Below are 50,684 nucleotides of genomic sequence, written 5' to 3' on the forward strand. Positions count from 1 at the left end.
CGTCAATCGCTTTCATCTGCACCAGGAATGGCTCCAGCTTATCCAGCGGCAACGCGGATGGGCCATCACACAGGGCATGTTCCGGATCCGGATGCGCTTCGATAAACAGACCGGCAATGCCGACCGCCATGCCGGCACGCGCCAGCTCAGCCACCTGAGCACGACGACCGCCTGATGCTGCACCGAACGGATCGCGCGTCTGCAGCGCATGGGTCACATCGAAAATCACCGGGCTGTTTTTGGTGACTTTCTTCATCACGTTAAAGCCGAGCATATCGACAACCAGATTGTCATAGCCAAAGTTGCTGCCGCGATCGCACAGGATAACCTGCTCGTTGCCACCTTCAGCGAACTTATCAACGATGTTGCCCATCTGACCCGGGCTGACAAACTGCGGCTTCTTAACGTTGATAACTGCGCCGGTTTTTGCCATCGCTTCTACCAGATCAGTCTGACGCGCCAGGAAAGCTGGCAACTGAATCACATCCACCACTTCAGACACTGGCTGCGCCTGTGACGCTTCATGAACATCGGTGATGATCTTCACGCCAAAAGTCTGCTTCAGCTCCTGGAAAATCTTCATCCCTTCTTCCAGGCCCGGGCCACGATAAGAGTGAATTGAGGAGCGGTTCGCTTTATCAAACGACGCCTTAAAGACGTAAGGGATACCGAGTTTCGTGGTCACGTTGACGTAGTGTTCGCAGATGCGCATCGCCAGGTCGCGTGACTCCAGCACGTTCATCCCGCCAAACAGTACAAATGGCAGATCGTTTGCGACGTTGATATCGCCAATACTCACGACTTTCTGTGTCATGCCCTTTCCTTTTCAGTGGGTCCGCTTAGTGCAGCGTGACCTGTTTTTGTTCGATTGCGTGAATCTGAACTTTGATCATTTCGCTGACCGGGTCTTCAGGACACTGCTCAACGAAGTAAGTTAAATCATTCAGCGCGATATGTTCGCACTCCAGCTGCGCGTAGATCAAACCGCGGTCGCGAATTTCATAGGGATCATCCGGATCAATACGCAACAGCACCTGACTGACGTTCAGTGCCAGTTCCATCTTCTGCTCTTCCATCAATGCCGCTTTAAGCGTGTCGAGCATTTTGCGCATCACGGTGACGGTCTTCGCTTCGTCGAGGTCATCATCATACAGACGCGCGGTCGGGCTGATGTTGCCTTTGAGCCACACTTCCAGCGTGTGCCGGTCAAGGGTTTCTCCATTGAACGGATTGATCATCCACTTGTCGCCATCAATCCAGTCCGCACGCAGAATCAACTGCGTCGGGAAAATCACCGGCATCAGCGGCAGTTCCAGCTCGGCGGCAATATGTAGCAGGATAACGCCCAGTGACACTGCCGTGCCCTGACGCGTCTTCAGCACATTGTCGATCCAGAGCGCATCAGAAAGCTTGTAGACACCGCTGGCGCCGCGAAATCCCCACTGGCGATAAAACAGCTCAAGCAGCTTTTCCAGCTGCATATCCGCATCTTCAGCGTGGCTGACATAGTCACGCGCTTCGGCGACTAACGCCGCAAGCTGCGCTTCCACCGACAACGCCGGAAAATCGGCGCGGATGGCAAGCGTAGCGCCAATCACCGCTTCACACAGCGGTGTCTGGCTGAAATCTAATTGTTCGGTCGAGGTCATACTATCCCCATAACGGCATTTTAGTCAGCGCCAGCGTAATGATGGTCACCAGGGCGAGTAACGCCACCAGAAAAGCGATCCAGCGGGTGCGATCAGTGCGTGGACGGCGACTCAATGCCACAAATCCTAAGGCGATGTAGATGATAACCGCTAAAAGCTTCTCCGTCAGCCAGCTTCCTTGCGGCGTGAAGGGATAGAAGTGAGTAATCATCACCAGCGAGACGCCGGTCACCAGTAACAGCGTGTCATTAATGTGCGGCAGAATGCGGACCCAGCGTTTCGTCATCATTGCCGAACCACAGCGCAGCCAGTAAAACCGCAGCAGGAACAGCGTCACGGTCAGCACGACGGTTAAGATGTGCAGATTTTTAATCAGAGGATAAAAGGCGACCATTATAAATCCTTTTTAAAGCGCTTTTATTAGGGGAACTGACCTAAGGTGACTCGTGGATTGCCACCGTAATCGTTGACGGTTTCAACGGCGTGATAGCCATTCTGCCGCATCAGCGTAGCCACCGCTTCGCCCTGCTGCCAGCCATGCTCCAGCAGCAGCCAGCCGCCGGGTAGCAGCCACGCAGGTGCCTGCTCGATCAGCGTGCGCAGATCCGCCAGTCCCGCCTCATCGGCCACCAGCGCGCTGCGCGGTTCGAAACGCACGTCACCCTGCTCCAGATGACTATCGCTGGCATCAATATAGGGCGGATTGCTGACGATGAGACTAAAGCGCTGCGGCGTGAGAGCCTGGAACCAGTGACTGAGCAGAAAGCGAGTGTTGCTGAGGCTGAGCTGCTGCGCATTACTGCCTGCCAGCTCAACGGCGGCCTGAATGCGATCCACGCCGGTCACCTGACAGTCGGGGCGCTCGCTGGCCAGTGCCAGCGCAATCGCTCCGGTGCCGGTGCCCATATCCAGAATGGTCGAAGGTGTCGCAGGCAGATGCGCCAGCGCCTGTTCAACCAGCAGTTCGGTATCCGGACGCGGAATCAGCGTGGCATCAGTGACGCGTAAGGGCAGCGACCAGAACTCGCGCTCGCCCACCAGATGCGCTACCGGTTCGCCCCGGGCACGACGCGCCAGCAGGCTATTCAGCTGCGCCAGCTGTTCATCGCTGAGCACCGTTTCATCAAAGGCAATTAACCAGCTGCGTGACTTGCCGGTCACGTAACCCAACAGGATCTCTGCGTCACGCTTCGGGCTGTCACCACCATACAGCGTGGCAACCGCCTGTTTCAGCCAGTGACGAAAATCCATTAATCCTGACCAGCCAGCGCCGCCAGCTGATCCGCCTGGTATTCCTGCACAATCGGCTCGATCAGGCTGTCAAGTTTGCCTTCCATCACTTCATCCAGACGGTAGATCGTCAGGTTGATACGGTGATCGGTCACGCGGCCCTGCGGGAAGTTATAGGTACGGTTGCGGTCAGAGCGGTCGCCGCTGCCCAGCAGGTTGCGGCGGGTACTGGCTTCGGCAGCGTGACGGCGGGCCATCTCTGCCGCGTGAATACGCGAACCCAGCACCGCCAGCGCTTTGGCTTTGTTTTTATGCTGTGAACGTTCATCCTGACACTCCACCACGATGCCGGTGGGCAGGTGGGTAATACGAATCGCGGAGTCGGTGGTGTTAACGTGCTGACCGCCTGCACCAGAAGAACGGAAAGTATCGATTTTCAGGTCACCGGCATTGATCTCCGGCAGTTCTGCTTCCGGAATTTCCGGCATCACGGCAACGGTACAGGCTGAGGTATGAATACGGCCCTGAGATTCGGTCTCCGGTACACGCTGCACACGGTGGCCGCCTGACTCAAACTTCAGGCGCCCATAGGCACCGTCGCCGGTCACGCGAGCAATGACTTCTTTGTAACCGCCATGCTCGCCTTCGTTGGCGCTGATGATCTCCACGCGCCAGCGACGCGCTTCGGCATAGCGGCTGTACATACGGAACAGATCGCCGGCGAAGATCGCGGCTTCGTCGCCGCCGGTGCCGGCGCGCACTTCAATAAAGCAGGCGCGCTCATCATCGGGATCTTTCGGCAGTAACAGAACCTGCAACTGCTGCTCCAGCACGTCGTTTTTCTCACGCGCTTCCTGCAACTCTTCCTGCGCCATATCACGCATTTCAGGGTCGTCGAGCATCTGCTGCGCCGTTTCGATATCTTCCTGTACCTGCTGCCAGTCGCGGAAGCAACGGGTCACATCGGTCAGTTGGGCATATTCGCGTGACAGCGCACGGAAACGCTCCTGATCGGCGATCACGCCAGCATCGCCCAGCATCGCTTCCACTTCTTCGTGGCGCTCCTGCAGGGCTTCCAGTTTGGCAACTATAGAGGTCTTCATTTAAATGTGGGATTCCCGTAACAGGTGGCGACAGCGGTGTACCTAATCGAGACCCAGGCTGTCGCGTAAAATCTGCAGGCGTTCATTATCGCCATCGCGGGCGGCCTGCTGAAGTGATTTGGTTGGAGCATGTATTAAACGGTTGGTCAGCTTGTGCGCCAGTTCCTGCATGACTTTCTGCGGATCGGCACCCTGCTGCAGCGCCTGCAGCGCACGGCCTTCCAGCTCAGCGCGGATTTCATCCGCCTGAGAACGATATTCACGGATCGTATTCACCGCGCCCTGTGAGCGCAGCCACGCCATGAATTCGCTGCTTTCCTGAACCACGATGCTTTCGGCCTGAACCGCGGCCGCTTTGCGCTGCGCCAGGTTCTGTTCGATGATCGCCTGCAGGTCATCCACGCTGTAGAGATAAGCGTTAGGCAGATCGCCCACCTCCGGCTCTACGTCGCGCGGCACCGCAATATCGACCAGCAGCATCGGTTTGTTGCGGCGCGCTTTCAGGGCGCGCTCCATCATTCCCTTGCCGATAATCGGTAACGGACTGGAGGTTGACGAAATAATGATGTCGGCTTCAGCCAGACGGGCATCGATCTCCGCCAGCGTGATCACTTCCGCACCCACTTCCGCCGCCAGCGTTTCAGCGCGCTCGCGGGTACGGTTGGCGATGATGAGATTTTTGACCTGATGCTCACGCAGATGACGCGCCACCAGCTCAATGGTTTCGCCTGCGCCGACCAGCAGTACATTGACGGAAGAGAGAGATTCGAAGATCTGGCGGGCCAGCGTACAGGCGGCAAACGCCACCGAGACCGCGTTAGCACCGATATCGGTTTCTGTGCGCACGCGTTTGGCCACAGAGAAGGTTTTCTGGAACATGCGCTCCAGTTCACTGCTCAGTGCCTGACCGCGCGAGGAGTCAGCAAACGCTTTTTTTACCTGACCGAGGATCTGGGGTTCACCGAGTACCAGGGAGTCGAGTCCGCTGGCGACGCGCATCAGATGGCTGACCGCCTCGTTATCCTGATGCCAGTAGAGGCTGTTGCGTACATCCTCTTCATCCAGCTGATGATAATTACATAACCAGCTCACCAGACGCGCCTGTAAGTCGGCCTGTTGCTCTACACTCAGGTAAAGTTCAGTCCGGTTACAGGTGGACAACACCACGCCGCTCTGCACCATGGGCTGTGATAACAGGCTGTTTAACGCCTGCTCAAGCGTCTCCGGCCCGAACGAGACGCGTTCGCGCAGAGCAATGGGGGCTGTCTTGTGATTGATTCCGAGAGCGAGCAGCGTCATGGCGGTTTTAGTTGGGATGTCCCAATAATGTCAGGGTTTTGTGATGCGCATTCTACAAGATGCGGCAGATCAAGAAAAGCCATACAAAGGCTATGACTGTAATAAGATTAACCCGATCGTGCGCAATTTGCTGCATAACAGCATTGACGGTTAAAACCGGGACGGTTAGCGTTATCCGTTACGAAAAATACATGTGTCCGAGGAGATGACCACTTGATGCTTAATACACCACGCAATCTGTTGCGCCTTTTGCCCCTTGCCAGCGTCCTGCTGGCGGCCTGTAGCGTCAACAAACCGCAAGGCCCGGGCCCCAGCGTTACCGCGCCACAGTGGCAACAGCATCAGCAGGCGGTCTCAAAGGTTACGCACTATCAGACCCGCGGTGCCTTTGCCTACCTCTCTGACAAGCAGAAAGTCTATGCCCGCTTCAACTGGCAACAGACCGCGCCTGATCGCTATCGCCTGCTGCTGACCAATCCACTGGGCAGTACCGAACTGCAGCTTGATGCACAGGGCTCGGTGGTGCAGATCGTCGATAACAAAGGCAAGCGTTACGTCAGCAATGATGCACAGAAGATGATTTCGCAACTTACTGGCATGAACATTCCGCTGGCAAACCTGCGCCAGTGGATGATGGGTCTGCCTGGCGATGCCACCGATTATCAGCTTAACGAGAACTATCAGCTAAGCAGCCTGAACTACAGCCGCGACGGCCAGAACTGGCAGGTGTCTATTGCGGGTTACGATAGCAAAGTTACCCCACCGCTGCCGTCCAGCCTGGAGCTGAAAGAGGGTGATCAGCGAATTAAACTGCGTATGGACGGCTGGACCGTTCAATGATCACCCACTGGCCTGCCCCGGCAAAACTGAATCTTTTTCTCTACATCACTGGCCGTCGTCCCGACGGCTATCACAACCTGCAGACGCTGTTTCAGTTTCTGGATTACGGTGACCAGTTGCAGATTACCGTTGATGACAGCGATTCCATTAAGCTGTTAACGCCGGTGGCAGGCGTCGCGGATGCAGATAACCTGATTGTGCGCGCCGCAAATAGGCTGAAACAGGCAGCCCTGAATAAGCATTGCCTGCCTGCTCGTGCTGGCGCACAGATCGCCATTGAGAAGCATCTGCCCATGGGGGGCGGCCTCGGTGGAGGTTCATCGGATGCTGCTACCGTACTGGTGGCGCTGAATCATCTGTGGCAAACCGGCTTCACACCGGATGAGCTGGCAGCAATTGGCGTGAAACTGGGCGCGGATGTGCCGGTGTTTGTGCACGGCTTCGCGGCTTTTGCGCAGGGAGTGGGTGAACAACTTCAGCCCGCAGAGCCGGAAGAAAAGTGGTATCTTGTCGCTCATCCCGGCGTGAACATCAGCACACCAGTGGTATTCAACGACCCCGAACTGACGCGTGATACCCCATCGCGCAGTTTATCGACGCTTTTAGCTGCACCCTTCACCAATGATTGTGAAGCAGTGGTAAGAAAACGTTTTCGTAAGGTTGATGAGCTTGTTTCCTGGCTGCTAGAATACGCGCCGTCACGCCTGACTGGCACGGGCGCTTGTGTGTTTGCTGAATTCGACACTGAGTCTGCTGCCCGTCAGGTGCTGGAGCTTGCCCCGAATGGGGTGCGCGGATTTGTAGCCCGGGGCGTAAATGTTTCGCCGCTACAGCGTACCCTGCGAGGCGATTAGCGATTGCGTGACAGTGTCACCACGTTCCAGACACTGCACGTTTCGCATCAACACACCCGTGTGAACGCACATGACTGTACGCGCCGGTTACTGTCATGCCGTTCATTCTCTGGACGCAAAGCCTGAGGTTCTTCTCGTGCCTGATATGAAGCTATTTGCTGGTAACGCCACCCCGGAACTAGCACAACGTATTGCCAACCGCCTTTACACCAGCCTGGGAGACGCCGCTGTAGGACGTTTCAGTGATGGTGAAGTGAGCGTACAGATTAACGAAAATGTACGCGGTGGTGATATTTTCATCATCCAGTCCACCTGTGCCCCCACCAACGATAATCTGATGGAACTGGTTGTGATGGTCGACGCGCTGCGTCGTGCTTCTGCTGGTCGTATTACCGCAGTCATTCCCTACTTTGGTTATGCCCGTCAGGATCGCCGCGTGCGTTCCGCGCGTGTGCCAATCACCGCAAAAGTAGTGGCAGACTTCCTTTCCAGCGTCGGTGTTGACCGTGTTCTGACGGTTGACCTGCACGCCGAGCAGATCCAGGGCTTCTTCGACGTCCCGGTTGATAACGTATTTGGCAGTCCGATCCTGCTGGAAGATATGATGCAGATCGGTCTGGAAAACCCGATTGTTGTTTCTCCCGATATTGGTGGCGTAGTACGTGCCCGTGCTATCGCTAAACTGCTGAACGACACCGATATGGCTATCATTGATAAACGCCGCCCTCGCGCGAACGTTTCTCAGGTGATGCACATTATTGGTGACGTTGCTGGCCGCGACTGTGTGCTGGTCGACGACATGATCGACACCGGCGGCACGCTGTGCAAAGCGGCTGAAGCGCTGAAAGAGCGTGGTGCTAAACGCGTGTTTGCTTACGCGACGCACCCGATCTTCTCCGGCAATGCGGTTGAAAACCTGCGTAAATCCGTTCTGGACCAGGTGATCGTCTGCGATACCATCCCACTGTCTGACGAGATTAAGTCACTGCCGAATGTGCGCACGCTGACTTTATCTGGCATGCTGGCCGAAGCGATTCGCCGCATCAGTAACGAAGAATCGATCTCGGCGATGTTCGAGCATTAATTCTTCGCGGAACCGGGCCCTGTGCCCGGTTTTTTTAAGCCAGCCAGTCGCCCGACTAACGCACTTCTTTTTCTGATTTTTCCGCGATAAATTTCCCCACTATCCCCTATTTTCAACGCCACTCACTCTTTTAGTAAAACGCTGCGTTCCCCGCTTCTGCCCGATGCCGTTAAGTGGTAATTTGCAACGCAATTTTAATAAGAACCCGGCCCTCATGAACCTCGATATCTATACCTTATTTATTTGCGAGCTTTATGTACTGGGGTTTCTGAGCATCATCATGGTCTTTGCCTGGATTGGATCGCAGTATGACCGCGTTCTGGGCTTCACCTGCCTGTCGCTGATATTTACCCTGATTTCCGTGTTCTTAAGTAGCCTGCGCAGCAGTGGTCTGCATTTTCTGCCGATTGCGGTGGGCAATGTTTTAGTGATGCTGGCTTATGGCGGATTGTTAAATGCGTTGCGGCGCTTGAGTGGCAAACCCATCGGTACCCACTGGCTGCTGGGCGCGCTGCTCTGGGCACTCCTCTGCTGCTTTCCGGCCTTCTATTACAGCTTGCCCAGGCGAGTATTTGTGCTGTGTATCGCCTGTATGGCCTATACCGCAGCATTTATTCAACTGGTCTGGCTGGCTCGTGACTCGCTAAAATCGACTTTCTGGCCTGCACAGTTGCTGCTGTGGATTCACCTGCTGTTTCATCTGGCGCGCATTTTTCTGGATAGCGCCATTGCCAGTACCAGGCATGGTGCCATTGGCGGATCGGACTTCTCGGTTTACGTGATTCTGGAGTCCATTCTGTTTGTCATTGGCCTGACATTTACCATTCTGGCCATGGTGAATGAGCGGATGCAGAGCGTGTTGAAACACACTTCCCTGCACGATCCGCTGACCAGCGCCTGGAATCGCCGTGCTTTATTTAACGAAGCAGAAAAAATTGTGGCGCATTGCCGCCGTCAGAACCGGCCTTATAGTGCAATCCTGTTCGATCTTGATCACTTCAAGAGCATTAATGATCGGTATGGGCATCAGCAGGGTGACCAGATTTTGATCCACTTTTGCGGCATTGTCAGAGAGCTGATGCCTGCTGACGGGCGCTTTGCAAGGCTGGGTGGAGAGGAGTTTGCGGCGATAATCCCGGCCGGAGCAAAGGAGACGGAAGCCTGGTGTGAAGCGACACGACTGGCGGTTTGTAAGTCACAGCCCAATGAGATTACCTATTCAGTCAGCATTGGATTCGCAACGCTGACCCAACCGCATCAGGGCTTTGAGGATTTACTGGCACTGGCAGATGCGGCGCTTTATCACGCGAAAGCCAGTGGCCGGAACTGCACTGCGCAGCATCCGGTCCCGGCTGCACTCACTTAATGATGTGAGTTGTGCGATCTGCGGCAGCGTTTGTCATAGTGACGCAGCCAGTAATAACGATCTTCTACCTTTTCACGACCACTCAGACCGGCGCCCACCAGCCATAGCAGCGCACCAATAAAGATGCCTAAAATCGCCCCCTGAGCCAGAAGTTGTGGCAGATCAAGTGAGGGGAGCTGATTAATAATTGAGAAGCCGACGCCCAGCACCATTGTCACTAATCCCAGTACCATCAAGCTGTTACCTGCTACACGGCAGTGTTGGTATTTCATGCTGCACCCCCATCCTTATGAGAAAATGACCGCACACAATGTTAAGTGCCATAAGTTTAGGCAATGGGTAAAGATTACGTTGCGGACTGGATCACACATCAGTCATAAAGCATTCCCTGGCCCTGAGTCCAGCCTGTTGATTTAGATAGAAAATGATTAATCACTTCACTGAACCATTTCGGCGCTTGTGCTTTGTCATCCTGGCTGTGGCGAAGTAAACTAACGCCCTTTCGCAATAACAGCAGGATAATCATTGTGAGCAGCATTAAACTGATTGTGGGCCTTGCCAATCCGGGCGCTGAATATGCCGCCACGCGCCACAATGCGGGTGCCTGGTATCTTGATTTACTGGCTGAGCGCCACAATCAGTCATTGAAAGAGGAAGGCAAATTCTACGGCTACACCGCCCGCCTGATGATCGCCGGAGAGGATGTGCGCCTGCTGGTGCCGACCACCTTTATGAACCTGAGCGGTAAAGCGGTTGCTGCGATGGCGACCTTTTATCGCATCGCGCCGGAAGAGATTCTGGTGGCACACGATGAACTTGATCTGCCACCCGGCGTGGCGAAATTCAAGCAGGGCGGCGGCCATGGCGGTCACAACGGTCTGAAAGACATCATCAGCAAACTGGGCAACAACAACAATTTTCATCGGCTCCGCATCGGCATCGGGCATCCCGGCGATCGCAATAAGGTAACCGGATTTGTACTGGGCAAGCCGCCTGCCAGTGAGCAGAAGCTGATTGATGATGCCATTGATGAAGCGGTGCGCTGCACCGAACTGTGGCTGAAAGAGGATCGCATCAAGGCGATGAACCGGCTGCACGCCTTCAAGCCTGCTTAAACGCCCGAATCGTCGTGATTCCGTGTATAATGCGCGAAATTTTTCTATTCGTCTCCGACAGTCCGTCGCCTGACGTGCTGTCCATCCAGTTATAAAGGGTATCAAACCATGGGATTCAAATGCGGTATCGTGGGCCTGCCGAACGTCGGTAAATCCACTCTGTTCAACGCGCTGACTAAAGCGGGCATCGAAGCGGCTAACTTCCCTTTCTGCACCATTGAGCCAAACACCGGTGTGGTGCCAATGCCTGACCTGCGTCTCGACCAGCTTTCTGAGATTGTTAAGCCACAGCGCGTGGTGCCGACTACCATGGAATTCGTCGATATCGCGGGCCTGGTGAAAGGCGCGTCAAAAGGTGAAGGCCTGGGCAACCAGTTCCTGACCAACATCCGCGAAACCGAAGCGATCGGCCACGTGGTGCGCTGCTTTGAAAACGACAACATCATCCACGTGGCGGGTAAAGTGAACCCGGCTGAAGATATTGATGTGATCAACACCGAACTGGCCCTGTCCGATCTTGAGACCTGTGAACGTGCGATTCAGCGTGTGCAGAAGAAAGCCAAAGGCGGCGACAAAGATGCCAAAGCCGAGCTGGCTGCACTGGAAAAATGCCTGCCGCATCTTTCTGAAGCAGGCATGCTGCGTTCACTGGATCTGGATGCAGACGACAAAGCGGCCATCCGCTATCTGAGCTTCCTGACCCTGAAACCCACCATGTACATTGCTAACGTCAATGAAGATGGTTTCGAGAACAACCCGTACCTGGATCAGGTGCGCGCTATCGCCGAAGCAGAAGGTTCTGTGGTGGTGCCTGTGTGTGCCGCTGTTGAGTCTGACATTGCTGAGCTGGAAGATGAAGACCGTGACGAGTTCATGGCTGAACTGGGACTGGAAGAGCCGGGCCTGAACCGCGTGATCCGCGCAGGTTACTCGCTGCTGAACCTGCAGACCTATTTCACCGCTGGCGTGAAAGAAGTGCGTGCATGGACCATCCCGGTTGGCGCAACAGCCCCACAGGCAGCCGGTAAAATCCATACCGACTTTGAGAAAGGTTTTATCCGCGCCCAGACCATCGCGTTTGAAGACTTTATCGCCTATAAAGGCGAGCAAGGTGCGAAAGAAGCCGGCAAGATGCGTTCAGAAGGTAAAGAGTACATCGTGAAAGATGGCGATGTGATGAACTTCCTGTTTAACGTCTGATTTTTTCATGCGGTTTTAGCAACCCCATAAAACCTGACAGACTCGCTAAAACCTACGCAATAGCGTGGGTTTTTCTTTTTAACGCTCTCACAGTAGTGTCTGTCAGCAGATTCCCGCAACGCTGGAATCATGACCTAAAAGTTTACTGCTTTAGCTCCTCTCCTTCTTCTGCAAAACCCGCCAAAAGAATCTAAAGCTACCTGAGCGCACTCTCTTCCCCTTCTCTTCACCTGAAACGGCACCTGTTCAGCCACGGATAAACTGCGCCTCACACTGCCGGGCGATCTCCCACAGCCTGTTACGGATGACCTGCTTAAGTTGCAGAGTGGACTGCGACTGCGGCTGGTCACGGCGGCTGATCAGCATCACTTCAAACGGCAGAGGTTGTGCTATGGGCAGCAGCTTTAACTGTTCGGCATAGCGGCAGGCGGTGAAGAGATCCACGACGCCCGTGCCGCCGCCTGCCAGCACCATATCTGCAATGACCGAATAGGTTTTAATCGACAATGACACGGCGGGGTTCAGTTTCTTATCGCGCAGCGCACGGTGAAGTACGCGTCCAAGCGGATCCTGCGCCTGCATCATCAGTAAATTATTGTTGCACAACCACTCCAGCGTAACGGGTTCATGCCAGTGATGAGTGAGCGGTAGCAGCGCCACCATGGAGGACTGAAACAGAGGCTCGGCCAGAAGAACCGCATCGACCTGCTGACCAAAGACCAGCGCGAAATCGAGCTGATTATCCAGAATCATCTGGCATAAGGTACTGAAGTGCTCGGTGACCAGTTCCACACTGACCGAGGCCATCTGTTGCCGCCAGGTGACCAGCGCTGGAGCCATCACCATCTGACCAAACGCGTGAGCGGCGCCAACGCGAACGAGTTGCCCTTCGCCACGCCTTAGCTGTTCGGTGAGCTGGGTAATGGATTGCAGGCGCTGGCAGAGATCCTCTATTTCAGGCAGCAGACGTCGCCCTTCTGCCGTCACACTCATTCCCTGTAGCCGTCGCTCAAACAGCGCAAATCCCAGCTGCTGTTCAGCGTGATTCAGCACACGGCTGATATTCGGCTGCGACACATTCAGCAGGCGCGCCGCTGCGCTGATGCTGCCGGTCTGTACGATGGCCTGAAAGACTTCTATATGGCGGAGCCGCATGATGATTTACCCTGGATGGAATACCGGACACGGAGGCCTCTTCAACCAGCTGTACCGGCGGAGAGTGAGAGCAATCATTATCCTGCTGCAAAAACTGTACCGCAAAACCAGTGCAGCCCCGGCATAAAGTTGCTACGACTGCGTACTCGCCAGATAGGAGAATGCACTGAGTAAGCTGATCAACGTTTCCATTTTCTCCGCCTGATACGCCACGGTAACGGCATCAAGGCGCGTGACGCCGGGGATAAGACTGAACAGATCGGCCAGTACAGGTTTAGTGGCCTGAAGCCGCATCGTGTAAGGTGCCGTCAGGCGGGTTGTGCTCACCTGATGGAGATGTTGCAGTGCGGCACTTGCTGCGGCAGCGATCGCATGCTGTGCCGCCTGCGGACTGACCGATTCCGCGCAGGTATGCGAAATAGCGCGCTTTACACAGACGTAATCGACCGCTGGGTAATATTCCGCTATCCAGCTCTGTAACTGATCGTCACCCGTGACCAGCAGCAATGGCGTGCCCTGTTCAGCAGCGGCAGCCGCATAAATATCGGTTTCGCCCATCACCAGATCATTAATATGGATACGCCAGAATGCCCGACCGTTAATGGTATGCGCCAGTACGCCAGATTCACCTGCTGCGCTGTGAAATCCCACCAGAAACAGCCCGTCGAACGTCTGCTGTTCTATCCCCTCCACCATCGACAGGCAGCGGGGTTTGCCCTGCACCAGTCGGGCGCGGGGATCGATATTTTCCGCACGCAAATTGGTCATCTGAGCATGGCTGTCTGCAACCACCACTTCGGTTGCCCCACCCGCAAACGCACCCGCAATCGCGGCATTCACTTCCTGCTCCATCAGACCACGGGCGATCTGATGCTCCGGGTGGCCGGGTGAACATTGCTCCGGGCGCATGACCCCCGCGATACCTTCAATGTCGGCCGAGATAAAAATTTTCATGAGGTTAATTTATCCAGAATCTGCGTCAGTGAGGGACGATGATGACCGCGAAAGCCAGTAACAGCCTCTGCGCTCAACAAGGCATCGAGTACAGCCTGTTCCGTTGCATCCGCTGCGGCAGCAAACAGCGGCTCCAGCGTGTCGTCCTGTGGCGGCAGTGGCAGCGGTTGCGTGGAAAACGCCACGGCAATATCGCCCGAGCCGTGTCCCCAGTAACTGCCCAGCCTTCCAAGACCGGCACCGGCTCGCTTCGCGATGCGCTTTAGCTGCCGTGTGTCCAGCGGGGCATCTGTTGCCATGATGATGATGACAGAGCCGGCATCACGCTGCGGCGCATCTCCTGCGAGCAGCGGCGCAATCATCTCGCCCGCCCGGAAGCCATCCAGTGTGAGTGCCTCCAGCGCGCCGAAATTGGCCAATACCAGCACGCCAAGCGTGGCGTTGAGTGAAGGAATTACCCGTGAGGCGGTTCCGATGCCCCCTTTCAGACCGAAACAGCTCATCCCGCGTCCCGCGCCGACGCTGCCACGCGCGAAGTCTGCGGAGGCCGTCTGCAGCGCCGCCTTAGCCATATCCTCACTGATTGCCAGCGCCTGGATATCATTCAGCCAGCCATCGTTGCACTCCAGCACCAGTGGGTTCACCGTGGGCAACGTCCGGCCCAGTTCCGGATTATGACAGATGGCATCGCGCACCAGCGCCGTAAACAGCGTGCCAACCGCCAGCGTGTTACTGAGCAGAATCGGCGTCTGAAGCACGCCAAGTTCCTCTATCTGAACCAGTCCGACGGGTTTCGCAAAGCCGTTCAGCACCTCAGCCCCACACGGCAGCGGCGTGAGAAACAGATTATCGCCCGGCGGCAGGATAGCGGTGACGCCAGTCTGCTTTTCGCCTTCATTCAGCGTGTAATGTCCGACACGCACGCCCGCAACATCGCTGATGCGATTAGTGGGTCCGCAGGCGCTTCGTGGCTGCCCAAGCTGACGCAGGTTACGCCAACGATCAAGCAGCAGATCGCGCTGTAGTTGTTGGTAATCCATCGTCAGCCCTTGAGTTTGGGATCGAGTGTATCGCGCAACGCGTCGCCAAGCAGATTGAATGCCAGCACGGTGATAAAAATCGCCAGCCCTGGAAATACGCTCATGTGCCAGGATCCGGCCATCATCATGCTGCGGCTCATCGCCAGAATATTGCCCCATTCCGGCACGTCTGGCTCCGGACCCAGTCCGATAAAACTCAGGCCCGCCGCAGTCAGAATACTGGTACCAATGCGCATGGTAAAATAGACAATTACGCTGGAGAGCGTGCCGGGCAGAATATGCCGCAGAATAATCACGCGGTCTGGCGCACCGGCACAGCGTACGGCTTCAACATAGGCAGCCTGCTTCAGAGAGAGCGTCGATGCCCGCACGATGCGGGCAAATACCGGCACGCTGAATACCGCGACCGCGATAATGACATTGTTCAGGCCCGTCCCCAGCAGCGCCACCACCGCAATGGCCAGCAACATGCCGGGAAACGCGAATAAGACGTCGGCACCGCGCATGATCAACATATCAACCCAACCGCCGTAATAGCCCGCCAGTAACCCGAACATGACCCCGACCAGCATGCCGATCGTCACCGACAGCACGCCGATATAGAGCGAGATACGCGCGCCATAGATAATGCGACTGAGCAGGTCGCGTCCCAGTTCATCGGTCCCCATCCAGTGTGCCGCCGTTGGCGGTGACGACAGCGCCATCCAGTCCGGGGCCATAGGATCCCAGGGCGCCAGCCAGGGCGCAAAGATCGCCACCACAATCAACAGCAGCACAAAGCCGCCTGAGACCAGTGCCAGAGGGTTACGCACGAAGGCATGCAGGAAATCACGCCACGGCGAACGAATGATCTGAGGCGGGTTGTCAGTCAGCAATTGACTACTCATTTCGGCTCCTGTCGCAGGCGAATGGCTGGGTTAACTACCGCGTAAAGCAGATCGACCAGCAGATTAATCACAATAAATTCAAACACGAACAGCATCACGAGTGCCTGAATCACCGGCTGATCCTGCGCTTTGATCGACTCAATCAATAACCAGCCTAACCCTGGCCAGTTGAAAACACTCTCGACGACGATGGAGCCACCCAGCAGAAAACCGAACTGCAGACCCAGCATGGTAATCACCGGAATGAGCGCATTGCGCATCACATGCTTCCACGTTACCAGCCGGTTACGCAGTCCTTTGGCTTTGGCGGTGCGCACGTAATCTTCCTGCGCCACCTCAAGAAAGGCCGAACGGGTAAAGCGCGCCATGACCGCCGCAACCGACGAACCCAGCGTAATGGCGGGCAGGACAATATCGCTGGCCTGGTTGAAACCGCTGACCGAAAACAGCCCAAAAGGCATCGCGACGAACTGAATAAGCAACAGCCCCAGCCAGAAGGCGGGCATCGAAATACCGCCTACCGCCACGCTCATCAGCGTCCAGTCCTGCCATCTTCCCCGTTTCAGGGCCGCCATCACGCCGAATAGCAACCCGAGAATAACGGACCAGGTGAAACCTGCTAAGGCCAGCCACAGCGTCGGCATAAAGCCCTGTCGGATCACCTCCCGCACCGGTTGCTGAGTGCGATAGGTGGTGCCCAGATCGCCCTGCAACAGGCTGCCGATCCAGTGGAGATACTGTTGCGGCAGCGGATCGTTAAGCCCGAGATGCTGACGCGCCGCCTCGATGGCCTCGATGGGCGCATCCGGTCCGGCATAAGCGCGCGCCGGGTCGCCCGGCATGAGCTTGATAAAACCGAATACCAGCAACGAGACCACCAGCAAAACCGGGATCATCTCCAGTAATCGGCGAATGATGTATGCAAACATGCCATTCCCTGAAATGAGGTGTGACTGGCCTCCTCACGTCTCCCCTCCTTTCGGGAGTGGTGACGAGAGAAGAACCGTCTTATTTAAAGGACGCCTGAGTGAACAGGAAATTGCCATCAGGCAGCATTGAAACGCCGCTCAGGGTGCTACGCTTGCCCACCAGGTTGTCTGGCGTACCAAGGAACGCCACCGGCGCTTCTTTCCACAAGACCTTTTGCGCCTGTGCATAGGCAATGCCGCGCTTTGCCGGATCGGCCGTCGCCAGCCCGGCTGCAATCGCTTTGTCTGCGTCAGGATTACTGAAGTAGGAGACGTTATAGGAGGTTGGCACCCAGGATTCGGTGGCAAACAGCGGACGCAGCGCCCAGTCGGCATCGCCTGTTGAGGTCGACCAGCCACCATAATAGAGGTCAAACTCGGCCTTTTTCGGGTCCTGTACACCCCACAACTTAGCGTTGCGCGTGCCGGAATCCATCGGCGTCACCGTGGCCCGAATGCCTGCCGTGGCCAGTTGCGCTTTCAGCACCTGAGCGGCACGCACGCTGGCCGTGGCATTGGTCACCCAGAGCTTAAGATCAAGACCATTCGGATATCCTGCCGCTTTCAGCAAAGCTTTGGCCTTGTCCGGCGCATAACTGTACTCAGGATCGGTTTGTTTCTGGTAGAACTGTACGCCTTCCGGTATAGCGGATGTGGCAGGTTTACCCAGACCGGCAAAGGCCACTTTCAGCCACAGATTACGGTCAATCGCATAGTTGATGGCCTGACGCACCCGAACATCCGCCAGCGGCTTGTGCTGCGTGTTGATCGCCATGTAATAGAGATAAATGCTCGGATCGCGCTGAATGGAGAGATGGCTGTCCTGTTTCACGGCGGCGATCAGGTCTGAAGGCAGTGGCCAGATGGCATCCACCTGCCCCGATTTTAATGCGGCGACGCGTGTCGCATCTTCCGGACTCGGCGAGAAGATGACATGGTCAACTTTAGGCCATCCCTTCTGCCAGTAACCGTCATACTTCGCCAGCGTGACCGCTTTGCCCGGTGTCCAGTTAACAAATTTAAACGGACCGGTGCCGACCGGATGCAGTCGCAACTGCGCTTCGTCCGGGTATTGCTTAAGAATGGATGGACTCCACATCACCGCCGAAGGATGCGCCAGCGTGTTGATAAAGGCCCCGAACGACTGATTCAGATCGATTTTTACCTGGTCGGGTGCCATTACCGTGACCTTATCGATCATTTTGTAGAGGCTATTACGCTTCAGCCCTTTTTTCTGATCTGCCAGACGATCAAGGTTTGCTTTGACCGCATCGGCATCAAACGGGGTACCGTCCTGGAAAGTGACACCTTTGCGCAGCGTCAGCGTAAATTCGGTGGCACTGTCATTAGAGGTATAACCGGTCGCCAGCCAGGGCTGCAGCTTCATCGCGGGATCAAACTGGAACAACCGCTCAAAGATGCCGCTCTGCACCGAGTAGCTGACATTATCCGAGGTGTCATGTGGATCCAGCCCCGTGATATCGGCATACATTGAAATGCGCAGATCCTGTGCCTGCGCAGTCATGACCAGCGTCGTCGTCAATGCGAGGGTTAGCGAAGTACGGCGAAACAGCGTTTTCATAGATTCTCCTGGTCGTTGAGGATAATTACAATGCAATGCCGTCAGCGACCCAATGCTGGGGCGCAACCTGGCGATAACGGGGTTTAGTGACCGTTTCACCCACCTTACGCAGCGGCGAGGGAATTTCGCTGTCATCGAAAAGACGGGGCTGACGGTTCTCTGGATCGGCGACCGGAACGGAAGCCAGCAGACGTTGGGTATAGGGATGTTGCGGCTGATTAAAGACCGACTGACGTGGTCCAAGCTCCACAATCTGGCCGAGGTACATCACCGCGACGCGATTCGCAATACGCTCCACGACCGCCATATCGTGAGAGATGAAAATCCATGCCACGCCCGTTTGCTGCTGCAGGTCCATCATCAGATTGACCACCTGCGCCTGAATTGAGACATCAAGGGCCGATACCGCCTCATCCGCAATAATCACTTTCGGTTTCAGCGCCATAGCGCGGGCAATGGCAATACGCTGACGCTGACCACCCGAAAATTCGTGCGGATAACGACGCGCATGCTCTGGCAGGAGACCGACGCTCTTCAGCAGCGCATCAATCTGTGGGGAAGCCTGTTCAAGTGAAGAGACCATGCCATGTAATAGCAATGGCTCGGCAATGGTAAAACCCACTGTCAGGCGGGGATTCAGTGAGGCATAAGGATCCTGAAACACCATCTGGATTTCACGGCGCAGCGGCTGGAACGCGGCCTCTTTCAGGTCAGAGATTTCCTTTCCTTCAAAATGAATACTTTCAGCGTCACTGTTGATGAGGCGCATCAGCGCCCGTCCGGTGGTCGATTTGCCGCAGCCGCTTTCACCCACGATGGCCAGGGTTTCACCGGGCCACAGACTGAAATCAATCTGTTCCACTGCATGCACATGATGCGTAAGGCTTGAAAAGATGCCGCTGCGGATCGGGTAATAGACTTTCAGGCCGCGCACATCCAGCAGCGGCGCGACATCATAGCGAGCGGTTTGCTGTTCGCTTTGCACAGCCTCGCCCGCACCCGGCAGAGGAAAGCGTTGTGGCCACGTGTGTTCCCGCATATCGCCGAGTTTTGGCACTGCCGCCAGTAACGCCTGGGTATAAGCGTGCTTCGGGGCGGCAAAAATCTCAGATACGGTTCCCTGCTCGACCACTTCGCCTCGCAGCATGACCACCACGCGATCGGCGATTTCCGCTACCACGCCCATATCATGGGTGATAAACAGCACCGCCATCTGTTTCTCGCGTTGCAGGTCACGCAGAATATGGAGAATGCGCGCCTGAACGGTGACATCCAGCGCAGTGGTCGGCTCATCAGCAATCAGGAGTTGCGGGTCACAGGCAAGGGCCTGCGCAATCATCACACGCTGCCGCATGCCGCCTGACAGCGAGTGCGGATAGCTTTTCATAACGCGATCCACATCGGCGATTCGCACCTGTCGCAGCAGTTCACGCACGCGTGCATAGGCCTGCTTTTTGTCACACAGATGGTGATCGCGTAATGCCTCTGTAAGCTGATCATCAACGCGCAGCACCGGATTCAGCGACGTCATGGGCTCCTGAAAGATCATCGCCATTTCACGGCCACGCAGTGTGCGGCGCTGAGCGTCATCCAGCGTTTCTAACGCATGCACGTTTCCGCCCCGGTCGCAAAACTGCATACTGCCGCGATCGACACGGCCGTTATTTGCCAGCAGGCCCATCACCGCCAGCGACGTGACCGATTTACCGGAGCCGCTTTCGCCCACTACAGCGACAATTTCACCCGGATGAATGGCAAAACTGATGCCTTTGAGTGCCTGATTTTCACCGCTGCGCCCATGGAATGAGACGCTGAGATCCTGAATCGCCAGCACGGGGGATGGCGAGGCAGCGCGGGTTGCAGGGGAAGTACGTTGTGTATCCGTCATCGTCGCCTCGCAGAGTTATAGCCAGATGCGGCCTTCGGAGTAGCTCAAAAAAGGAGAACTGTCGGCGGCAAGCCAGATGGGGCCATCCAGGTCGACGAACTCTGCGTTAACCGCGACGGGCAAAGCCGCTTCCATGGCCAGTGACGAGCCCAGCATGCAACCGACCATGATGCGCATATTCAGCGTCCGGGCTTCACCCACCATCGCCAGCGCTTCAGTCAGGCCGCCGCATTTATCCAGTTTGATGTTGATCATTTCGTAACGATCGCGTAATCCGGCAATATCCGCCCGCGTATGACAACTCTCATCGGCACAGACCGGTATGGGATGCTTAAAGCGTTGCAGGTCATGATCCTGTCCAGCGGGAAGCGGTTGCTCGACCATCGCAATATTGAAGGCCTTCAGTGCCACCAGCAGGCTTTCCATTTCCAGCCCCGACCAGGCTTCATTGGCGTCGATAATGAGCGTGGCATGCGGTGCCGCTGCACGAATCGCCGCCACCTTCTCCAGAATCTCACTGCGGTCGAGCTTAATTTTGAGCAGGATGGCGCCTCGTGACACGGCATCCGCCGCTGCGAGAGCCATATTTTCCTGCGTATCCAGGCTAAGGGTTTCTGCAGTAATGACTGACTCATGCTGAGAGCACGCACTCATTTGCCACAGCGTCTGATTCGCCCGGGCGGCATCAAGTCGCCACAGCGCACAGTCCAGCACGTTGCGCGCAGAACCGGCGGGTAAACGGTGTTGCAGATCATGACGGCTCAGGCCCGACTCTACCTCAGTACGAACGGCTTCGAGCATAGTCTGAACGCTCTCCGGCGACTCATCGTAACGCGCCGTCGGGGTACATTCGCCCTGCCCGATGAAACCCTCCTGCTCCAGTGTGACCCGGATGACCGTCACGGCGGTTCGGGTACCGCGTGCGATAGCAAAGGGTCGCGCCAGCGGCAGCTCCACCACCTCAATCTGCAACTGTCGCATTTCAGCCACGCTCCTGAAGCAGTGCGGCGATCTCATCAATACCAAAGCGCACCGGATCCGTGGCCGGTAAGCCGAACTCAGCGCTGATTTCGGCGCAATAAGCGAGCGCCTCTTCTTCACTGTAACTGGAGGTGTTGATTGCAAAGCCAGCGAGCTGAACCGACTCACTGGTCACCTGCGCGGCACGCAGATTGGCTTCCACGCACGCCTGCAGGCTGACCATGGGCTGGTGTGGCAAATGACGCATATGGGGACGTCCCATTTCATGACACATCACCAGCCAGTGTGGTTGCGCACCGTGCATCAGCCCCATACTCACGCCCGCATAGGAGGGATGGAACAATGATCCCTGCCCTTCAACGATATCCCAGTGGTCCTCGTCATTCGCCGGTGACAGCGCTTCTGCGGCACCGGCAATAAAGTCAGCGATGACCGCATCCACAGCAATACCCTCCCCTGCGACCAGAATACCGGTCTGTCCCGTGGCACGAAAATCAGCTTTCATGCCGCGCGCACGCATCGCCGCTTCCAGCGCCAGAGAGGTGTACATTTTGCCCACTGAGCAGTCCGTACCCACCGTAAGTATCCGCTTACCTGAACGCTTCTTACCGCTGCCCACACTGAGCGCTGGACGCATATGACGCAGGTCAAACAGCTCAACGCCAGCAACCTGCGCAAGCGCGACCAGTTCAGGTTCGTCCACCAGCCGATGGTGCAGACCACTGGCCACATTCATACCTGCCTGAATGGCACTTTTAATCGTTTCCAGCCAGTGCGCTGGCAGATAGCCGCCTGCATTGGCCGTGCCTAGTACCAGCGTTTTTGCGCCGCGCGCTTTAGCGCCGGGAATATCCAGTTCATCCAGACCCAGACTGACCGAGCAGCCCGGCAGTTTAATTTCGCCAACGCACTGCTCCGGCCGCCATATATGAATACCGCGCGCCGTTTTTGCTGCGAGGGGATCGGTAACATCGCCAAGAAAGAGTAAATAGGGTTGTGGGATTAGCATGTTGTCTCTCGTTTCAGCCAAAAGATCAGGTTCTGAAACCACTATTTCATGCGTTCTGAAAGGTGACGAATGCTTGTTCAGCAGGAGGGTATAACAGCAGGTTATAGCCAGAGGGAATAGTGATGATGGGTGAGTTTTTCAGGGGGTTTGGGACAGGGAATGGAGTAAAGAAAGGGGTGGGTCATAGGAAAAAGATTGTGTTCGGGCTGGCGGGATGGATATGGGCAAGAGGAGGAAATGGCTTACGGGGTATCTAACGCCGGGCCGCTGGTGAGAGCATTCATAACGAATGCCAGCGACCATTCCGGGTTATATCAGCGCAACAAAAGAATCCCCTACCTGAAATTAATCCGTTTCTTCCGGTGCGAGGTGAAACAACTCTTCTGCCATCGAAAGGATTCTGTCTTTATCGACTATTTTATCAACCCATTCTGCAGGGATGCCTGACAGTCCATACAAAGCGCCTGCTAACTGGCCTGCGGTGGCTGCCACGCTATCAGCGTCATCAGCAAGATTTGCCGCCAGCAAAATGGCATCTCTGAAATTGTCTGTATGCCAGACGGCCCATAAGGCGGCTTCCAGGGTGTCGATGACATAACCAGACGAGCGAATTTGGTCACGATGCTTTTCTTTATATTCACCGGCATTGATGATCAGAGGTCTTACCATTAAAGACATTTTATGAGGCGCGAAGGCTTCATTTTTATCTAAACCATTTAAAAGGTAATGTAAAATGGAGTTTAAGTACTGACAGCTATTTATTGACTCTGGTGCTCGATGTGTTGCTGTACTTTGTCTTTTGGCATCACGCCAGCCATCAATGAATGATTTTCGCCTAAAAATTGCTACGGGTGCATGACGAATCAACGAGGCGTTCCCTGCTGTATCAGGGGCGGTGTTACCAATCCAATCAGTACCATGTTTAATTACTTGTTCGAGAGCATAGCGGGTCGCATTACCGATATCGAAACAAACTCCATTCGCGCTATTATGCCCCGTTTTGTACCACTGAATTAACTTTTTCCTGAATAAATCAGTGTCACAGCTTTCCTTTTCAATATACGTTTCTGCCAGACACAGTGCCATTGAGGTGTCATCGGTCCACTCTCCGGCCTTGAGATTGAAAGGACCACCGCCCACCATATCGTAAATGTGAGAACTGTCGCGAGTCTGGAATTCCAGAGTGGTCCCCACTGCATCACCAACAGCCAGTCCAATGAGTAAACCTTTGGCTTTATCTAAGGCTTCAACGTCAGAAATACGTTTTTTCAGCGTATGCATCCACTCAGGTTTCACTGGCTTTTCATCAGGCATTGGCTGATGTTCGTAAGCCATCCGGTTGATGAGTTGAGGAGATAACTCAGGCAGCAAATTCGCATATTTCCTGGCGTATGTTCTGAGTTCAGATTCTGACAATCTTAGATCAATCATATAAACTCCTTTTCAATTGCGTGGTGGCAATGTGCTACAACGTTTCTTAGTCGTTTCTCTCTGTTGCTTAGCAAACGCTAAGGACCAAAATAGTGCATTAACGTATCCATATCATGCCAGTCATCTTGTGTAAGTGGCTGTTTCTCCATGCTGTCAAATTTGTACCTGATGCCCTTCATTGGAATTGAGTACTCATTTTTTGTTGCTAAATCCATTAACAGGGCTATATCATCTTGATTTTTTAAGGTTCTTTTTAAAAGATTGAGCAACATCATTTCAGCTTCTTTTCTCTCCGGAACACACATTTTCAATTCCTCCAACAGATTATCATTATGTAATGATTAAACCTCTCCATGCTGATGTACGCGTAAGTCTCAGTTTTCTCAACCTGTTAAAGCCAGGATGTAGTTCAGTTTTACTCCAGGGCCCCCTCACTGCACCGATATCAGCCGCATCCTGTCAGGCGTCCAGACTTTGCTTCAGCCCTGGCGGGTCTAAGATCCTAGTGAGCATACAAAAAATGCTTATTTAAGAGGATTCAGGGATACTTGATGCATAAAGTCTCCTTTTCCCACTGAATTTCACTTTCACTTTTTGTTCGCAGCCTGACAATCATAACGCCCAGAAACTCAGTTTTTTTATCATTAAGATAGAGTTCAAAACCATAGAACCTGTCATAACCACTCAAAATATACACATGACTTCCCTGATAGAGACTAAGATGTTCTTTTAGCGAGAGGCTCCCTATAACCTCGCCACCCATATTTTTGATGCAACTCAGATGAATATCAATTTCCTCCTTTGCTCTGCCCGTCGCATTGCCCCTTGAAAAGAAACCATTTATTTTTTTAAAATCTATATATTGACGTAACAAATCTGGCGCCAGAGCATCGAAAAGCATTTCGTCTGTACTATTTTCAGTCATAGCAACTCTCTCTTTATCCCGGTTACAATGTTATATATATCCAGATTACTCTATGTTTGATCAACATAAAATTCAGCCTGATAAGCATCTCACCTGAGCTTATACTATAATCAAGAGCATTAGAGATACTTTTAGTTAACCCAGAAGATAGGCTTGCATCCTGAATAATCAGGAAAACTAAACTTTTGGCTTAAAAAAATATATCAGTCTTCATATTAATTGGATTACGAAATTAGCAACGCTCACAATCACGCCTTACATCCTTCTTCGTCATTGATAAAAGTCATTTTATTAACTTTACTTCCAGGAACCTGAACGATAGTGACAATTGATTGTAGCTGTTCTGTTATAAACGTCATAAGCTATATCGATGCTGCCCCAAACACCGTTTAAAGGTAATGAAGTTCTCGTTTGTTCCTTAAACCAACGTTTTAATCTTTGAGTTACGTCCCCAGTAAGGCTTTTCTGCTCACTAATCAACAATTTTTCTGGTGCAAAACTCCAGTGCGATATTAGAGCGTCTGAGTTTCCAGGCTCAATAAAATTGACAACTAAAAAAATATCACCACTGTTATTGTTTTTAAGTGGGAAAATACTTCTATATGAAACTGTGTCCCCGCCATTATCTGGCCATGGCTCCCAGACAAACCCAGGAATTAACATTAACTCATGCTTATTTATTTTTGGGGTTACAACCAACGAGTCATTAAAAACCAGTTCTCCAGCTGCATATTTTAAGCTCATATTTAAAACCTGTCCTTGTTATTACAGATTAAAACACGATCATAACTCTGCCTTATCTCTATCTCTTCAACGACAGGCCACTAAATTTAGATAGCTGAAATTTTAGCTAAGCTATCGTACTGAGACAAAGGTTGTGCATTTTCGGAAGCCATAGCGGCACCTGAGGAAAAAATCAAAAAAATCACATTCCCAAATAATCTCATCACTACCTGCCTGAATAAATTTAATAATCAGCATTATCTTTATATCAATAACTGTTAAGTGAGTTGAAAAAATTACTTTCATCTCATCAGAACTGTCCCTGACACGTAGCGCTTATTTTCAATCCCTGAACCGGGAGTCATCAGTCGTTAATAGCCTGGCTGTTGTAAAAAGCAAGTATTACGGCCGGTACAATCCCTGAATATTACATTTTAGAGAAAATCAAAATCACGCTTACTTATTTCGCTGTTATCATGATCTTCGTAAGACATCCTGATATTTTCCGATAACCTCTCGCATGAACTCACCAGGTCTTCTGCGTTCAATAGTGCGTCAGTGACAATAAAAAATCTTTCAACATCGACTTTGTAATCTCCCTCACTGAAAATTACTTTTAGTACATGCGTATCGTTATCACACCGATATAATGTGAAATCCCAGGGCTTCATGGCTAACTTCAATTTACTCATCAGTTGTTGTCCTGTAACGTTGACCTTTTCAGTATCATACCGTTGTAATGAGACACAATCCTCTCTTATATCCTTAGATAATGCATCAAGTGCTTCAAAATCACCTGACTGTATCAGCTCTGATATATCCAGCTTGAAATCCCTGCTCACATCAATGGGAGAGTTTCGGTAGACATCAGGAAACAAAACACTGATTCCACAACCCTCTTTTGTTTCAAGAATCGTATACTCTCCTTTTCTCACGTGAATCAAAACTCCATCGCTCATACCCTGCTTTACCCTCTCAGAAAAGGTATTTACATTTTCACGTCAGACAGAATACCAGGGTGAGATTAAAATTTTGGCGGTCACAAAGAAAGATTTTTGATTGTATTAGCTTTTTCTTTAGCGCCTTTCAACACAACTTTTTTCCCTCTATCCAAAGCCCTTCTTTAGAACGACCATGGCCACGTTTAATGAAAGCACAACCAATAATTTCATCACCGACTATGAAGCAATCACCAGACATAACCCTATTTTTTAAAGGGAAAACAATGAGTTTAGCGTCATCCTCAAGGGCTGCTAAAAACTTTATTAGGGCATTCAGGCCCACAGTATCACTGATATCAATTTCAGTTGACCGCATTCTGCTTCGATATTTGGGTAATAATAAACTTAGCGATTCATCGTAAGAAACACCGATTTCCAGGCTATCAGAAAGAAGGATCTCACTCAAACTCTGAGACCAATCCTCTCTTTTTGCTGGCATCGCTGAGAGCAGATAGCTTAGATCATCCATATAGCTACACTTCCTGGGTCTGTTGCGACTCCACTGATCAGCGCATCTGCCAGAAATATGAACCGGGGATGAGCCTCCTGAAGTTACTTTTTTGAAAGAGTCAATCAGCTCTGTCAGAACAGTCGTATTTCAGACAGAGGGTGATCAATACTTATCTGTTGAATATCCTCTATGGTCAACAGCGTCAGATCGCTATGCAGGGCAGATCTACTTAACCCATACCCAATAAGCATGTTGCGCTATGACTTCAATCTTTTTCTTCGGGTGCCATTTCAAACAGCTGGTTCGACAATGAAAGAATTCTCTCTTTATGCGCTAGTTTCTCAACCCACGCCTCAGGAATGCCTGACAGACCATATAGCGCTCCCGCGAGCTGACCCGCGGCAGCCGCTATGCTGGCTGCATCATCACCCAGATTGGCCGCCAGCAAGACAGCATCTTTGAAATTGTCTGTGTGCCAGACTGCCCACAAGGCGGCTTCCAGGGTATCGATAACATAGGCAGAAGACCATATCTGATCCAGGTATTTTTCTTTATATTCACCGGCGTTGATCAGAAGAACACTTAATGATGAATCCATGAGATGCGGCACCAGGCTCTGTTTTACTGTAACCATTCAAAAGGTAATGAAATATTAAGATGAAGAATCGGCAACAGCTGACAGAATCAGCAGCGAGATGCGTTGCGTTACTCTGTTGCTTTGCGTCACACAAGCCGTCAACAAATGATTTTCTTATGAAAATAACGGTGGGTGCGAGTCGGACCAGAGCTGCATTCCCTGCGGTATCAGGTGACGTATTCCCCATCCAGGTGGGTCCATGTCGTTCAAATTGCTCAAGCGCAACACGGGTTGTGTTACCTATGTTGAAGCATAAACCCTTTGAGCTATTCGTCCCGTTTCTGTACCAGCTGAGTAGCTTTTGACGGAACACCGTCGTGTCACACTTATGGCTCTCAATGTAAGTTTCAGCCAGACAAAGTGCCATTGAGGTGTTATCAGTCCATTCACCAGGTTTCAGGTTGAAAGGCCCCATGCCGACCATATCGTCTACATGGGCCTTATCGCGCGGTACATACGCTAGTGTGGTACCAATCGCGTCTCCTGCCGCAAGTCCCATGAGAGCACCCTGCGCTTTGTCCAAGGCCTGTACATCAGTGATCTTTTGAGGTTTTGAATGCATTCATTTGGGCTTTTGCCTGTCTTCCGGCGTTTCTGGCATGGGTACAGGGTTATAAGACATCCTGTTCATCAGCTGACGCGAAACCGGTGGAATTAAATGGGCGTAACGTTTTGCATAATGAAAAATTTCGTCTTCGTCAGTTCTGAGATCCATCATAAAATCACTCTCCGTTTTAAATGAACCAGCTTCAGTTGCAGCAGGACCAGACAGTCTTCCCTCACTGACCTGGTGTTGGTGTGGAATCCGGTCATCATCATGCAGCCGATTTCGCTCCAATACGTCTATAAAAAAATAAGTCGCTGAAACGCACGATCTTTGCCGCTTTTTAGCAAAAATTAAAATAAATCTCTCTTAATAAATCTCCATCTTTTTCATCCATAGTGACATCTTTTACCCTGTTCAGGTCTGCAAGAATCCCTTTTACAGGAACATCATCTTTTAGAATACTTTCGAAGAAATCACTTCTATTGCTTTCCGGAACATATTTATTAATTAAATAAAACAGGTGCTCCCTTAACGCTTGCTGAGTCATCGCATCTACACCTAAGTGATAAATGAAATTCATAATGATAAATACGGCCTGTCTGATTCTTTATCTGATCTTGTAAGCATCATTTTCTATGGCGTTGAACATTTATAAGCATTGATTGCTGAAAGAGGTTTTGGCGGATTAATTAAGAGCAGAAGCACATAAAATGTTCCTGGCAAAACTCACATAATCAGGCCCGTATAGTACGCTTAAAATTTAGCAATGTTAATTCCATCTCTGACCTGGGTTAACAAAATGACTTCATTAGCATCAGCCGGGCTACGTTGAGCTTTGAGTGCTTCGTCCTTACTTATTTCAGACTCAATCTCTTTACTGACTAAACCGCCATCATCATATTGAATATAGAAAACTCCATCTCTTACTACGATATCAATCCCATAGTCACTAAATAGCATCTCGGTCATATAGTTCTCTTAAAATATTTATGTTCGAAAAATTAGGAAATGCCGGATTCAGCCCAGGCATTAGAAACAAACCGCGCTGCCTTAGAGGTTTTGGACTGGACGAGACCGAGCCATTACCCGGTGTAGCCGCTGTGAGGCTGTACGCTTCTGGAACGTATGGTGCTAAGCGTCATTATGCTGCAATTACTATCGTGCTGAATCAGAAATATGTTCAACATCACCAGCTTCACTCTTTAGCCGTGATGATCACTTTACTCAGGCAATCCGGATTTTTGACAGCAAAAGAAAATGTGATTACCTGACCATCCATATCCGGGGGAGATGAGTAGCTGGTTACTTCATTTTCAGATTGGCCACGAGGATAGTCACTCAACTTAACCCCCGGATAGTGTTTTCTGACATCATTAAGGGTTGTGCATTTACCATCGGGAGAAAAGCTCAGAAAAGGGGCGACGTCGCCGGATGATTTACTGACACGCAACTCAATATCAGTAATTTTCGCATCATCTTCCAGTTTTATCGAATTAGCCTGATAAATGTTGATGTAATCATTTTGGGTTTCTAATGTCAGTGCCAGCGGAAACTCAGTGAGATCTTTCACAGAGAGAGATTTAAGTGAAGCACTCAACTGAGGGATAAAGCTCCACATATCTTTATTTTGCATCTTCGCTTCTGCGAACCCGCTAAACAAAAAGAAACTCAGTATTAACAGAACACTTTTTCTTTGATGTGTCGTTTTTTTCATACTAATCCGTATATTGATCATCATAATAGCTCCCGGTATCACACTCTCCAGCAGGGATAAGGGATTGATAACCTCTTCACGTTCTTACCATCTTAATGGGGTTAACCGGGCTGGCGGAGGATCATCGTCCTTAAAGGCTGGTGTTGGTGCTAACACAGCAACATCATAGATGAGCCTGCATCAGTAGATAACAAGTCTCCCGGAAGGCCATTGCCCTTCCCATCCACAGGGTATGTATCCATTTTCATAAATCATCATCAGCCGACCAAAAAATTGCGAGTTAGGTAAATATGATTTATAAGCATCTTCAGCAAGAAAACTGACTAAATCCCACTTCACATTATTGAACAGGATATCATCATCTAATGAAGTGGGATTCTTCATGAAGGGTATGATTTCAATATCAATAATCTCTTTTGCTTCTTTGACAAGATCATTCCAGTTCTGATATTTCAAGCTTTGCTTTATGGCCAGATACCCGGTTATCGCATTACCCGCCTGAAGCGATACATTTTCCCAGTCGTCGCTCGTTATACGGCTGATAAAATCTGATTCAGCAGTTATCTTTTTTATGTTGTTCAAATAACCGCCTTTACCTGTATTAGTAAACCACGGAATATTCTGAAGACGCTTCACAGCTGTTCTGGAGATTTTCATTTAACCTCTATTTTGCATTGAGCGGAATAGGAATGCCTTAATAGTGGGTTAAGAGATCTGCAAAATTTAGATAGTCCGGCAATTGAATTTTTAAAAAACATATCATCATGTATGCTTCTGAAACCCGCTCTTTACTCTCTTCTGATGCGATAAATCGAGTGCCGAATCAGCAGGTCTTAATTTACCCTGACGTATTCAAATGAGTTTAGGAAAAATAATGCATCACAGATTAGATTTACTTGCTCTGGACTGAGAAATTAACATTATTTCATAGGCACCCTGTCCACTACAGCAAGCTTCTACAGCCTCCTTTTCATTTATTTCATATCTGACATCCTTATTTACAACGCCACCTTCATCAAAATTTATGTAATATTTACCATTCTCTTCAGTGATGAACATGCCATAACCACTAAACATCATTTTTTCCATCATCACTACCTTAGCGACACGTGATATTATTAAACTGACCTGGTTATACTCTTATAATAAAATAAATAAAGCATCTTAAACAAAAACTTCTCATATGTTGGAATAAAACTTATGATAGAAACATGTAAACACTTCATGTTTTCTGGTGGGCTTTTTTAATCCTGTCACCTAATGACATTATAACTTCATAGGCATCCTGTTGGCTTTTTTTGATTTTTATCGCTTCATCCATGCTGATTTCAGCTTCAAGATATTCAGGAACAAGCTTGCCCGAATCAAACAAAGCAATAAGAATCCCATCCCTGTCTACAAGGGTTATCCCATAGTCGGAAAAGATTTTATTTTGCATATATAACACCTATTAATGATTAAAGAGGTCTGATATAAAAGTCAGGAATCTGATTGCATTTCTCCTTGCCTGTGCAAAACGCCTGATTGAAGAGCTTATCGCACCCTGACTTATTTCAACAACGTTGTTCACATAACGCATAGGTCATGATGTAAGGTTGCCACATGATTCTCCATAAGCTTTCCTGTGTATGCACGGCGCTAGTGTTGCTTGTCTGCATGGCACTTTTAGAAAACGCAACAGAGTGGAAACGTTTTCCATTGCATTATGAAATGATAATATCCAGATAAGTACTTTACTATTTTCCCTCTGAATCGAGTATTTTAGCGATATTACATTTTATTGAATCGAGTGGAATATTACGTTTAACCCTCTCATTGTAATCATCATGCCAGAGATGATAATCAGAGAAAGAACCATTTCCGCTAAACATTAACCTCCATGCATCGCAGGCCTCCTTACAATAAGTAGCTGATTCAACTCCCTGAGAGTGGATAGAAATCCTGAGTTTTTCTATTATTGATAAAACGCCTCTAATCCAGTTACACTCGCCATCATTGATCAGAATATTTTTTAGATTCAGAAATTCAATTAATAACTTTTGAGCTATTTCTTTACAATACACTACCCACCTCACAGGCTATACTTCTGATACATCCACACCCTCATCCGACTGCATTAACTGGCCTTTTAATCATTAGTATAACACGGGCGTTACAGGTGCAGAGGGCCAGCATCATTCTCTGGGACCATCATGATTAATATTTACTTCTTCAGCATCAGTAAGCCCGTGATAACCGCACCAGTTGATTAGTTCTCTGATGGAAAGAGAAATACCAGTCACTCCAGCCATCAATTTTTCCATTAAAAACGCAGACTATTAAGACCTCTTTTTTTGAATCCACCGTCATGTAGTAAAATCCTCCACCATCGGGCGGTGAAAAAGATGATAAGATTTTTCCTTGCGCATTTATTATAATGAGTCTTTCAGGCAAACTTCTCTTCTGATCAAGAACAAATATTAAATCTCTGCTTTCATCAACCAACACCTGATCGACCTCGGATAAAGCCAATGACAATGCTTCACCCTTAAATTTCCACTTAAGAGTAGCTTGATCAGCCAGTAAAATTAAATCATTAATAGCATACATTTAAACCTATCTCTCTTAGCTGATCAATTAATTGCGGCAAACGGGACAGCTTTGCCATCAGCAAAAAACCCTTAATCACCATTTTCTTTCAACATTATTAAATACAGCTTAGTCATGATTTTGCTCTGACCTTAACCGGGCAACGGGGGCTAGAACAGATGATAAAATCTCTGGGATTCATTGGAGATCTCACTACCGAAAGATGTCTTCCGAATCATCATTAGTGATTAAGACATAAGGGAACTATTTGTGCGAATGATGAGCTATGTCCTCACATGCATTACATTTCCCTGGACAACTTAGTCTTAAAACTATAAATAAGATTAGTCCAAGTTGCTTGCTGGTTTTACTGATGCGACACACTTGTGCATTGTAGTGGAGGTTAACCTTCTTGCATGGCTTATTGTGGTCCCGCCGCTCGCTGAAAAAGTCAGTCAAACGGTGCTCACCCTCGTAACGGAAGTGCCAGTGGGTCTGACCGTCATCCTTCCCGGGTGTGATAACCATGGATATCATTTTTCCAGCGGATATAGTTCACGGCGGTTATGCATGATGTCTGAACCCGTATGGGGCAATCCAATGGGTTGCCTGCATTGTCCCGTCGCAACTGCTCAAAACCTGGCTGCAAGTCATTATAAGGCAACAAACAACCTGCATTATCGTAGTTACATGATGTCTGCTGAAAAGATATCGTCGCACTCTTCAGGGTTGAGGTTGTTACCTAAATCGAAATCAAGCCAGGGAAACCTGAATATCGCAGAGCTATTCTCATCATCAATACTCACCAGGGAGTAACTTACATCTGGCTTTTAGTTTCAGGCCTAAGGTTTGAGAGAAAAGTGGATGGTATGACGAGAGTCGCGGAATGGATATTCCGCGATAACAGCACTACAGACCCGTATGGGTTATTTCATGCGACGCTGCCGGGCGACGCTGGCAAGGCGTTGTGTCCGGCAGTAAATGGCAAACAGGACGAAACCCTGCCCATTCAGTACCCAGCGAGCACCCACTAAAGCAGCGAGTGCCAGAATCAGCCACAGGCCCGAGTGGCTAGCAGTAACAACGCTGTAGCTCAGGAGTAAAACAGTCGATATAAGCAATATTGCACAGACATAAGCCAGTCCCGCCACACCCGCTGTATGGCCTCGCGCAAGCAGGTAACTGGACGTGAGTATCGCGCCAATAACAACAATTGAGGGAACAAAAAAACTCAACGCGTGTATCTGTGGACTCAGAGGAGGTAAAGCGTGCAGAAATGTCAGCAGATTAAATGCAAATGCAACCAGTAACAGCATCAGCACAATTGCAACGGGGAAGCCATTTTGCCGGGGCAGCGCCTCAGAAGGCTGTTTAAAATAGCGCTCAAGCTCTGAAGTAGATCGGGCAAGTATGGAATCATCCTGCCGTGCGATTGCCTGATCTATTTCGCGCCCCTGTTGCAGGAGTTCAGTGATATTACGTCCAATAAGCCATGATAAAAATTGCATTAAATTACCGCCAGTGACTGGATTGTTCCCACGATGTAGCGTCCGGTGCGCGGGACGTTACCTGGAGCAGCAATGATACCACTGACAGCACTGCCAGCCACAGCCGCTGCACTGGTGACGACCTGCGCGAGTTGCTTAACAAGTTCTTTTTGCACCGGCTCTACAGGGAAACGTTTTGGATAAAGTCCTGCACGGATGGCGGCTTTGAGCTCTTTATTAGTTATACCCGGGTTTTGTGCCTTGATGATTAATTCAGTAAGCCGCGCCCTGTCCTGCCTTGGATAGTTCCTGAGCCACTCCGTAGCTTTTAAAGAAGAGACCGATTTCATCGCTCGCCATGTTGCCAGGGCTTCTTTTAATGCACCGCCCACACTGGCAAGTGAAATAAGGTCAAGAGACGTTGAAGTGGCAACGTACCACTCCTGAGAGTCCAGCCACGCGACGTTTTCACCACCGTTTTCGACGAGATCATAAACCCGGTAGATACCATTAATACACTGCACACCTGTTGCCGCAGCACCGGCATAACCAATGGCGACAAGCACGCCGCTACTGCCAGCCGTTATCGGCGTTGCTGAAGCACCGATAACCGCCACGCCAGCGGTGATAATCATGGCACCACAGGAAAGAACGGTCGAGGCAATCTCCGTGCCCATTGAGGTCGCGCTGACTGCTTCACTCAGTGACTTGCCCGTATCAGACGCTGTGGCTTGCTTAGGCGTTTTGGTCACAATAAGATGTGTGACGATACCACTTTGGCCATTAGGATGACGCTGACCAGGCCGGACAAGATAACGCTGTGCGCCATCTGCATAGATGATGCCAGCCTGATAAAACTCCCGGGTACAATCCATTGCTGCACCCAGCGCTTTGAAATCAAAATCAGGTGCCCCATAACCGGTCAGTCTCGCGATGTCATAACCCGGTAAGTTATTTTCGGGATTCATTCCTGGCAGGTTCATTTTATCTCCTTATAGGCTCAACAGGGTAAAAAGAGAGTTTTTTAGATATTGAAATGCGAAATGGAAAAACCATTGTTACTGCACCAAAACTTCATATCATTATGCAGGTGATATAATAACAAGCTTACCTTTTTTGATTGCACAAAAAAACAGCCATTCCATTACTCAACTTTGACTCAAAAGCCCTAATAGAGGACTTGCATTCCATATGAAGAAAATATTATAAAAATAAGCATCATCTAAACATGGCAATTAAATACCCACTGTAAAGCGAAGCACAACTCGACATTCACTTGAATTAATTCAAGCATCACTGCCAAAAATTAAATAACTGCTTCCAGATTTCCATCTCCTCATCTGTAGGAAGACTAAAATCACCCATGACCTTACGATAATTCATAAAACAAACATCTATAGCCCGTATTGAAACTGTTTTATTTTTACGACTACCATCAATGATAGCGTTCATCTCCTCACGATACTCTTCATTTTTAATCCTTTTTTGGAAGAATGTTTCAAGAAAATCTAAAACCTCACTGTAGGAAAAAAATCTATCATTCTCTCTCCGGTAAAATATCGATTTTATCGAACTCTATTACCCTATGACCAGCATACATCTGTTGGATATTTACAGCACCATATCATGGATGCTGATCATACTGTAGTAAACAATGGATGTAAGATTATTTATAATTATATTTAATTTAAGAATAACAATTTCCAATCTAATTGGAATAAAGTGACAACTATCACATTCTAGTCAGTAAAAAGAAACAAACCCAATAAAACTTAGTTAAAACACTCTCTTATTTTACTAAGTATACAACAATATAAAAAGGTATAAGCGCAACCACAGGATTCGCCCACCTCTTTTCATTAAGGCAAAGCCATTAATACTAAAGCAAGAATTAGTTGCTATCCAAATATGCATCGACAGACTTTTCAATTTTGCTCATTACATCCGTTATTGCATGGAGGTAATCGCTATACATCTCAGCATAGCGACGCGGAAAACCTCTTAAAGGATTGTTCATAATACTGTTATTCATAACTTTAACTTTAAGCAACTTCAACTCATCAATAAATACTATTAACCTCCCTTTATTTTCGCCATTCATAACTCCTTCTATGTAAGAAGATGTCTTATCTATTTCAACCAATAGTTGTTGCTTGTTCATAGTTAATTTCTCAATTATAAAAATCTAACATCAGTTATCCAACTGACAGGATATCCGTGCGGAAGCAGTATCTGGTCCACCCCACCCTCAAGAACTGCACCAGATTTCATAATCTGCTTCTCAACTTTCCCAATCTGAAGAATCGTTCCTTTCGGGATTTTTAAAGTTGCCTCGAATTGTCTGGTATTTTTCCATTCCGGTAAAAGTGCAGCATCTATTTTCGCCTGAATTTTATTCAGCGCCGGAGATGTACCAACAAATGAGCCATCTATTTTCGCATTACCACCAAAAACGCGATACAAGGTCACATCCTCAGTTGTTAAAACTGTTTTATATTCTCCATCTTTGAAAGAATCCCTTATCCAATCAGGTAATTCTGCCTTATCAATTTCTTTATACTTTCCTTTAAGACTACACCTACTCAACCCCCACGGATCCAACCACCCCAGCGCATTCGGCGCATACTGGTAAAGGTTGAGCTCGCCAGCCAGCCCTATCGGGTCCTGTTGGGTGAACCGTCCGCTGTCCGGGTCATAATAACGAAACAGATTGTAGTGCAGTCCGGTTTCCCGGTCCAGGTACTGGCCCTGCATACGCAGGTTCTGATCGTAGCCCGGAACGCGCTGGCTGGACTCACGCAGCAGTTTGCCCCACGGGCTGTTGATCCCTTCCCAGGCTTTTTGCCCTTCACCATCAGTCAGCAGTTCCGGCATCCCGTTGGCCGCATTATGGAACCAGTAAATCTCCGAACTTTCCAAGCCATCAATACGGGCCAGCGGCTCATAGCTCTGGCTGTCGCTGTATACGTAGGTCAGCGGAATGCCGTCGTGGATTTCCTGCAGCAGGCGGTAGCCTTCCCACACGAAGCGCGTCGTGACGGCGTTGCCAGACGGTCTTCCCTGTAATAGTTGCTGGCTGGTTTTACTGATACGACGCCCAAGCGGTTCGTAGCGGAAACTCACCTTAGTGCGCGGCTTATTACGGTCCCGTGGCTCGCTGATGACGTCCGTCAGGCGATGCTCACCATCGTAGCGATAACGCCAGCGGGTATGCCCGTCATCTTTCTCCGTGGTACGGCCATGGATATCGTATTTCCAGCGAATACCATTCAGCTCGGTGACGCGGTTATGCATCACATGGCGGCACTATGGCGATCCAGCGGATTGCCTGCGCCATCCCAGCGCCATTGCTCATTGCCCGGCTGTGCGCCCTCCAGAGACAACAGCCGGCCGGCGTTATCGGAGTTCTATAATGTCTGGCTGAACGGATTATCGTCGCGCTCTTCACGGATCAGGTTGTTGCCGTAATCGAAGCTAAATCGCCGGGAATCACGTATAATCTCTCAACAATCAATGCAATTAACTAAAATATTATTTATAATAAAATTTAGGAAATTAATCTCTTAGAAAAAGACCTATCAAATGAGATGAATACCTGGATGGTTGGATTTCAGAAAATGTAAAAAAGACTATTGCCTTATGATTTTCAAAATCACACTCCGTCTCAAAAAAGCTGACAGCTTCTCCATCATAATTATAACGACCCGAACCTTTAATTTTTTCTTTTACTCCTCTTATTTTTTTTGAGTAAAGCGCCTTAAACTCTAAATCTTCTGAATTGAAAATTTGCGAACCATAAACCGAAAAAACAATTTGGCCAGAGCAGTATGGGCATTCAATAAAATTCTTTTCATGGATAAAGTTATTTTCAATACCATCATGTAGCAAAACCTTATTGTTAATAAAATTCTTCATAACTTTTTCAAGACTCTATATTTGATAAGATCTTCAATGTAATCAGCTGTTTGGTATTGCTTATTCATTCCTGGTTTCCCAAACCAATGAATTGCCGGACCTGCATCAACTTCATAAGGTTTTAATACCTCATAGGTGTAACGCACTCGGCGCATACTGGTAGAGGTTGATCCCGTCTGCCAGCCCTATCGGATCCTGCTGGGTAAACCGTCCGCTGTCCGGGTCATAATAACGAAACAGATTGTAGTGCAGTCCTCTTGATTCGGCCCCTGCGGGGCCTCACCCCTGGAGCCATCGCTGAAGCGATGTTCAAATTTGCTAAAGAAAATTAGTCCCGGTCCAGGTACTGGCCCTGCATACGCAGATTCTGCTTCACCACCGGAACTCGTTCGCTGGACTCGCGCAGCAGCTTGCCCCACGGGCTGTTAATTCCTTCCCAGGCTTTTTGCCCTTCACTGTCAGTCAGCAGCTCCGGCATCCCGTTGGCCGCATTATGGAATCAGTAAATCTCCGGGCTTTCAACCCCATCAATACGCGCCAGCGGCTCATAGCTCTGGCTGTCGCTGTATACGTAGGTCAGCGGAGTGCCGTCGGAGATTTCCTACAGCAGGTGAGAACCATCTAGCATAAAGCACGGGATTATGTAGCTGCCCGAAGGTATTTTCTAAATCAAATTTAGGTTGTTTTACTTATGCGACAACAGAGCTGATCTGTAGCAATAAAACCAGCGGTTAAAACCATTAATATTTTCAGATGGAGCAGTAATGAAAACCTTATTGCCAGCGGCTACAACTCCATTCTGAGTCACGTTTAACCTTCAAATATTAGTGCATCATCATGATGATTTTACACAAATATTTTACATTGAAATATAAGCAAGACATGAAGATTTAAATTAAGCTCCATTTAATGTATATCCCGCATTCAAATGCGTTTGTATCTGACTGCACTGTTATTTCTCCCCATGTAAAACTCCAAACATCACCATAAGGAGGGTTTTCTATTGTACCTTTATAATTACTAGGGTATCTATTTAGCACCCATGCAAACAATCTACTCTCTTCTCCCTTTAAAATATTTAAGTTTGCTCTTTTTTCCCAATCATTCATATTCTTAAAAAATTCACCAGTTTTGCTGGTAAGAAAAACACTACCCTTAATTGAAAAAACGGATGGTCTGAACTCCACAAAAAATGGTTCATTATGCCAAAGGACATCTTTTGAAAAAAAATAATATTTCCCAAAAGGTGTCAAATCATCAGCACATTTAAAAAATGAAGAATTAGTAAAGGCACTGTAAGAGGAAAGATCTATTTCATTTCCATCAATAAGTAAAGCTCCATTTGACTCGTCTAAATTAATTTTTTTCATATGTCAATTACTTTCCCAGGTTTCAGTTTAAGTCGGGCTTCTTCCGGAATATAGAACTGCAGCCCCCCTCCCTTACCATGTTGAGGATTAGCTTCAGCACGTCCTCTGGCTACATATATATCTTCTGTAACAGAATATGCTCTTACCTTTGAACGCATTGGATATTTTGGGTCCAATTTAACCTGCAAAGCCTCATGATAGCCAAGTGGATTACCTTTATATTGTCTGACAGTAGGATGACTCACAGTATAAGCAGGTAACTGATCTCCATTCGGATGAAGCGCATAAAGTATCGTCCCTTTTTTTATAACTGTATTCTCATAAACATCTATGAATGGATAGTTATCGTTATGTGGCCCCTGCCACTTAGTTGCTTCTTTCGCAGGGTCTTTACACTTCATCAACCCCCACGGGCTCCATCCAACCCAGTGCATTCGGCGCATACAGGTAAGGGTTGATCCCGCCCGCCAGCCCTATCGGGTCCTGCTGGGTAAACCGTCCGCTGTCCGGGTCATAATAACGAAACAGATTGTCGTGCAGTCCGGTTGATTCGGCCCCTTCGGTGCCTCACCCCCTTGGGGCCATCGCTGAAGCGATGTTCAAATTTGCTAAAGCAAATTTGTCCCGGTCCAGATACTGGCCCTGCATCCGCAGATTCTGCTCCAGCACCGGAACTCGCTCGCTGGATTCACGCAGCAGTTTGCCCCACGGGCTGTTGATCCCTTCCCAGGCTTTTTGCCCTTCAGCGTCAGTCAGCAGCTCAGGCATCCCGTTGGCCGCATTATGGAACCAGTAAATCTCCGGGCTTTCAACCCCACCAATACGGGCCAGCGGCTCATAGCTCTGGCTGTCGCTGTAAACGTAGGTCAGCGGAATGCCGTCGTGGATCTCCTGCAACAGACGGTAGCCTTCCCAGACAAAGCGTGTCGTTACGGCCTTCCCCGACGGCCTGCTCTGTAACAGCTGCTGGCTGGTTTTACTGATACGGCGTCCCAGCGGATCGTAACGGAAACTCACCTTAGTGCGCGGCTTGGATTGTGTTTAGGGAGGGGATATGGAAAGGAACGTGAGGCAAACGCCTTATCCATCACGTGATGCTACTAAAAGATTTAAAAATATAATTATACAACAAAGACTAATTTTTGAATATTAAGGATCAAACTTATCGAACCGTTTATAATTAGAGATTTAATGCGATCCTTAACTTAGGAATTTTAAGTCACTTACTTTAATCGAAACAAACTCGGAAATTAGCGGTTATATAGCAATATGTCTTTATAGTCACACATTATATCATGTTTGATTTAATTAATTTATTTTATAAAAACCCCATAATAAATTTCTTTGTGATAAGCTGACATGTAAAAAATAGCAAGACAGCTATCGCATTAAAAAATAAAGGCCAAAGTATATTTTATAGAAATATACTTTGGCAACGTTTGGGGGCGTTATATTATAAGATTAACAAGCTTACTACTAACAGTTTATTTTATCTCTTACCTGAGTGCGTATGATTACTTCATATGCGTCTTGTTCGCTAAGCTTGGCTTTATTAAACTCTTCTTCGCTTATCTCAGATTTAACATCTTTATTAGTAATTCCACCAGCGTCATAGTTGATATAATATCTTCCATCTTCTAGAGTAACAAACATGCCATAGCCACTAAATATAGCTTCACCCATCATGTACTCCTTACTTTAAATTTTCTTGATAACGGCTTGATCCAAAGGTGTTGGATCTATAGTTGCTTCAGGAATCCTTCCAGATGTATACCCCCCAGGCAGCCAAAAATTATTTGCGCCCGCCTCATTACCAGATGGCATACGTAACCCAGTTGGATTAGATATGTCAATTCTTACAGGTGCGTCACCTAGATCTCCTTTCGACAATCCTAACATTTTCTCAATTGTGCGCACATCACCGCCAGATCGGCTAATTACATCATCAGCCACTGATTTAGGCATAACAAAATGCCCACCTGGTGGTCCGATTTCAGAATATGCAGGATTGACACCCCATGCGATTTTTGAAACTCCATCTTCAAATTGACTTAGGTGAGATTTAATTTTATCAGAATCTAAGTAAGTAACAGGATCAGGGAATTTTTCTGGTTTCGCAATTCCTTTTGTAGCTTTGTATGCACGAGCAGCCTGTTTTACTGAAGAGAATGCGCCTTTAGTTTTCCTTTGAAAATCATTCCACGCGTTCTTACAACTCAACCCCCACGGATCCACCCACCCCAGCGCATTCGGCGCATACTGGTAAAGGTTAATCCCGCCCGCCAGCCCTATCGGATCCTGCTGGGTGAACCGTCCGCTGTCCGGATCATAATAACGAAACAGATTGTAGTGCAGTCCGGTTTCCCGGTCCAGGTACTGGCCCTGCATACGCAGATTCTGCTGAACGACCGGCATCCGCTGGCTGGACTCGCGCAGCAGCTTGCCCCACGGGCTGTTGATGCCTTCCCAGGCTTTTTGCCCTTCAGCGTCAGTCAGCAGCTCCGGCATCCCGTTAGCCGCATTATGGAACCAGTAAATCTCAGGGCTTTCTACGCCATCAATACGCGCCAGCGGTTCATAGCTCTGGCTGTCGCTGTAAAAGTAGGTCAGCGGAGTGCCGTCGTGGATCTCCTGCAGCAGACGGTAACCTTCCCAGACAAAGCATGTCGTTACGGCGTTCCCCGACGGCCTGCCCTGTAACAGCTGCTGGCTGGTTTTACTGATACGGCGTCCCAGCGGATCGTAACGGAAACTCACCTTAGTGCGCGGCTTATTACGGTCCCGCGGCTCGCTGATGACGTCCATAAGGCGATGCTCACCATCGTAACGGTAGCGCCAGCGGGTCTGTCCGTCATCTTTCTCAGTGGTGCGGCCATGAATATCGTACTGCCAGCGGATACCGTTCAGTTCAGTGACACGGTTGTGCATAACGTGGGCGGCAGTATGGCGATCCAGCGGGTTGCCTGCGCCATCCCAGCGCCACTGTTCATTACCCGGCTGCGCACCGTCCTGAGACAACAGCCGGCCGGCGTTATCGTAGTTCCATAATGTCTGGCTGAACGGATTATCGTCACGCTCTTCACGGATCAGGTTGTTGCCGTAATCGAAGTCGCGCCGACGGGACCAGACGCGCGGTGCAGGACGCTGCGAGTCACCCCTGAACACGTCACGGCGGCGCAGTCTGCCTAACCGATCATATTCACTGCGCATGGTCAGGCCGCCCTGCGTCCGGCTCAGTTCCCGGTGCAGCGTGTCACGGGTAAAATCCGTGACCGGCAGGTTGTCTAATGCGATGCTCAGTAAATGGCCGCTGCCGTAGTAAAGCTGCCTGAGATTACGACCATCCGGCAGTGTTAAGGCTGTGCAGTTACCCAGCGCGTCATACTCCCACGCCAGTTCTCCCTGCTCTCCCTGTTCAGCAACGATGCGGCCCAGCGCATCATATTTAAAGGTGATCTCCTGCTCGGCCTGCTGGCTCCACTCAGTGTCAGACAGCGGCAGATGCTGCGACACCTTACCCAGCTGGCCGCCACCGCTGTAGTGATAGCGCGTCTGGCCCTCCGGCGTGGTCCGCGCCAGCAGTTGTCCCGCACGGCTCCAGTGATAGCGATGGGTGATGGACTGAGGATGCCCGGCGGCAAAGGTACGTGATACCGTGCGGCCCGCTGCATCATAATCATATCGCGTGGCAACGCCATCCAGCCCGACCTGAGCCAGCAACAGAGAATCTGCGCCCCACTCGAACTGATACTGCTCGCCGTTCTCGTTTTGCAGCGCCGTCAACCGGCCACGGCTGTCCCAGCTTCGCTGAACCGTCTCACCCTCTGCATTGCGGTTGGCAATCAATCGCCCGACGTTGTCGTAACGGAATTCACTGCGCTTGCCATCAGCCGATTCATAGGCCAGCGGCAGTCCGTTTTCACTCCAGTGCAACCGCTCTTCCCATCCTTCTGCACGTTCCAGCTGAAGAGGACGGCCTGCTGCGTCATAGTGATAACGGGTTTCTTCACCATCCGGCGCGATGACACAACTGAGCCAGCCCAGCGGATGATAACGGTAGCGCGTGGTCAGCCCTGAGCACTCGGTTTCACGGATAACCTGGCCGGCATCGTTAAACTCCCGGCGGTAGCTGTTACCCGCTGCGTCGATCTCCTCGACAACCAGTCCGAATTCATCCCGTTTATAGAGCGTGCTTTGCCCGAGCGCATCAACAACGCGCTCAAGGCCATGATGGGGATCGTAATAGTACTTCGTGGTGGAACCGTCTGCTCCGGCAACCACTGTCGGCAGCGAACGGTGGGACAGCCATTGCACAGCCTGCACACCGCCGTCAGCATCTTTCTCTTCAATGCGGTTGCCCAGATCGTCATAGGTGAAGCTCACCGCGTTGCCCAGCGGATCGATGCGGCGCGTCAGGAGTTCGTTTTCATCCCACTCATAACGCCACTTCTCGCCCCGCTCGTCGATAAAACAGGTGATGAGGCACGCGGCATTCCAGTGGTGTTCGCGCTGCTGGCCGTCATAGGTCGACACGCGCGTGATGCCCGCCTCGAGATCGTAATGCATGTGGCAGCCATCACCGGTATTGGTGCGGTTCTCTACCACGCGCCAGTGATCCAGCTTCTGCCAGCGATATTCGCTTTCCAGCCCGCCGGGCAGCTGATGCCAGACCATTAACCCGTCGTCGTTGTACCTGAAACGCCGCGACACAACGCCAGCGGCATCAGTAACGCTGGCAAGCTGGCCCTGCTCAGTGTATGTCCAGCGCGTCAGAGGCCAGTGCTGATCGCCATCAAAATGGCTGGCTGATGTCGGGTGCCGCGCGTGATGTTTGTCGTCGTAGTGCAGCGTAACGTCAATCGCCAGCGGCGCGTCATGAATACGCACCAGACGAGCCTGTTCATCCCAGCCCATCTCCAGCGCATTACCGTACTCGTCGCTGAGTGAAGCCAGACGCAGCACCTGCGGATCAGCAGCCGTGCGTCGGTATAGACGCCAGACCGCACCGTCGTCATCGGCAATGGCGATATCGCCTGACTCGTTGCGCCGCACCATCAACCCTTCGCTGATGCTGTAGAGCACCTCTTTTTCACCGGGCACGTCAAAGCTTAGTTCGCGTCCGTTGTCATCAAACCAGGTCGCCCGATTGCCTTCCAGCGTCAGGTAACTGTCAAACACCGTGGCCCAGCCCTGACCAAACAGGCCGGCACGCTGAGTCAGGCTGTTATAGCTGCGCTGAAAACTAAGCGGGAAACGTCCGGGAAGGGAAAAATCGCGCTCGGCATCATCATTCAGGACTTTGACGCCGGTCGCCGCATGAACCGGGAACAGCGACGAGAAAGCCGCGTTGATGGCCATGTCCGCTGCCATACCGCCCACGGCACCGGCCAGCGCGCAGGGCATGTTTTTGAGGATCTGACTGGGGCGACCACGGATCAGAGAAAGGCCGATCATCATCACAGCCAGGCCTGGCACCTTGCCGCTTTTGATCTCTCTGACCGTGACCGTTTCACCACCAATGATGACATTGGGGGAGACGTCGTCACTCACGGTGGCATCACAGGTGGTTTTATCCTTTGCGCGCACCGCAGGCTGGCCATTGATAAAGACACTTTTCGATCCCTGCGCCAGATATTGCGGTGCACTGTGTTTTTCACAGGCCACTTTGTCCTGCTCCAGCGGAGAGGTACCCGCATCGGCGGAGGCGACCGTAGGTTGCCACATTGCACTGCCAAACTGGCCCACCGCAGAGAGCAGCATGCCGCCATAATCCGCGAAGCTCTTCGGCGATTGCGGTTCCGGTGGCGGTGTCTCGCCGGGCGTGAGCATACCGGCCGCGCGCACGGCTAAAAGACCATTTACGTAAACGTTGTCTGAACCGCTGGATATCACACCGGCGGGTGACGGCGGGAATATCATGTTTCCCAGCCCATCGGCCGCTTTGCTGATCTCCTGTGACAGACCCACGGCATTGGCCAGTATACCGCCAAGAATACCGCTGAGCAGGCAACTGTTACCCACGGCAGCGACACTCGCCGCTGCCGCCCCTGTACCCAGCAGGGGCGCGGCCGAGACGATAGCAGCACCCACTGCGGCACCAATGACGGCATACGCCGCACCTTCTGCCACAATGCTGGTGATATCAGCAAAAATGCTGGAGTGAATGATCTCATCGCCCACGCGGGCCGCAGGATTATCCATAAGTTATGCTTTCCGTGGCGTGTTCAGAGTCAGGCTTTGTTTAAAAGCACTCCAGCGCTGTCCGTCTTCTTCATTGAATGGACGCATCGCGGAGAGCGTAAAAATCATTAAGGTGTTCGAGTCCGGCACCTGCGTAGCCAGCTGTTTCTGCCACACGGCCTGCCCGTTACGGTCAAACATAGTTTCAACTTCAATTGCGTGTAGGGTGTTATCTACACCCGCCGTCACGCGTACAAACTCACTCTGCTGGATGTGACCCATCTGACTCCGCAACGTGTCCCACTGACGCTGGAATTCTTTTTCCGCATCACTGCCCTCAGAAATAACACCACGGCTTACAACCCATGCCAGCCCACTGGCTTCGTCGCGGAGAATATTCATGGTGGTGTCCTGCCAGGCAGCAGGAAAAAGCGCAAAGGCGCCCTCATTGAATTGGTAATTCATAATAGATTTCCATATGGGGAAAGTAAAAACGGGATGTTATTAACAGCAGAGGAATTAACTATTTATTTTCATCATAATTGGGTGCGATACCAGTATGTGTTTCAACTAATCTGAATTTCTCGACCCAGCCATTAACCTGGTTTCCGTCATTGGCCACATACATTACGCTGTAATACTTTCCATATTCGACGTAAGCATATAATTCATTGCCAGGCACCACAAAAACATCTTTTTCTGCACAACGGCTATCAGGCGCAGAATAAAACTGCAGCCGTCCTGACCCGCCAACCTTGTAGACATTATCTGTATTGTCGAAACGCACGCCTTTTGCGTTGGCAGAATCACTCAACATCGGGCATGCGTTATTGGCAAGCACGGTCAGAGGCAATGAAAAAACTATTAAAGATAAAAATTTAACCATAACTACTCTGCCATTTTTAACAATAATGATCACATCAGAGATATAACATAATTCAATTCCGCGCAACATATCACGCAGAACCCCTTTCAATCATCCGTATTAATCGTCATCATAATATGACTGACTTTTTTATGCTCTAACTGAAATGACATGCGTTTGTGATCAGCGTCATAATATAACCAGTGCTGGTTATCACTGTCATCCACTGTGCCCTGACCATATTTACTGACCAGCACATCCTGACTGTCACCAATTTCTACACCTCTGGCTGTTTTGATTGCAGGCGTATTGATGGTGATCTGTGCAATGAGATAGCTATTGATATCACGCTGTTTTTTTTGCCAAAACAAGTTGGCAGTGTAGATTTCAAAACCATCATATTTATGCTGATAGTACTTATAGCTGGTGTCACCGACGGGCGCGTCGCCAACGAAGTTTTCACTTATCTGCACGCCCACCTGTTTCTGAATCTCACTGTTCCAATCGTCACCTAAAGTTAAACCGTGATGATTTATTATTACCTGAAAGTCAGAGCTTTTTAGTTCATTACTGGAATCATCAGCCATTACATAACAAGGATAAAAATAAAAAACAACTGAAAGCAGCGCGCATAATTGAAAATTACGTTTATTAATGAAACATACCATTTTATAAAATTCCATTTAAAAATAATGTGCAAACATCATGTGTGACAGTGCGCACACATGGCGCACCATCCCACAGAAACTTTATTACTCGGAAATATTTATCCACTTTCCGTCTTCAGATAGTACGATTTTGTCATTAACAACAACTGTAAGATTACTAATTACATTGTTGATAATATAAGTTGCATCATGATTACGGAATTTATAACTCAGCACCGTGCAGGAAGCCTGACCACAATCACTTTTCATAGCCTTTCCTCTTAACTTGACAACCGCGCCATCTGATTTTCTTACACCTTCATAACTGACGTCATTACACTCCGAATCAGTAGTGCAAAGCGACGCTATCCTAATCCTGAACTTCTGCGTCTCGAAAACTTTCTCGCCGTTTTTTTGAACTTCTTTTTTATTTATAGCCGAAATAGCTGACTGTTTTTTATCGAAACGCTTCGCCCAGATCGCAATATCTTCCTGCATTTTGTTAGTTGCACGGTCATTACTTATATAATTTATTTTATTATCTACAGGCAGTATCCATGCAGCATAGACTTTACCGTCAGGCTGTATAACAAATGCTGAAGCCTGCTCAAGGTAAAGATCTTTTAACCAGCCCTCAACGAATATACCACCGTTCGCTGTTATATGAGGCTCACCAAAAACATCAAAGTTCTGGCTAAAGTCATTGTACTCGCTGCCTAAAACAGATTTTAAACTTGAAACGACTTCCTGGTCATTAAAAATAGTCGAAACATTACCCAGAACATCATACTGAGAGTAAGTCGATTGCGTATCAGAGGCTGTTGCAAAACCTGTTAAGCTACCAATAAAAAAAACCCAAAAAAACAACTTAATAAATAAACTCACTTTATTCACCTGAAAACTTCAAAAATTCAGCAGCTTCATTGGTATAGCGCTTTGTCAAAACGGTGGAATAATGATTCCACCAGTTATATTAAACACCGTTTTTAACCGTAGTGCTTGAACAATATATTTACTTGTCATAATTCAAACCTGCGCTGAAAAGGTCGACTCAGGCCATAGCTGAACTCAGGGCCTTGCCTGCACGTACGAAATTTTAGTTGCTTCAGGTCTCACCGGGATTGAAAGCATAGCTATTTAGCAGAACGGAAAAGTCGCTATCATTAAGAGTTGGAAAGTATAAGTTCGTGCTGGGTTCGGCCCTTGCAATGCAAGATAAAAAAATGAGGGCAGACACAAATATAAGACCATCAAAAAAACTACATTTGTTAAATTTTATCGAGATTAGCAAAAAAAATAAGAAAAAACTTTCGGTTACTCACTAATAAATTGCAATTTAACTTACTGAATATAAATTCAAATTTAAATTCTACGTGCGGGGAGGAGATAAAAAACCACCTCCCCGAGAAATATCATATTATTAATTAAGTTTATACATATTATTCAATCCGCAGGAAAATCCTCGTATTTGAACAATAAAAATTATCATTCCCACTTACCACTTTGCTCTACAAGTGTTTTATTCCCCTGCACTACCTTTAACGCAAGCGGATTAAATCGCACAATATAGTCTACACCGTTATTTTTAAAAATCATTCCGTCGGCTTTATTTAAATTAACAGGCTGCGTGGTCTTACCTTCAAGAATGATTTGTTTTCCATCTTTATTTCTCAGGCCAAAGTATTTAACTTTATCACATACAGTATAAAACCCTCCACAACCATTCACTAAAGTAATGGTGAAATCAGATGTCGAAAAAACCTTCATGTCTGATTTTAAATTCTCCTGATTTACTTCTTTATCGAGCGTATAATTTTTAGGCGCATAGAACTCACCATTCTCAGGATCTTTAATTAACTTCCATATAACTTTATTATCTTTAATTTCTAAACTTGCTTTACCTTTTACCCCACCAAAAGCAGAATCAAAATCAATCAAAGCATTATTTCCGTTTGCAACACCTTTGAGGTTTTTTTGTTCATTATCAGGGCAATCTATTTTATTACCGCTTCTGGTAACATAGCAATAACTACCCATTATGTTATTATTTTGCTGTTTTAACTTTAATGTTAACGTTGAGTATAATGACCCGTTATCATTTTTTTCTTGCCCACTCCATTGACCGGTAAAATCGTCTGAAGCAAACAAGGATGATGAAGATATTGACAACAGCACCGCTAAGCTAAATCCAACTTTGTTCATTTCATTAACCTTTAAAATCCAGACAATCATTAACCCTATTAATCCAGCCGGTAAGATTGGGTAAGTTTTTAGGATCAGATATAGTGAGGTTAGTATAATATTGCTTTCTGATTTCAGCAATGCTATCGGTTAGTTTACCTGAATCTTCGACACTATTCATAGCTGAAATTGTATCAGGTCCAATGACACCATCAACATTTAAACTTTTTCCATATTGACTATTTAAGAGCTTTTGAATCTGTTTTCCTGCCCCACCAGATGTAATGCTCCAGTCATAGGACATCAAAGCTAACTTAGGATCTTTTATGTCATTAAAACCACTTGGATCCCAATATCTTTTCTTGTAAATAATCTCAGCCTGTTCTGGAGTGATTTTTTTAAGATTTTCTAGCGTCGGCTCAACACCCAGATCCTCTTTTGAATATTTTTTCCATGTATTCCAGGCAATACCATGGTTTGTTGGACCGCCTTTATCAGATGCGCGATTTGCATAGCCTCCTTCATGTTTTAATATTATTGGAGAAATGGTTGAAAAATTGTCACCATTTTTTGGTGCAACCGCCCCTTTCGCCGGTGCCGCCGCAGCCTTTGGTGCAGCGGGCGCGGCCTTTGGTGCAGCGGGCGCGGCCTGGCCTTTTTGCTTCGGCGGGAACAGGTTCTCCACCGCCTGACTGATGTTCTGTTTATGACTGGAGCCCGGTGCGCTAGTGCCTGGCTTCGCACCATCTGTGTTCAGGTTCAGTTTGCCGCCAGAGGTGGTGATATGACCATCGCCCTGCACGAAAATATTGAAGCCTTTACCCACAATATTAATCTGGCCATTCGCATTGAGTTCGATAGCGCTCTCTCCGCATTCAAGGCGAAGTTTAGTGCCCGAACCCACAACATAGGTATCGACTACCGCATCAAGCTTGCCTTTACCGGTCAGCCGCTCTTCGCCCCCTTTTACGCCGTGGACGCGGTTGGTTTCGACCCGATACAACTCATTGCCGCCCGCATAATGGCTGTGATTGTTGGCGACGGAATGGCTGGCGTCATTTTTAACATGGGTATCCATGTTCTTCTGCGCCTGGATCCACAGGTGTTCCTCACCCGCCTTATCCTCAAACCTCAGCGCGTTCGCCGTATCCGCCGTGCCATCCTTCGACCGGCTTAAAAAGCCCATCTGCGTCGCCGCCGCCGGCAGCGCCCACGGCGGCATGCTTGCCTCGTTATACACGCGGCCGATAATCAGCGGACGGTCCGGATCGCCGTTGATGAAGTCCACCACCACTTCGTCGTTAACGCGCGGGATCTGCACCCCGCCGAACCCCTGACCCGCCCAGGCGCTGGAGACGCGCACCCAGCAGGAGCTGGTGTCGTCGCCCTTCGCCAGACGGTCCCAGTGAAACTTCACCTTCACCCGGCCGTAGCGATCGGTCCAGATCGACTCGCCTTTCGGCCCCACCACCTTCGCGGTCTGCGGGCCGTGTGTTTTCGGCCACGGCGTCGTGGGCGGCGTGCGGTACGTCACCGACGACGGCAGCACCGTGAAGCTGATGTTGTGACGGCTCTCGCCGGTGTCGCCGCTGGCGTAACTGTTCTCGGCGAAGTCATAGGTGGCCGAGGTCACCAGATATTCGCCGTTGTCGCTGAAGTGCGGCGCGTTGATGATGGCAAAGGTGAAGCCCGGCGCGATGCCGGTGGCGGTGCCCGACCCGCTGACGCTGTGGTGCTCGGCCTGCCACACCTCCTGACGGATGCGCGCGTAGGACTCGCCGTGGCTGTGGTCGACAAAGTGGCCCGGCCAGTCGTAGACGTCCACCGAGCCCGGCACC

Annotated in this window: 51 protein-coding genes and 4 pseudogenes (1 of these 55 only partly in view); 6 read left to right on the plus strand and 49 right to left on the minus strand. The window is 49.8% G+C overall.

The window, feature by feature from the left end; translation table 11 throughout:
* The 6 genes in view from kdsA to hemA are tightly spaced (at most 42 nt apart) and all read right to left on the minus strand, a layout consistent with a single transcriptional unit that may run on beyond the window.
* Window positions 1-814: the 5' portion of a 3-deoxy-8-phosphooctulonate synthase gene (gene kdsA / locus NP77_RS13040; protein WP_003850840.1), read on the minus strand. Its footprint begins 41 nt before the window's first position; only the first 814 of its 855 coding nucleotides appear in the window; the start codon lies at window positions 812-814; its stop codon lies off the left edge, out of view.
* 25 nt (window positions 815-839) lie between these two features.
* Window positions 840-1,649, minus strand: a complete 810-nt coding sequence (sirB1, locus tag NP77_RS13045; protein ID WP_003850839.1) for an invasion regulator SirB1 — start codon at window positions 1,647-1,649, stop codon at window positions 840-842.
* Between the two features lies 1 nt (window position 1,650).
* On the minus strand, window positions 1,651-2,043 hold the full coding sequence (locus NP77_RS13050) for a SirB2 family protein (protein ID WP_003850837.1): 393 nt from the start codon (window positions 2,041-2,043) through the stop codon (window positions 1,651-1,653).
* Window positions 2,044-2,069: 26 nt separating this feature from the next.
* On the minus strand, window positions 2,070-2,900 hold the full coding sequence (gene prmC / locus NP77_RS13055) for a peptide chain release factor N(5)-glutamine methyltransferase (protein ID WP_039660399.1): 831 nt from the start codon (window positions 2,898-2,900) through the stop codon (window positions 2,070-2,072).
* Entirely contained in the window at window positions 2,900-3,982 is a 1,083-nt protein-coding gene (gene prfA / locus NP77_RS13060) for a peptide chain release factor 1 (RefSeq protein WP_003850832.1), read from the minus strand. The genes prmC and prfA overlap by 1 nt, the downstream gene beginning before the upstream one ends.
* A 42-nt stretch (window positions 3,983-4,024) precedes the next feature.
* The gene (gene hemA, locus NP77_RS13065; RefSeq protein ID WP_003850831.1) at window positions 4,025-5,281 is read right to left on the minus strand and encodes a glutamyl-tRNA reductase; all 1,257 of its coding nucleotides are present in this window, start codon (window positions 5,279-5,281) and stop codon (window positions 4,025-4,027) included.
* A gap of 216 nt (window positions 5,282-5,497) precedes the next feature.
* Between hemA and lolB the strand changes: the two genes are divergently transcribed.
* The 4 genes from lolB to NP77_RS13085 all read left to right on the plus strand — a co-directional run bounded on the left by lolB (window position 5,498) and on the right by NP77_RS13085 (window position 9,425).
* On the plus strand, window positions 5,498-6,121 hold the full coding sequence (gene lolB / locus NP77_RS13070) for a lipoprotein insertase outer membrane protein LolB (RefSeq protein WP_008926155.1): 624 nt from the start codon (window positions 5,498-5,500) through the stop codon (window positions 6,119-6,121).
* Window positions 6,118-6,975 (plus strand): 4-(cytidine 5'-diphospho)-2-C-methyl-D-erythritol kinase, encoded by an 858-nt coding sequence (gene ispE / locus NP77_RS13075; protein WP_008926154.1) that lies wholly within the window; start codon window positions 6,118-6,120, stop codon window positions 6,973-6,975. The genes lolB and ispE overlap by 4 nt, the downstream gene beginning before the upstream one ends.
* 136 nt (window positions 6,976-7,111) lie before the next feature.
* Window positions 7,112-8,059, plus strand: a complete 948-nt coding sequence (gene prs / locus NP77_RS13080; protein ID WP_003850825.1) for a ribose-phosphate diphosphokinase — start codon at window positions 7,112-7,114, stop codon at window positions 8,057-8,059.
* Window positions 8,060-8,273: 214 nt separating this feature from the next.
* Window positions 8,274-9,425 (plus strand): GGDEF domain-containing protein, encoded by a 1,152-nt coding sequence (locus NP77_RS13085; protein WP_003850823.1) that lies wholly within the window; start codon window positions 8,274-8,276, stop codon window positions 9,423-9,425.
* Here the strand turns inward: NP77_RS13085 and ychH are convergent.
* The gene (gene ychH, locus NP77_RS13090) at window positions 9,422-9,697 is read right to left on the minus strand and encodes a stress-induced protein YchH (RefSeq protein ID WP_008926152.1); all 276 of its coding nucleotides are present in this window, start codon (window positions 9,695-9,697) and stop codon (window positions 9,422-9,424) included. The genes NP77_RS13085 and ychH overlap by 4 nt on opposite strands.
* Before the next feature lie 255 nt (window positions 9,698-9,952).
* Here ychH and pth point away from each other — a divergent pair, with 255 nt between their 5' ends.
* Both pth and ychF read left to right on the plus strand, forming a co-directional pair.
* A complete protein-coding gene (gene pth / locus NP77_RS13095; RefSeq protein ID WP_003850818.1) occupies window positions 9,953-10,540 on the plus strand; it encodes an aminoacyl-tRNA hydrolase in 588 nt (195 codons plus the stop codon).
* Between the two features lie 108 nt (window positions 10,541-10,648).
* Complete coding sequence (gene ychF / locus NP77_RS13100) at window positions 10,649-11,740, plus strand: redox-regulated ATPase YchF (RefSeq protein WP_003850816.1); 1,092 nt, start codon at window positions 10,649-10,651, stop codon at window positions 11,738-11,740.
* 246 nt (window positions 11,741-11,986) lie between these two features.
* Here the strand turns inward: ychF and NP77_RS13105 are convergent, their stop codons facing one another.
* From NP77_RS13105 to tssI, 42 genes and pseudogenes are all read right to left on the minus strand, one after another.
* Window positions 11,987-12,895, minus strand: coding sequence for a LysR family transcriptional regulator (locus NP77_RS13105; RefSeq protein ID WP_039660401.1), 909 nt, complete (start codon window positions 12,893-12,895; stop codon window positions 11,987-11,989).
* A 132-nt stretch (window positions 12,896-13,027) separates the two neighbouring features.
* Window positions 13,028-13,849 carry a M55 family metallopeptidase gene (locus tag NP77_RS13110; protein ID WP_039660403.1) on the minus strand — a complete coding sequence of 274 codons (822 nt, stop codon included), beginning with the start codon at window positions 13,847-13,849 and terminating at the stop codon, window positions 13,028-13,030.
* Window positions 13,846-14,889 (minus strand): P1 family peptidase, encoded by a 1,044-nt coding sequence (locus NP77_RS13115; RefSeq protein WP_039660404.1) that lies wholly within the window; start codon window positions 14,887-14,889, stop codon window positions 13,846-13,848. Before NP77_RS13115 ends, NP77_RS13110 begins: the two co-directional genes overlap by 4 nt.
* A gap of 2 nt (window positions 14,890-14,891) precedes the next feature.
* Window positions 14,892-15,776: an ABC transporter permease subunit gene (locus NP77_RS13120; RefSeq protein ID WP_008926148.1), complete on the minus strand. Its 885-nt coding sequence runs from the start codon at window positions 15,774-15,776 to the stop codon at window positions 14,892-14,894.
* On the minus strand, window positions 15,773-16,705 hold the full coding sequence (locus NP77_RS13125; RefSeq protein ID WP_003850806.1) for an ABC transporter permease: 933 nt from the start codon (window positions 16,703-16,705) through the stop codon (window positions 15,773-15,775). The genes NP77_RS13120 and NP77_RS13125 overlap by 4 nt, the downstream gene beginning before the upstream one ends.
* 79 nt (window positions 16,706-16,784) lie before the next feature.
* Window positions 16,785-18,326: a glutathione ABC transporter substrate-binding protein gene (locus NP77_RS13130; protein ID WP_039660406.1), complete on the minus strand. Its 1,542-nt coding sequence runs from the start codon at window positions 18,324-18,326 to the stop codon at window positions 16,785-16,787.
* Between the two features lie 25 nt (window positions 18,327-18,351).
* On the minus strand, window positions 18,352-20,214 hold the full coding sequence (locus tag NP77_RS13135) for an ABC transporter ATP-binding protein (RefSeq protein WP_039660407.1): 1,863 nt from the start codon (window positions 20,212-20,214) through the stop codon (window positions 18,352-18,354).
* Between the two features lie 15 nt (window positions 20,215-20,229).
* Window positions 20,230-21,195, minus strand: coding sequence for an N-acetyl-D-Glu racemase DgcA (dgcA, locus tag NP77_RS13140; RefSeq protein WP_039660409.1), 966 nt, complete (start codon window positions 21,193-21,195; stop codon window positions 20,230-20,232).
* Between the two features lies 1 nt (window position 21,196).
* Window positions 21,197-22,204 carry an N-acetyltransferase DgcN gene (gene dgcN, locus NP77_RS13145; RefSeq protein WP_039660410.1) on the minus strand — a complete coding sequence of 336 codons (1,008 nt, stop codon included), beginning with the start codon at window positions 22,202-22,204 and terminating at the stop codon, window positions 21,197-21,199.
* A 345-nt stretch (window positions 22,205-22,549) separates the two neighbouring features.
* On the minus strand, window positions 22,550-23,635 hold the full coding sequence (gene tri1, locus NP77_RS13150; RefSeq protein WP_039660411.1) for an ADP-ribosylarginine hydrolase Tri1: 1,086 nt from the start codon (window positions 23,633-23,635) through the stop codon (window positions 22,550-22,552).
* A 77-nt stretch (window positions 23,636-23,712) separates the two neighbouring features.
* On the minus strand, window positions 23,713-23,940 hold the full coding sequence (locus NP77_RS13155) for a hypothetical protein (RefSeq protein WP_039660412.1): 228 nt from the start codon (window positions 23,938-23,940) through the stop codon (window positions 23,713-23,715).
* Between the two features lie 233 nt (window positions 23,941-24,173).
* Entirely contained in the window at window positions 24,174-24,560 is a 387-nt protein-coding gene (locus NP77_RS13160; RefSeq protein WP_039660413.1) for a hypothetical protein, read from the minus strand.
* A 297-nt stretch (window positions 24,561-24,857) separates the two neighbouring features.
* Window positions 24,858-25,304, minus strand: a complete 447-nt coding sequence (locus NP77_RS23465; protein ID WP_156137298.1) for a hypothetical protein — start codon at window positions 25,302-25,304, stop codon at window positions 24,858-24,860.
* Between the two features lie 413 nt (window positions 25,305-25,717).
* Window positions 25,718-26,242 (minus strand): hypothetical protein, encoded by a 525-nt coding sequence (locus tag NP77_RS13165; protein ID WP_039660415.1) that lies wholly within the window; start codon window positions 26,240-26,242, stop codon window positions 25,718-25,720.
* A gap of 127 nt (window positions 26,243-26,369) precedes the next feature.
* Window positions 26,370-26,753 (minus strand): hypothetical protein, encoded by a 384-nt coding sequence (locus NP77_RS13170; protein ID WP_039660416.1) that lies wholly within the window; start codon window positions 26,751-26,753, stop codon window positions 26,370-26,372.
* 247 nt (window positions 26,754-27,000) lie between these two features.
* Window positions 27,001-28,090: pseudogene (gene tri1 / locus NP77_RS13175) on the minus strand (ADP-ribosylarginine hydrolase Tri1).
* Window positions 28,091-28,259: 169 nt separating this feature from the next.
* Window positions 28,260-28,499, minus strand: a complete 240-nt coding sequence (locus tag NP77_RS13180; RefSeq protein WP_231572324.1) for a hypothetical protein — start codon at window positions 28,497-28,499, stop codon at window positions 28,260-28,262.
* Window positions 28,500-28,672: 173 nt separating this feature from the next.
* On the minus strand, window positions 28,673-28,888 hold the full coding sequence (locus NP77_RS13185; RefSeq protein ID WP_039660417.1) for a hypothetical protein: 216 nt from the start codon (window positions 28,886-28,888) through the stop codon (window positions 28,673-28,675).
* A gap of 226 nt (window positions 28,889-29,114) precedes the next feature.
* The gene (locus NP77_RS13190) at window positions 29,115-29,657 is read right to left on the minus strand and encodes a hypothetical protein (protein ID WP_039660419.1); all 543 of its coding nucleotides are present in this window, start codon (window positions 29,655-29,657) and stop codon (window positions 29,115-29,117) included.
* Window positions 29,658-29,813: 156 nt separating this feature from the next.
* A complete protein-coding gene (locus NP77_RS13195) occupies window positions 29,814-30,290 on the minus strand; it encodes a hypothetical protein (protein ID WP_039660421.1) in 477 nt (158 codons plus the stop codon).
* A gap of 222 nt (window positions 30,291-30,512) precedes the next feature.
* Window positions 30,513-30,725 carry a hypothetical protein gene (locus tag NP77_RS13200; RefSeq protein WP_231572325.1) on the minus strand — a complete coding sequence of 71 codons (213 nt, stop codon included), beginning with the start codon at window positions 30,723-30,725 and terminating at the stop codon, window positions 30,513-30,515.
* A 130-nt stretch (window positions 30,726-30,855) separates the two neighbouring features.
* On the minus strand, window positions 30,856-31,071 hold the full coding sequence (locus NP77_RS13205; RefSeq protein WP_039660423.1) for a hypothetical protein: 216 nt from the start codon (window positions 31,069-31,071) through the stop codon (window positions 30,856-30,858).
* A gap of 779 nt (window positions 31,072-31,850) precedes the next feature.
* Window positions 31,851-32,222: a hypothetical protein gene (locus tag NP77_RS13210; protein ID WP_039660424.1), complete on the minus strand. Its 372-nt coding sequence runs from the start codon at window positions 32,220-32,222 to the stop codon at window positions 31,851-31,853.
* A 905-nt stretch (window positions 32,223-33,127) separates the two neighbouring features.
* A complete protein-coding gene (locus tag NP77_RS13215) occupies window positions 33,128-33,709 on the minus strand; it encodes a hypothetical protein (protein ID WP_039660426.1) in 582 nt (193 codons plus the stop codon).
* Window positions 33,709-34,671, minus strand: a complete 963-nt coding sequence (locus NP77_RS13220; protein WP_008926140.1) for a hypothetical protein — start codon at window positions 34,669-34,671, stop codon at window positions 33,709-33,711. Before NP77_RS13220 ends, NP77_RS13215 begins: the two co-directional genes overlap by 1 nt.
* Window positions 34,672-34,981: 310 nt before the next feature.
* Window positions 34,982-35,140, minus strand: a complete 159-nt coding sequence (locus NP77_RS23855) for a hypothetical protein (protein ID WP_231001685.1) — start codon at window positions 35,138-35,140, stop codon at window positions 34,982-34,984.
* Window positions 35,141-35,579: 439 nt separating this feature from the next.
* On the minus strand, window positions 35,580-35,849 hold the full coding sequence (locus tag NP77_RS13230) for a hypothetical protein (RefSeq protein WP_039660428.1): 270 nt from the start codon (window positions 35,847-35,849) through the stop codon (window positions 35,580-35,582).
* Window positions 35,850-35,863: 14 nt separating this feature from the next.
* Window positions 35,864-37,176 (minus strand): annotated as a pseudogene (locus NP77_RS23310) (RHS repeat domain-containing protein); the annotation flags it as partial.
* Between the two features lie 67 nt (window positions 37,177-37,243).
* Window positions 37,244-37,603 carry a hypothetical protein gene (locus NP77_RS13240; protein ID WP_039660430.1) on the minus strand — a complete coding sequence of 120 codons (360 nt, stop codon included), beginning with the start codon at window positions 37,601-37,603 and terminating at the stop codon, window positions 37,244-37,246.
* On the minus strand, window positions 37,600-37,758 hold the full coding sequence (locus NP77_RS23700; protein WP_082040843.1) for a glycohydrolase toxin TNT-related protein: 159 nt from the start codon (window positions 37,756-37,758) through the stop codon (window positions 37,600-37,602). The genes NP77_RS13240 and NP77_RS23700 overlap by 4 nt, the downstream gene beginning before the upstream one ends.
* Window positions 37,742-38,261: pseudogene (locus NP77_RS23470) on the minus strand (RHS repeat domain-containing protein); the annotation flags it as partial. The gene NP77_RS23700 and the pseudogene NP77_RS23470, both read right to left, overlap by 17 nt.
* A 232-nt stretch (window positions 38,262-38,493) precedes the next feature.
* Entirely contained in the window at window positions 38,494-38,973 is a 480-nt protein-coding gene (locus NP77_RS13250; protein ID WP_039660434.1) for a hypothetical protein, read from the minus strand.
* Window positions 38,970-39,374 (minus strand): hypothetical protein, encoded by a 405-nt coding sequence (locus NP77_RS24065; protein ID WP_039660436.1) that lies wholly within the window; start codon window positions 39,372-39,374, stop codon window positions 38,970-38,972. The genes NP77_RS13250 and NP77_RS24065 overlap by 4 nt, the downstream gene beginning before the upstream one ends.
* Window position 39,375: 1 nt before the next feature.
* Window positions 39,376-40,011: pseudogene (locus tag NP77_RS24070) on the minus strand (RHS repeat domain-containing protein); the annotation flags it as partial.
* 438 nt (window positions 40,012-40,449) lie between these two features.
* Entirely contained in the window at window positions 40,450-40,656 is a 207-nt protein-coding gene (locus tag NP77_RS13265; protein WP_039660438.1) for a hypothetical protein, read from the minus strand.
* 15 nt (window positions 40,657-40,671) lie between these two features.
* Window positions 40,672-45,174, minus strand: coding sequence for an RHS repeat-associated core domain-containing protein (locus NP77_RS13270; protein ID WP_039660439.1), 4,503 nt, complete (start codon window positions 45,172-45,174; stop codon window positions 40,672-40,674).
* 3 nt (window positions 45,175-45,177) lie between these two features.
* Window positions 45,178-45,618 carry a DcrB-related protein gene (locus NP77_RS13275; RefSeq protein WP_039660441.1) on the minus strand — a complete coding sequence of 147 codons (441 nt, stop codon included), beginning with the start codon at window positions 45,616-45,618 and terminating at the stop codon, window positions 45,178-45,180.
* A gap of 58 nt (window positions 45,619-45,676) precedes the next feature.
* Complete coding sequence (locus tag NP77_RS13280; protein ID WP_231572327.1) at window positions 45,677-46,108, minus strand: hypothetical protein; 432 nt, start codon at window positions 46,106-46,108, stop codon at window positions 45,677-45,679.
* 17 nt (window positions 46,109-46,125) lie between these two features.
* Window positions 46,126-46,605 carry a hypothetical protein gene (locus tag NP77_RS13285; RefSeq protein WP_231572328.1) on the minus strand — a complete coding sequence of 160 codons (480 nt, stop codon included), beginning with the start codon at window positions 46,603-46,605 and terminating at the stop codon, window positions 46,126-46,128.
* Window positions 46,606-46,770: 165 nt separating this feature from the next.
* Window positions 46,771-47,550 carry a hypothetical protein gene (locus tag NP77_RS13290; RefSeq protein ID WP_039660445.1) on the minus strand — a complete coding sequence of 260 codons (780 nt, stop codon included), beginning with the start codon at window positions 47,548-47,550 and terminating at the stop codon, window positions 46,771-46,773.
* 600 nt (window positions 47,551-48,150) lie between these two features.
* Window positions 48,151-48,867: a hypothetical protein gene (locus tag NP77_RS23860; protein ID WP_039660505.1), complete on the minus strand. Its 717-nt coding sequence runs from the start codon at window positions 48,865-48,867 to the stop codon at window positions 48,151-48,153.
* A gap of 4 nt (window positions 48,868-48,871) precedes the next feature.
* A partial coding sequence (gene tssI / locus NP77_RS13300) for a type VI secretion system tip protein TssI/VgrG (RefSeq protein WP_039660446.1) occupies window positions 48,872-50,684 on the minus strand: 1,813 nt, incomplete at its 5' end.

This window comes from Pantoea sp. MBLJ3 (genome assembly GCF_000816655.1).
Classification (GTDB): domain Bacteria; phylum Pseudomonadota; class Gammaproteobacteria; order Enterobacterales; family Enterobacteriaceae; genus Pantoea; species Pantoea eucalypti.

What these genes read in the sequence shown, in the direction of transcription:
- sirB1 (WP_003850839.1), bottom strand. Translation starts at nt 1,649, where the DNA reads ATGACCTCGACCGAACAATTAGATTTCAGCCAGACACCGCTGTGTGAA.
- NP77_RS13050 (WP_003850837.1), bottom strand. Translation starts at nt 2,043, where the DNA reads ATGGTCGCCTTTTATCCTCTGATTAAAAATCTGCACATCTTAACCGTC.
- prmC (WP_039660399.1), bottom strand. Translation starts at nt 2,900, where the DNA reads ATGGATTTTCGTCACTGGCTGAAACAGGCGGTTGCCACGCTGTATGGT.
- prfA (WP_003850832.1), bottom strand. Translation starts at nt 3,982, where the DNA reads ATGAAGACCTCTATAGTTGCCAAACTGGAAGCCCTGCAGGAGCGCCAC.
- hemA (WP_003850831.1), bottom strand. Translation starts at nt 5,281, where the DNA reads ATGACGCTGCTCGCTCTCGGAATCAATCACAAGACAGCCCCCATTGCT.
- lolB (WP_008926155.1), top strand. Translation starts at nt 5,498, where the DNA reads ATGCTTAATACACCACGCAATCTGTTGCGCCTTTTGCCCCTTGCCAGC.
- ispE (WP_008926154.1), top strand. Translation starts at nt 6,118, where the DNA reads ATGATCACCCACTGGCCTGCCCCGGCAAAACTGAATCTTTTTCTCTAC.
- NP77_RS13085 (WP_003850823.1), top strand. Translation starts at nt 8,274, where the DNA reads ATGAACCTCGATATCTATACCTTATTTATTTGCGAGCTTTATGTACTG.
- ychH (WP_008926152.1), bottom strand. Translation starts at nt 9,697, where the DNA reads ATGAAATACCAACACTGCCGTGTAGCAGGTAACAGCTTGATGGTACTG.
- ychF (WP_003850816.1), top strand. Translation starts at nt 10,649, where the DNA reads ATGGGATTCAAATGCGGTATCGTGGGCCTGCCGAACGTCGGTAAATCC.
- NP77_RS13105 (WP_039660401.1), bottom strand. Translation starts at nt 12,895, where the DNA reads ATGCGGCTCCGCCATATAGAAGTCTTTCAGGCCATCGTACAGACCGGC.
- NP77_RS13110 (WP_039660403.1), bottom strand. Translation starts at nt 13,849, where the DNA reads ATGAAAATTTTTATCTCGGCCGACATTGAAGGTATCGCGGGGGTCATG.
- NP77_RS13115 (WP_039660404.1), bottom strand. Translation starts at nt 14,889, where the DNA reads ATGGATTACCAACAACTACAGCGCGATCTGCTGCTTGATCGTTGGCGT.
- NP77_RS13120 (WP_008926148.1), bottom strand. Translation starts at nt 15,776, where the DNA reads ATGAGTAGTCAATTGCTGACTGACAACCCGCCTCAGATCATTCGTTCG.
- NP77_RS13125 (WP_003850806.1), bottom strand. Translation starts at nt 16,705, where the DNA reads ATGTTTGCATACATCATTCGCCGATTACTGGAGATGATCCCGGTTTTG.
- NP77_RS13130 (WP_039660406.1), bottom strand. Translation starts at nt 18,326, where the DNA reads ATGAAAACGCTGTTTCGCCGTACTTCGCTAACCCTCGCATTGACGACG.
- NP77_RS13135 (WP_039660407.1), bottom strand. Translation starts at nt 20,214, where the DNA reads ATGACGGATACACAACGTACTTCCCCTGCAACCCGCGCTGCCTCGCCA.
- dgcA (WP_039660409.1), bottom strand. Translation starts at nt 21,195, where the DNA reads ATGCGACAGTTGCAGATTGAGGTGGTGGAGCTGCCGCTGGCGCGACCC.
- dgcN (WP_039660410.1), bottom strand. Translation starts at nt 22,204, where the DNA reads ATGCTAATCCCACAACCCTATTTACTCTTTCTTGGCGATGTTACCGAT.
- tri1 (WP_039660411.1), bottom strand. Translation starts at nt 23,635, where the DNA reads ATGATTGATCTAAGATTGTCAGAATCTGAACTCAGAACATACGCCAGG.
- NP77_RS13155 (WP_039660412.1), bottom strand. Translation starts at nt 23,940, where the DNA reads ATGTGTGTTCCGGAGAGAAAAGAAGCTGAAATGATGTTGCTCAATCTT.
- NP77_RS13160 (WP_039660413.1), bottom strand. Translation starts at nt 24,560, where the DNA reads ATGACTGAAAATAGTACAGACGAAATGCTTTTCGATGCTCTGGCGCCA.
- NP77_RS23465 (WP_156137298.1), bottom strand. Translation starts at nt 25,304, where the DNA reads ATGAGCTTAAAATATGCAGCTGGAGAACTGGTTTTTAATGACTCGTTG.
- NP77_RS13165 (WP_039660415.1), bottom strand. Translation starts at nt 26,242, where the DNA reads ATGAGCGATGGAGTTTTGATTCACGTGAGAAAAGGAGAGTATACGATT.
- NP77_RS13170 (WP_039660416.1), bottom strand. Translation starts at nt 26,753, where the DNA reads ATGGATGATCTAAGCTATCTGCTCTCAGCGATGCCAGCAAAAAGAGAG.
- NP77_RS13180 (WP_231572324.1), bottom strand. Translation starts at nt 28,499, where the DNA reads ATGAATTTCATTTATCACTTAGGTGTAGATGCGATGACTCAGCAAGCG.
- NP77_RS13185 (WP_039660417.1), bottom strand. Translation starts at nt 28,888, where the DNA reads ATGACCGAGATGCTATTTAGTGACTATGGGATTGATATCGTAGTAAGA.
- NP77_RS13190 (WP_039660419.1), bottom strand. Translation starts at nt 29,657, where the DNA reads ATGATGATCAATATACGGATTAGTATGAAAAAAACGACACATCAAAGA.
- NP77_RS13195 (WP_039660421.1), bottom strand. Translation starts at nt 30,290, where the DNA reads ATGAAAATCTCCAGAACAGCTGTGAAGCGTCTTCAGAATATTCCGTGG.
- NP77_RS13200 (WP_231572325.1), bottom strand. Translation starts at nt 30,725, where the DNA reads ATGATGGAAAAAATGATGTTTAGTGGTTATGGCATGTTCATCACTGAA.
- NP77_RS13205 (WP_039660423.1), bottom strand. Translation starts at nt 31,071, where the DNA reads ATGCAAAATAAAATCTTTTCCGACTATGGGATAACCCTTGTAGACAGG.
- NP77_RS13210 (WP_039660424.1), bottom strand. Translation starts at nt 32,222, where the DNA reads ATGTATGCTATTAATGATTTAATTTTACTGGCTGATCAAGCTACTCTT.
- NP77_RS13215 (WP_039660426.1), bottom strand. Translation starts at nt 33,709, where the DNA reads ATGCAATTTTTATCATGGCTTATTGGACGTAATATCACTGAACTCCTG.
- NP77_RS13220 (WP_008926140.1), bottom strand. Translation starts at nt 34,671, where the DNA reads ATGAACCTGCCAGGAATGAATCCCGAAAATAACTTACCGGGTTATGAC.
- NP77_RS23855 (WP_231001685.1), bottom strand. Translation starts at nt 35,140, where the DNA reads ATGAACGCTATCATTGATGGTAGTCGTAAAAATAAAACAGTTTCAATA.
- NP77_RS13230 (WP_039660428.1), bottom strand. Translation starts at nt 35,849, where the DNA reads ATGAACAAGCAACAACTATTGGTTGAAATAGATAAGACATCTTCTTAC.
- NP77_RS13240 (WP_039660430.1), bottom strand. Translation starts at nt 37,603, where the DNA reads ATGAAGAATTTTATTAACAATAAGGTTTTGCTACATGATGGTATTGAA.
- NP77_RS23700 (WP_082040843.1), bottom strand. Translation starts at nt 37,758, where the DNA reads ATGCGCCGAGTGCGTTACACCTATGAGGTATTAAAACCTTATGAAGTT.
- NP77_RS13250 (WP_039660434.1), bottom strand. Translation starts at nt 38,973, where the DNA reads ATGAAAAAAATTAATTTAGACGAGTCAAATGGAGCTTTACTTATTGAT.
- NP77_RS24065 (WP_039660436.1), bottom strand. Translation starts at nt 39,374, where the DNA reads ATGAAGTGTAAAGACCCTGCGAAAGAAGCAACTAAGTGGCAGGGGCCA.
- NP77_RS13265 (WP_039660438.1), bottom strand. Translation starts at nt 40,656, where the DNA reads ATGGGTGAAGCTATATTTAGTGGCTATGGCATGTTTGTTACTCTAGAA.
- NP77_RS13270 (WP_039660439.1), bottom strand. Translation starts at nt 45,174, where the DNA reads ATGGATAATCCTGCGGCCCGCGTGGGCGATGAGATCATTCACTCCAGC.
- NP77_RS13275 (WP_039660441.1), bottom strand. Translation starts at nt 45,618, where the DNA reads ATGAATTACCAATTCAATGAGGGCGCCTTTGCGCTTTTTCCTGCTGCC.
- NP77_RS13280 (WP_231572327.1), bottom strand. Translation starts at nt 46,108, where the DNA reads ATGTTGCGCGGAATTGAATTATGTTATATCTCTGATGTGATCATTATT.
- NP77_RS13285 (WP_231572328.1), bottom strand. Translation starts at nt 46,605, where the DNA reads ATGGCTGATGATTCCAGTAATGAACTAAAAAGCTCTGACTTTCAGGTA.
- NP77_RS23860 (WP_039660505.1), bottom strand. Translation starts at nt 48,867, where the DNA reads ATGAACAAAGTTGGATTTAGCTTAGCGGTGCTGTTGTCAATATCTTCA.